Annotated in this window: 37 protein-coding genes; 18 read left to right on the forward strand and 19 right to left on the reverse strand. The window is 63.0% G+C overall.

What is annotated here, in order from left to right:
* Positions 1 to 1,283: NAD(P)/FAD-dependent oxidoreductase (locus ACK1VC_RS21775; protein ID WP_449118042.1), on the reverse strand; the 1,283-nt coding region annotated here is incomplete at its 3' end.
* Between the two features lie 24 nt (positions 1,284 to 1,307).
* Positions 1,308 to 2,672, reverse strand: a complete 1,365-nt coding sequence (locus tag ACK1VC_RS21780) for a glutamine synthetase family protein (RefSeq protein ID WP_060519171.1) — start codon at positions 2,670 to 2,672, stop codon at positions 1,308 to 1,310.
* A 570-nt stretch (positions 2,673 to 3,242) separates the two neighbouring features.
* On the opposite strand from ACK1VC_RS21780, the gene hrpA reads away from it, so the two are divergent.
* Both hrpA and ACK1VC_RS21790 read left to right on the forward strand, forming a co-directional pair.
* The gene (gene hrpA, locus ACK1VC_RS21785; RefSeq protein ID WP_449118043.1) at positions 3,243 to 7,148 is read left to right on the forward strand and encodes an ATP-dependent RNA helicase HrpA; all 3,906 of its coding nucleotides are present in this window, start codon (positions 3,243 to 3,245) and stop codon (positions 7,146 to 7,148) included.
* A gap of 174 nt (positions 7,149 to 7,322) precedes the next feature.
* Positions 7,323 to 8,444 (forward strand): beta-ketoacyl-ACP synthase III, encoded by a 1,122-nt coding sequence (locus ACK1VC_RS21790; RefSeq protein ID WP_016488556.1) that lies wholly within the window; start codon positions 7,323 to 7,325, stop codon positions 8,442 to 8,444.
* A gap of 213 nt (positions 8,445 to 8,657) precedes the next feature.
* Here ACK1VC_RS21790 and ACK1VC_RS21795 read toward each other — a convergent pair whose 3' ends face one another.
* Positions 8,658 to 9,902, reverse strand: a complete 1,245-nt coding sequence (locus ACK1VC_RS21795; protein ID WP_016488555.1) for a putative porin — start codon at positions 9,900 to 9,902, stop codon at positions 8,658 to 8,660.
* Positions 9,903 to 10,164: 262 nt separating this feature from the next.
* Between ACK1VC_RS21795 and ACK1VC_RS21800 the strand changes: the two genes are divergently transcribed.
* On the forward strand, positions 10,165 to 11,292 hold the full coding sequence (locus ACK1VC_RS21800; RefSeq protein ID WP_191086865.1) for a GNAT family N-acetyltransferase: 1,128 nt from the start codon (positions 10,165 to 10,167) through the stop codon (positions 11,290 to 11,292).
* A 163-nt stretch (positions 11,293 to 11,455) separates the two neighbouring features.
* Here ACK1VC_RS21800 and ACK1VC_RS21805 read toward each other — a convergent pair whose 3' ends face one another.
* From ACK1VC_RS21805 to ACK1VC_RS21820, 4 genes are all read right to left on the reverse strand, one after another.
* Complete coding sequence (locus ACK1VC_RS21805; protein ID WP_191086864.1) at positions 11,456 to 13,288, reverse strand: ABC transporter ATP-binding protein; 1,833 nt, start codon at positions 13,286 to 13,288, stop codon at positions 11,456 to 11,458.
* 63 nt (positions 13,289 to 13,351) lie between these two features.
* The gene (locus ACK1VC_RS21810; protein WP_016488552.1) at positions 13,352 to 13,909 is read right to left on the reverse strand and encodes a peptidylprolyl isomerase A; all 558 of its coding nucleotides are present in this window, start codon (positions 13,907 to 13,909) and stop codon (positions 13,352 to 13,354) included.
* Entirely contained in the window at positions 13,903 to 14,715 is an 813-nt protein-coding gene (locus ACK1VC_RS21815; protein WP_060519163.1) for an alpha/beta fold hydrolase, read from the reverse strand. The genes ACK1VC_RS21810 and ACK1VC_RS21815 overlap by 7 nt, the downstream gene beginning before the upstream one ends.
* Positions 14,716 to 14,728: 13 nt before the next feature.
* Entirely contained in the window at positions 14,729 to 15,652 is a 924-nt protein-coding gene (locus tag ACK1VC_RS21820) for a LysR family transcriptional regulator (protein WP_016488550.1), read from the reverse strand.
* Between the two features lie 48 nt (positions 15,653 to 15,700).
* On the opposite strand from ACK1VC_RS21820, the gene ACK1VC_RS21825 reads away from it, so the two are divergent.
* The 4 genes from ACK1VC_RS21825 (at position 15,701) to ACK1VC_RS21840 (ending at position 18,764) form a co-directional block, all read left to right on the forward strand.
* Positions 15,701 to 16,015 (forward strand): hypothetical protein, encoded by a 315-nt coding sequence (locus ACK1VC_RS21825; RefSeq protein ID WP_024717905.1) that lies wholly within the window; start codon positions 15,701 to 15,703, stop codon positions 16,013 to 16,015.
* A 107-nt stretch (positions 16,016 to 16,122) separates the two neighbouring features.
* Positions 16,123 to 16,722 carry an FMN-dependent NADH-azoreductase gene (locus tag ACK1VC_RS21830; protein ID WP_016488549.1) on the forward strand — a complete coding sequence of 200 codons (600 nt, stop codon included), beginning with the start codon at positions 16,123 to 16,125 and terminating at the stop codon, positions 16,720 to 16,722.
* A gap of 229 nt (positions 16,723 to 16,951) precedes the next feature.
* Positions 16,952 to 17,827 carry a carboxylate/amino acid/amine transporter gene (locus tag ACK1VC_RS21835; RefSeq protein ID WP_016488548.1) on the forward strand — a complete coding sequence of 292 codons (876 nt, stop codon included), beginning with the start codon at positions 16,952 to 16,954 and terminating at the stop codon, positions 17,825 to 17,827.
* A 1-nt stretch (position 17,828) separates the two neighbouring features.
* The gene (locus ACK1VC_RS21840; RefSeq protein WP_023047769.1) at positions 17,829 to 18,764 is read left to right on the forward strand and encodes an AEC family transporter; all 936 of its coding nucleotides are present in this window, start codon (positions 17,829 to 17,831) and stop codon (positions 18,762 to 18,764) included.
* 108 nt (positions 18,765 to 18,872) lie between these two features.
* Here the strand turns inward: ACK1VC_RS21840 and ACK1VC_RS21845 are convergent, their stop codons facing one another.
* Complete coding sequence (locus ACK1VC_RS21845) at positions 18,873 to 20,174, reverse strand: mechanosensitive ion channel family protein (RefSeq protein WP_145913837.1); 1,302 nt, start codon at positions 20,172 to 20,174, stop codon at positions 18,873 to 18,875.
* Positions 20,175 to 20,277: 103 nt separating this feature from the next.
* On the opposite strand from ACK1VC_RS21845, the gene ACK1VC_RS21850 reads away from it, so the two are divergent.
* Positions 20,278 to 21,639 (forward strand): DEAD/DEAH box helicase, encoded by a 1,362-nt coding sequence (locus ACK1VC_RS21850; protein ID WP_023047768.1) that lies wholly within the window; start codon positions 20,278 to 20,280, stop codon positions 21,637 to 21,639.
* Positions 21,640 to 21,760: 121 nt separating this feature from the next.
* Here ACK1VC_RS21850 and ACK1VC_RS21855 read toward each other — a convergent pair whose 3' ends face one another.
* From ACK1VC_RS21855 to ACK1VC_RS21865, 3 genes are all read right to left on the reverse strand, one after another.
* The gene (locus ACK1VC_RS21855) at positions 21,761 to 22,033 is read right to left on the reverse strand and encodes a hypothetical protein (protein WP_060519159.1); all 273 of its coding nucleotides are present in this window, start codon (positions 22,031 to 22,033) and stop codon (positions 21,761 to 21,763) included.
* An 89-nt stretch (positions 22,034 to 22,122) separates the two neighbouring features.
* Entirely contained in the window at positions 22,123 to 22,416 is a 294-nt protein-coding gene (locus tag ACK1VC_RS21860; protein ID WP_191086862.1) for an addiction module antidote protein, read from the reverse strand.
* A complete protein-coding gene (locus ACK1VC_RS21865; protein ID WP_016488542.1) occupies positions 22,409 to 22,711 on the reverse strand; it encodes a type II toxin-antitoxin system RelE/ParE family toxin in 303 nt (100 codons plus the stop codon). Before ACK1VC_RS21865 ends, ACK1VC_RS21860 begins: the two co-directional genes overlap by 8 nt.
* A 175-nt stretch (positions 22,712 to 22,886) precedes the next feature.
* Between ACK1VC_RS21865 and ACK1VC_RS21870 the strand changes: the two genes are divergently transcribed.
* Together ACK1VC_RS21870 and ACK1VC_RS21875 are read left to right on the forward strand one after the other, a co-directional pair.
* Positions 22,887 to 23,282, forward strand: coding sequence for a hypothetical protein (locus ACK1VC_RS21870; protein WP_016498447.1), 396 nt, complete (start codon positions 22,887 to 22,889; stop codon positions 23,280 to 23,282).
* A gap of 106 nt (positions 23,283 to 23,388) precedes the next feature.
* Positions 23,389 to 24,315 carry a DMT family transporter gene (locus ACK1VC_RS21875; RefSeq protein WP_016488540.1) on the forward strand — a complete coding sequence of 309 codons (927 nt, stop codon included), beginning with the start codon at positions 23,389 to 23,391 and terminating at the stop codon, positions 24,313 to 24,315.
* A gap of 47 nt (positions 24,316 to 24,362) precedes the next feature.
* On the opposite strand, the gene ACK1VC_RS21880 is transcribed toward ACK1VC_RS21875, so the two are convergent.
* Positions 24,363 to 25,532, reverse strand: coding sequence for an MFS transporter (locus tag ACK1VC_RS21880; protein ID WP_096426616.1), 1,170 nt, complete (start codon positions 25,530 to 25,532; stop codon positions 24,363 to 24,365).
* A gap of 106 nt (positions 25,533 to 25,638) precedes the next feature.
* Between ACK1VC_RS21880 and ptrR the strand changes: the two genes are divergently transcribed.
* A complete protein-coding gene (gene ptrR / locus ACK1VC_RS21885; RefSeq protein ID WP_016488538.1) occupies positions 25,639 to 26,532 on the forward strand; it encodes a putrescine utilization regulator PtrR in 894 nt (297 codons plus the stop codon).
* Positions 26,533 to 26,656: 124 nt separating this feature from the next.
* The gene (locus ACK1VC_RS21890; RefSeq protein WP_009683677.1) at positions 26,657 to 26,785 is read left to right on the forward strand and encodes a PA1414 family protein; all 129 of its coding nucleotides are present in this window, start codon (positions 26,657 to 26,659) and stop codon (positions 26,783 to 26,785) included.
* 99 nt (positions 26,786 to 26,884) lie between these two features.
* Here the strand turns inward: ACK1VC_RS21890 and ACK1VC_RS21895 are convergent, their stop codons facing one another.
* A complete protein-coding gene (locus tag ACK1VC_RS21895; RefSeq protein WP_016488537.1) occupies positions 26,885 to 28,264 on the reverse strand; it encodes a sodium:solute symporter in 1,380 nt (459 codons plus the stop codon).
* Between the two features lie 131 nt (positions 28,265 to 28,395).
* Positions 28,396 to 29,346, reverse strand: coding sequence for an agmatinase (gene speB, locus ACK1VC_RS21900; protein WP_016498452.1), 951 nt, complete (start codon positions 29,344 to 29,346; stop codon positions 28,396 to 28,398).
* Positions 29,347 to 29,571: 225 nt separating this feature from the next.
* Between speB and ACK1VC_RS21905 the strand changes: the two genes are divergently transcribed.
* From ACK1VC_RS21905 to ACK1VC_RS21915, 3 genes are all read left to right on the forward strand, one after another.
* A complete protein-coding gene (locus tag ACK1VC_RS21905; RefSeq protein ID WP_016488535.1) occupies positions 29,572 to 30,465 on the forward strand; it encodes a LysR family transcriptional regulator in 894 nt (297 codons plus the stop codon).
* A 136-nt stretch (positions 30,466 to 30,601) separates the two neighbouring features.
* On the forward strand, positions 30,602 to 32,167 hold the full coding sequence (locus ACK1VC_RS21910; RefSeq protein WP_191086861.1) for a methyl-accepting chemotaxis protein: 1,566 nt from the start codon (positions 30,602 to 30,604) through the stop codon (positions 32,165 to 32,167).
* Positions 32,168 to 32,231: 64 nt separating this feature from the next.
* A complete protein-coding gene (locus ACK1VC_RS21915; protein WP_191086860.1) occupies positions 32,232 to 32,831 on the forward strand; it encodes a tRNA-uridine aminocarboxypropyltransferase in 600 nt (199 codons plus the stop codon).
* Positions 32,832 to 33,002: 171 nt separating this feature from the next.
* Here the strand turns inward: ACK1VC_RS21915 and ACK1VC_RS21920 are convergent, their stop codons facing one another.
* The 3 genes from ACK1VC_RS21920 to ACK1VC_RS21930 form a co-directional block, all read right to left on the reverse strand.
* Entirely contained in the window at positions 33,003 to 34,361 is a 1,359-nt protein-coding gene (locus ACK1VC_RS21920) for a TolC family outer membrane protein (protein WP_016488532.1), read from the reverse strand.
* A gap of 311 nt (positions 34,362 to 34,672) precedes the next feature.
* Positions 34,673 to 35,038 (reverse strand): YbaN family protein, encoded by a 366-nt coding sequence (locus tag ACK1VC_RS21925; protein ID WP_016488531.1) that lies wholly within the window; start codon positions 35,036 to 35,038, stop codon positions 34,673 to 34,675.
* Between the two features lie 7 nt (positions 35,039 to 35,045).
* Positions 35,046 to 35,633, reverse strand: coding sequence for a YecA/YgfB family protein (locus ACK1VC_RS21930; RefSeq protein ID WP_010955200.1), 588 nt, complete (start codon positions 35,631 to 35,633; stop codon positions 35,046 to 35,048).
* A gap of 245 nt (positions 35,634 to 35,878) precedes the next feature.
* Between ACK1VC_RS21930 and recQ the strand changes: the two genes are divergently transcribed.
* Together recQ and ACK1VC_RS21940 are read left to right on the forward strand one after the other, a co-directional pair.
* Positions 35,879 to 38,026 (forward strand): DNA helicase RecQ, encoded by a 2,148-nt coding sequence (gene recQ, locus ACK1VC_RS21935; RefSeq protein ID WP_016488530.1) that lies wholly within the window; start codon positions 35,879 to 35,881, stop codon positions 38,024 to 38,026.
* Between the two features lie 150 nt (positions 38,027 to 38,176).
* Positions 38,177 to 38,614: a MarR family transcriptional regulator gene (locus ACK1VC_RS21940; protein ID WP_016488529.1), complete on the forward strand. Its 438-nt coding sequence runs from the start codon at positions 38,177 to 38,179 to the stop codon at positions 38,612 to 38,614.
* Positions 38,615 to 38,648: 34 nt separating this feature from the next.
* Here ACK1VC_RS21940 and ACK1VC_RS21945 read toward each other — a convergent pair whose 3' ends face one another.
* Complete coding sequence (locus ACK1VC_RS21945) at positions 38,649 to 40,835, reverse strand: patatin-like phospholipase family protein (RefSeq protein WP_016488528.1); 2,187 nt, start codon at positions 40,833 to 40,835, stop codon at positions 38,649 to 38,651.
* Between the two features lie 67 nt (positions 40,836 to 40,902).
* Between ACK1VC_RS21945 and ACK1VC_RS21950 the strand changes: the two genes are divergently transcribed.
* Positions 40,903 to 41,184: a SelT/SelW/SelH family protein gene (locus ACK1VC_RS21950; protein WP_016488527.1), complete on the forward strand. Its 282-nt coding sequence runs from the start codon at positions 40,903 to 40,905 to the stop codon at positions 41,182 to 41,184.
* Here ACK1VC_RS21950 and ACK1VC_RS21955 read toward each other — a convergent pair whose 3' ends face one another.
* Entirely contained in the window at positions 41,185 to 42,075 is an 891-nt protein-coding gene (locus tag ACK1VC_RS21955) for a DMT family transporter (protein ID WP_023049202.1), read from the reverse strand.
* Between the last annotated feature and the right edge of the window lie 108 nt (positions 42,076 to 42,183).

Genomic DNA, 42,183 nt, shown 5'->3' on the forward strand with positions numbered 1-42,183 from the left:
TAGTACCACATCCCCGCCGCCAGCAGCGGGTTGCCCAGCAAATCCCCCATCGGCACCCGCACATGCTTGCACTGGGCAAAGGTGTCGAACTTCTCCAGCGTCCCGGTCAATGCCTCGGCCATGATTTCGCCCATGATGTGGCTGGTGGCAATGCCGTGCCCCGAATAACCCTGGCAGTACCACACGTTGTCCGACAGCTTGCCCAACTGCGGGATGCGGTTGACCACGATGCCCATGGCGCAGCTCCACTGGAACTCGATCGGCACGCCTTTCAATGCCGGGAAGGTGCGCTCGATGCACGGGCGCAGTTCACTTTCGATATCCCGTGAGTCACGGCCGGAATAGTTGGCGCCACCGCCGAACAGCAGGCGCTTGTCGGCGGTCAGGCGGTAATAGTCGAGCACGAAGCGGCAGTCGTACACCGCCAGGTCCTGCGGGTTGATCTGCTCGGCCAGTTCACCCAGCGGCGCGGTGGTGACGATACCGCCCATGGCCGGAAAGATCTTGCCCTTGAGCTGGCGCTTTTCCAGTTTGTGGTACACATCGCCGGCCAGCATCACCTGGCGTGCCTCGACCCGGCCGTGGGCGGTTACCACCGCCGGGCGCGGGCCGTGGACGATGTCCAGCACCTCGGAGTTTTCGAAGATCAATGCACCCAGGCTGTGGGCAGCGCGGGCCTCACCCAGGCACAGGTTGAGCGGGTGCAGGTGCAGGTTGCGCAGGTTCTTCAACGCGCCCAGGTACAGCGGGCTCTGCAGGTGCTCGGCCACTGCGGCGCGGTCGAGCAATTGCACCTGCTCGCCCATGCCCCGGCGCTGGGCCTCGGCCTCGAATGCGCGCAGCTCGTTCATGTGCGAGGGCTTCATCGCCGCGTGCAGGTGGCCGTGCTTGAGGTCGCAGTCGATGCCATAGCGCGCCACGCGCTGTTCGATCACCTGGTGCCCGCGCCAACGCAGGTGCCAGATGAAATCGTCGACTTCGGCGCCCAGGTGGCTACGCATCTGCGTGCGCATGGCCTCGTCGCCCGACAGGCTGCCGGTGACCTGGCCGCCATTGCGCCCGCTGGCGCCCCAGCCGATGCGGTTGGTTTCGACGATGGCGACCTTCAGGCCACGCTCGGCCAGCTCCACCGCCGTGGCGACGCCGGTGAAGCCGCCACCGATGATGGCCACGTCCACCTGCACCGTGCCCTTGAGCTGCGGGTACTCGGTGTGGTCGTTGAGCGTGGCGCTGTAGTAGGACGGCGCACGTTGCGCCGGGCCATTGTTCAATGCTGCGTTCATGGGTGTTCCTTGTTATGTAGGGGCTCAGGCCTGGTGCAGGTACCAGCGCCAGTCCTGCTCGCTGACTTCGGCCATGAACTGGCGGTACTCGGCGCGTTTGACCTTCAGGTACACGCCAAGGAAGTCTTCGCCCAATGCTTCGCGGGCCCAATGGGAATGTTGCAGGGCGTCGAGGGCAGTCAGCCAGTCGGTGGGCAGGTGTTCGGTGGCCTGGGCATAGCCGTTGCCTTCCACCGGTGCGCCCGGGTCCAGCTGTTCGCGGATGCCCCGGTGGCTGGCGGCGAGAATAGCCGCTGCGGCCAGGTAGGGGTTGGCGTCGGCGCCGCAAATGCGGTGCTCCACATGCCGGCTGTTGGCCGGGCCGCCGGGTACACGCAGGCTCACGGTGCGGTTGTCCACGCCCCAGGTCGGCGCCAGCGGCGCATAGCTGTTGGCCTGGAAGCGGCGGAACGAGTTGGCGTTGGGGCAGAACAGCAGCAGCGAATCGCGCAGGTGGCGCAGCATGCCGGCCACGGCCTGACGCAGCAGCGGGGTGCCGGCTTTGTCTTCACTGGCGAACAGGTTGTTGCCCGCGCTGTCCGCCAGGCTCAGGTGCATGTGCATGCCGGTACCGGCCAGGTTGGCAAACGGTTTGGCCATGAAGCAGGCCTGCATGCCGTGGGCGTGGGCCACGCCTTTCACCAGCCGCTTGTAGCGCACGGCCTGGTCCATCGCCTGCAGGGCGTCGCCGTGCTCCAGGGTGATTTCCACCTGGCCGGGTGCGTATTCCGAAATAGCGGTACGCGCCGGAATGCCCTGGGCCTTGCAGGCCGCGTACAGGTCGGCGAGGAACGGTTCGATCTGCTCCAGTTCACGCAGGCCATAGACCTGGGTGGTGCGCGGGCGGCCACCATCGTTGTCCAGCGCCGGTTGCGGGCGGCCCTGGGCGTCGCGTTGCTGGTCGAGCAGGTAGAACTCCAGCTCGCAGGCCATCACCGGGTGATAACCGTCGGCTTTCAGCGCTTCGATGGTGCGCAGCAGCACATGACGCGGGTCGGCGACGCTGGCCGGCAGGCCTTCGCTCGGGTGCATGCTGACCTGCACCGCAGCAGTGGGCACCCGGCGCCAGGGCAAGCGCACCAGGCTGCCTTCGAGCGGGTAGGCGCGGCAGTCGATGTCGCCCACGTCCCAGACCAGGCCCGAGTTTTCTACGTCGTCGCCGTTCAGGGTCAGGCCGAGGATGGTGCTGGGCAGCGGCCGGCCGGTCTGGTACACGGCCAGCAGTTCCTCGCGGTGCAACAGCTTGCCGCGCGGCACGCCGTTGGCGTCAAGGATGAACAGTTCGAACAGCTCGATATCGGGGTTGTCGGCCAGAAAACGGGCAGCCTGCTCTGCGGGTGCAAAGTGCATGATTGATTCGCTCACGTACGCACGGGGCCACCGCACAAGCAGGCGGCCCAGTTGAGTCAAATGGCCAGACGCTGGCCGGTTTTGTTCACAATGGCGTGAGTGAAGTGTCCGGTGGGCGCGCGTGGCGGCAGTGCCACAGGGCCCAGAAGGCGAGGATGATGTGGACCAGCGGATTTTCCCCGGCACGGCTCCGGGCCTTCGGGAGCGAAGGGCGGGAAGACGGTGGCGCGATGGGCTGGACGGGAGTCATGCCTTTGATACTCACATGCGGCGTAAGGTTGATTAAAGCAGTGAATGGCAACCTTTACATATGCCCTTGCTAAACTTTCAGCCGCCATACGATCCCTGCAGGAGCGGCCTTGTGCCGCGATGGGCTGCGGCAGCAGCCCCGGCACTGTGTGCTGAGGCGCAGATCCTGGGGCTGCTGCCGCAGCCCATCGCGGCACAAGGCCGCTCCTACAGGGACCGTGCCAGCCTGGACAGCAAAGTAGGCTCAAATCTGCGACAATCGCGCATCCTTCGAATGCCGATCATGAAAAAGCAGGCTCACCTGCATCACTAAAAAGCCCCATGACTGACCACGCCATCGACAAACTGCTGCAAAACCTCGACCACGCCATGATCGCCGACCGCCATCGCCTGCGGCGGCAACTGCACGAACTGCGCAAGCGCCCCGACGAGGCGAAACTGGCGCAGTGGGTGGAAAAGGTCCAGGCCTCCTGCGCTCAGGTCACCGCGCGCCAGCAGAGTGTGCCGACCGTGCGTTACGACGACAACCTGCCGATCGCCGCCAAACGTGACGAAATAAAGAAGGCCCTGGCCGAGCACCAGGTGCTGGTGATCGCCGGCGAAACCGGTTCGGGCAAGACCACCCAGCTGCCGAAAATCTGCCTGGAGCTGGGCCGTGGCAGCCATGGCCTTATTGCCCACACCCAGCCGCGCCGGATCGCCGCGCGCAGCGTGGCGGCGCGGGTTGCCGAAGAGCTGGGCACGCCCCTGGGCGGGCTGGTTGGCTACCAGGTGCGTTTCGAAGACCAGAGCGACTCCAATACCCTGGTCAAGCTGATGACCGACGGTATCCTGCTGGCCGAAACCCAGCACGACCGCCTCCTGGAGCGTTACGACACCATCATTGTCGACGAAGCCCATGAGCGCAGCCTGAACATCGACTTCCTGCTCGGCTACCTGAAGACCCTGCTGCATCGCCGGCCGGACCTGAAGCTGATCATTACCTCGGCGACTATCGATCTGGAGCGTTTTTCCAAGCACTTCGACGACGCGCCCATCATCGAGGTGTCCGGGCGCACTTTCCCGGTGGAAACCTGGTACCGCCCGCTGACCAGCGAGCAGGACGAGGAAGGCAACCAGATCGAGGATGACCTCACCGTCGACCAGGCCGTCCTCACGACCCTGGATGAGCTTTCGCACCATGAGCGCAGTGAGGGCAAGGGGCCGGGCGATGTGCTGATCTTCCTGCCGGGCGAGCGGGAAATCCGCGATGCCGCCGAGATCCTGCGCAAGGCGCAACTGCGCCACACCGAGATTTTGCCGCTGTACGCGCGCCTGTCGCCAGCGGAGCAACAGCGCATCTTCCAGCCGCACACCGGGCGGCGCGTGGTGCTGGCCACCAACGTTGCCGAAACCTCGCTGACGGTACCTGGTATCCGCTACGTGATCGACACCGGCACGGCGCGCATCAGCCGCTACAGCTACCGCGCCAAGGTACAGCGCCTGCCTATCGAGGCGGTGTCCCAGGCCAGTGCCAACCAGCGTAAAGGCCGCTGCGGCCGGGTAGAGCCAGGCATCTGCGTACGGCTTTACAGCGAAGAAGATTTCAACAGCCGGCCCGCGTTCACCGACCCGGAGATCTTGCGCACCAACCTGGCGGCGGTGATTCTGCAGATGCTGCATTTGCGCCTGGGTGCGATCGATGCCTTCCCGTTCATCGAGCCACCGGATGGCAAGGCCATCAGCGACGGCTTCAACCTGCTGCAGGAGCTGTCGGCGGTCAACCGCGAGAACCAGCTGACCCCCATCGGCCGCCAACTGGCGCGTCTGCCGGTCGACCCGCGGCTGGGCCGCATGCTGCTTGAAGGCGCACGCCAGGGCAGCCTGCAGGAAGTGCTGATCGTTGCCAGTGCGCTGTCGGTGCAAGACCCACGCGAGCGCCCGCCGGAGCGCCAGCAGGCTGCTGATCAGGCGCATGCGCAGTGGAAGGACGCTGATACCGACTTTGCCGCACTGGTCAATTTGTGGCGGGGTTTCGAAGAGCAACGCCAGGCCCTGACTGCCAGCCCGTTGCGCAACTGGTGCCGCAAGAATTTCCTCAACTACCTGCGCTTGCGCGAGTGGCGCGATGCCCATCGCCAGTTGTCGTTGATCTGCCGCGAGCTGCAGCTGGTGGTCAACAAGGAGCCGTCTGACTACCAGAAGGTGCATAAGGCCATCCTTAGCGGCCTGCTTAGCCAGATTGGCCAGAAAACCGAAGAGGGCGATTACCAGGGCGCCCGCCAGCGGCGCTTCTGGGTGCATCCGTCTTCCGGCATCGGCCGCAAGCGCCCGCAGTGGGTAATGGCCGCGGAACTGGTGGAAACCACCAAGCTGTATGCGCGTATGGTCGCCAAGATCGAGCCTGACTGGATCGAGCCGCTGGCGACCCACCTGATCAAGAAGAATCACTTCGAACCGCACTGGGAAAAGAAGCGTGGGCAGGTGGTGGCCTATGAGCAGATCACCCTCTATGGCCTGATCCTGGTCGGCCGCCGGCCGGTACACTTCGGCCCGATCGACCCGGTGACCTCGCGTGAGCTGTTCATTCGCGAGGGCCTGGTTGGCGGTGAAATCCAGTCGCGGGCCAAGTGCCTGGCGGCAAACAAACGCCTGCTCGAAGAACTCGACGAGCTGGAGGCCAAGGCTCGTCGGCGCGACATTCTCGCCGACGAAGAAACCCTCTACGCCTTTTACGAAGCGCGCTTGCCGGCGGAGATCCACCAGACCGCGACCTTCGATGCCTGGTACCGCATGACCAGCCAGAAGGACCCGAACCTGCTGATCATGCGCGAGGAAGACGTGTTGGCCCGTGAGGCCAGCGAAGTCACCGCTGCGCAGTACCCGGACAGCCTGCAAGTCGGTGAACTGCGCCTGCCGTTGACCTACCACTTCGAACCAGGCCACCCGCGTGACGGCGTGACCGTGCGGGTGCCGGCACCGCTGCTGCCAAGCCTGCCCGGCGAGCGCCTGGAATGGCTGGTGCCAGGCCTGCTGGAGGCCAAGTGCGTGGCGCTGGTGCGCAACCTGCCCAAGGCGCTGCGCAAGAACTTCGTGCCGGTGCCGGACTTCGTCAAGGCCTCGCTGGCGCGCATGACTTTCGGTCAAGGGGCGCTGCCGCAGGCCCTGGGCCAGGAGCTGTTGCGCATGACCGGTGCACGGGTGTCCGATGAGGCCTGGGACGAATCGGTCAAGCTGGTCGAAGGCCACCTGCGGATGAACATCGAAGTGGTCGATGGCCAAGGCAAGTTCCTTGGCGAAGGCCGCGACCTGGCCGAGCTGACTGCACGCTTTGCCGCTGCCAGTCAGGCAGCGCTGGCGGTGCCGCGTGATGCCAAAAGCGAACAGCCGGTGCAGGCCAAAGCCTTCAGCGAAGTGAAACAGACCGCCCAGCAGAAGATTGCCGGCCTGTCGATGACCGTGTACCCGGCACTGGTCGAAGACAACGGCACCGTGCGCGAAGGGCGTTTCTCGACCCAGGCCGAAGCCGAGTTCCAGCACCGCCGCGCGTTGCAACGGCTATTGCTGCAGCAACTGGCCGAGCCGGCCAAGTTCTTGCGCGGCAAGTTGCCGGGGCTGACCGAGTTGGGCCTGCTGTACCGTGAACTGGGTCGGGTCGAAGCGCTGGTCGAAGACATTCTGCTGGCCAGCCTGGACAGCTGCATCCTTGAAGGCGAACAACCGCTGCCGCGTGATGGTGCGGCCTTGGCCGGGCTGGCAGAGCGCAAGCGCGGCAGCTGGGCTGAGCATGCCGAGCGCCTGGCGCGGCAAACCCTGGAAGTGCTGAAGCTGTGGCATGGGTTGCAGAAGCGCTTCAAGGGCAAGATCGACCTGAGCCAGGCGGTGGCGCTGAACGACATCAAGCAGCAGCTGGGTAACCTGGTGTACCCGGGCTTTGTGCGCGAAACACCCGCGGCCTGGTTCAAGGAGCTGCCACGTTACCTCAAGGCGGTTGAACTGCGCCTGGAGAAGCTGGGTTCGCAAGTGCAGAAAGACCGGGTCTGGTCCGGCGAGCTGGCCAACCTGTGGGCGCAGTACAAGGCCCGTGCCGACAAGCATGCCCAAGAAGGCAAGCGTGATGAGCAACTGGCGTTGTACCGTTGGTGGCTGGAGGAGTACCGGGTGTCGTTGTTTGCCCAGCAACTGGGAACCAAAGTGCCGATTTCCGACAAAAGATTGAGCAAACAATGGAGCCAGGTGGAAGGCTAACCTCCCTTATTTGTGGCAAACTTTGGGGAGTTTGGGGCCGCTTGCGGCCCTTCGCGGGCGCGCCCGCTTCCACAGGGGTGAGCGTACGCCCCAAAATTGGTACTAAAGTGCCATTAATCTGTCATGTTTCCAGCCAGCGCCCCGTGGCGATGGCCTTTGACCAGAGGAACGACCGTGCATAACGTCGTGATCAGCGGCACCGGCCTGTATACCCCGGCCCAGAGCATTTCCAACGAAGAACTGGTGGCCTCCTTCAACGCCTGGTCGCAGCAGTTCAACCAGGACAACGCCGCTGCCATCGAGCGCGGTGAGGTCGAAGCGGCGCCGCTGTCCGACGCGGCGTTCATCGAAAAGGCTTCGGGCATCAAGAGCCGCTTTGTCATGGACAAGGCCGGCATCCTCGACCCGCAGCGCATGAAGCCACGCCTGCCAGAGCGTTCCAACGACGAGCCGTCGGTGCTCTGCGAAATGGCCGTCGCCGCTGCCCGCCAGGCCCTGGAGCGCGCCGGCCGCACCGCTGCCGATGTCGATGGGGTAATCGTCGCATGCTCCAACTTGCAGCGCCCATACCCGGCCATTGCTATCGAAGTACAACAGGCGCTGGGCATCCAGGGCTTTGCCTTCGACATGAACGTGGCCTGCTCGTCGGCCACCTTCGGCATCCAGACCGCCGCCAACAGCGTGGCCCTGGGCCAGGCGCGCGCGGTACTGATGGTCAACCCGGAGGTGTGCACCGGCCACCTGAACTTCCGTGACCGTGACAGCCACTTCATTTTCGGTGATGCCGCCACGGCGGTGCTGATCGAGCGTGCCGACCAGGCCACCTCGGCGCACCAGTTCGACATCGTCAGCAGCAAGTTGTGGACCGAGTTTTCCAACAACATCCGCAACAACTTCGGCTTCCTTAACCGTGCGGCGGAAGAGGGTGAAGGTGCGGCAGACAAACTGTTCATCCAGGAAGGCCGCAAGGTGTTCCGCGAGGTGTGCCCGAAAGTGGCCGAGCTGATCGGTGAGCACCTGCAGGAAAACGGCCTGCAACCGAGCGACGTCAAGCGCTTCTGGCTGCACCAGGCGAACCTCAGCATGAACCACCTGATCGTCAAGAAGCTGCTGGGGCGTGAAGTGGCCGAGGAAGATGCACCGGTGATTCTCGACCGTTATGCCAACACCAGTTCGGCGGGTTCGGTGATTGCCTTCCACTTGTACCAGGATGACCTGGCCAAGGGCTCGCTGGGCGTGTTGAGCTCGTTTGGTGCGGGGTATTCGATTGGTAGCGTGATCTTGCGCAAGCGCTGATTGCCTGGTCTGATCCGAGATAGCCGGGGGCCGCTTTGCGGCCCATCGCGGCACAAGGCCGCTCCTACAAGGGATCGCGTCCCACTGTGGGAGCGGCCTAGTGCCGCGAATGGGCTGCGAAGCAGCCCCCTACAATTTCACAGGCAAAAAAAGCGGGAAACGCCGGATGGGGTCGGCGTTTCCCGCTTCAGCTTGAAGCAGAGAGGGTGACGCTTAGAACTTGGCTTCCAGGTCTACCTGCAGGGTGTCTACGTCAGCATCGCTGTTCGGCAGGTTGGAGTAGTCGGTCTTGGCCATCATGTAGGCCGCGCCCAGCGCAAAGTTCTTGTCGATTTCGTAACCCACCTTGAACTTGTGGCCACGGGAACCGGTGAAGCCGTTACCGAAGTCGGAGTCGGTGAACAGGCTCACTACACCGTTACGCTGTACGTCGCGGTAGTTGTAGTCCAGGCTCCAGGCGCCGATCTTGCTCTTCAGGCCGGCCAGCCAGGCCTTGTCCTTGCCGTCGGTGCTTTCGGTGTTCTTGACGAACTGGCCGTAAGCCGACAGCGGGATGGCGAAGCCGGTGAAGTCGACCTGGCCAAAACCTTCCACCAGTTGGAACTCGTTGGTGGTGTTGCCCAGCGAAGCCAGGGCAGCCGAGGCCTTGTCGTTGTCGTAGCCGTAAATGCTGCCGCCCACGGTAACCTTGACGGTGTCAGCCGCGTTGAACTTGGTACCCAGCTGGGCCGCGTACAGCTGCGCGTCGTGCTTGTACTGCACGCCGTCGCCGTCTACGTTGTCTTTCAGGTTGTAGTGGCCGATGCTGCCGAACACTTCGGCGGGGCCGAGGTTGGTCTTGTAGGTAGCCGCCACGCCTTCAGGGTTGATGTCGCTGTCCCAGATGATGTCGCCCATGCTCACCCATGGCTGCATCATCTTGCCGCCGATCAGGTGCAGGTTTGGCACGGCAGTCGGATGCCAGTCGAGGTAGGCCAGGTCGACCCACAGCGATTTCTTCTCGAAATAGTTGTCCAGGCTTTGGTTGGTCGAGCGAGCATCGGCGCTGCTACCGGTGGCCACACGCACGCCAGCGTCGACCTGCGGGTTGATCTCGCTGTAGAAACCGACACGGGCACGCACGCGCTCACGGTCCTGGTTGCCGCTACGGGAGATCGGGTTGTCAACGTTGACGTCTTCGTAACGCAGGCGCACATCACCCTTGATCTGGGTCTTGGCGGCCCATGCCACTTTTTGTTCAAAGGAGCTCATACGTTCGGACTGAGCTTTCTGGTCGGCCTTTTCCTTGGTTTCTTTTGCCAGGTCACCCTGCAGTTCGTTGTACTGCGCCTGGTTGATCGAGCCATTGGCGCGGAGCATTTCGAGCAGCTTGGCGTCGACAGCAGCACTGGCCGGGGCGCTCAGAGCCAGCATCATGCCGGTGAGGCTCACTCCGGTAAGTGTAGAAACAAGACGCATAAGGTTCTCCCTACTGAAAAAAATGGGGGAGGCTCAAGCGCCTGCCCCTGCGTTGGCATGTCTTCGGAAAGGGCCTGAATAGACAGGTTCTGGGGTTCCGGAAAACAGGCGCAAGTATTGCGGGGGCCAATGACAGATTAATGTCTAATTAGTGGCACTGTTGTTAAGTAATTGAGAGTAAAAGGATCAGCCTGGCTTTCGTCATTTGAGTGCCGGGCCATCCTTGGGGATACTGAGGGCCTTCAGACAGCGAGCCGAAACCGTGACCAGCCTGTATAGCCTTGCCCATTTGCGTGATCTTCCGGCGGCCACCTGGGATGCCCTGGTGCCGGCGGGCCAACCGTTCCTGCGCCATGCCTTCCTCAGCGCGATGGAAGACAGCGGCAGCGTGCAGCGAAATACCGGCTGGGCCGCCGAGCACCTGGTGCTGGAGCGTGACGGGCAGGTACGGGCACTGTTGCCGGCATATCGCAAATGGCACTCGTTTGGCGAGTATGTGTTCGATCATGGTTGGGCGGAGGCCTGTGAGCGGGCTGGCATCGCCTACTACCCAAAACTGCTCGGCGCTGTGCCGTTCAGTCCGGTCAGCGGCCCACGGCTGCTGGCGGCCGATCCGGCTGACGGCTTGCTGATGCTGCAGGCCTTGCCGGAGTATCTGGGCAAGGGTGGGCTTTCAGGTGCGCACATCAACTTCACCGACCCGGCGCTGGACGCGCAGTTGGCCGGCCTGCCTGGGTGGATGGAACGCTTGGGTTGCCAGTTCCACTGGCAAAACCGGGGGTATCGCGACTTCCAGGACTTTCTCGACAGCCTGAGCTCTCGCAAGCGCAAGCAGATGCGCAAGGAGCGAGAGCAGGTGGCAGGGCAGGGCATCGAATTCCGTTGGTACCGCGGTGATGAACTGGACGAGGCACAGTGGGATTTCGTCTTTCTGTGCTATGCCAACACCTATGCGGTGCGCCGTCGTGCCCCCTACCTGACGCGCGATTTTTTCAGCCTGCTGGCCGAGCGCATGCCCGAGGCGCTGCGTGTGGTGATGGCCCGTCAAGGTGGGCGCGATGTGGCGATGGCCTTGAGCCTGGTGGGGGGCGATAGCCTGTTTGGCCGCTACTGGGGTTGCCTGGATGAGTTCGACCGGCTGCATTTCGAAACGTGTTTCTACCAGGGCATGGACTTTGCCATTGCCGAGGGTTACCAGCGTTTCGATGCCGGGGCGCAGGGCGAGCACAAGCTGATACGTGGGTTTGAGCCGGTACTCACGCGGTCATGGCATTACCTGCTGCACCCGGGGTTGCGGCGGGCGGTGGAGGATTTTCTGCTGCAGGAGCGCGAAGGGGTCAAGGGGTATGCCGAGGAGGCGAGGGGGATGTTGCCCTACCGCCGGGACTGATGTGTCTTCGGCTGCAGCGCGATCCCTGTAGGAGCGGCCTTGTGCCGCGAAAGGGCCGCAAAGCGGCCCCGGCAATTATTGCTGCGAAGCTGAAACCTGGGGCTGCTGCGCAGCCCTTTCGCGGCACAAGGCCGCTCCTACAAGAAGCGCGCCGTAGCGCAGATCAGTCGGCCCCGACAAAGCCCCCGGTCTGGTGATGCCACAGCCGGGCATACAACCCTTGTTGCTCTAGCAACTGCGCATGGCTGCCACTTTCGACAATCCGGCCCTTGTCCAGCACCACCAGCCGGTCCATCCGGGCAATGGTCGACAGCCGGTGGGCAATGGCAATCACCGTCTTGCCCTGCATCAGCGTCTCCAGGCTCTCCTGAATGGCGGCCTCCACCTCCGAGTCCAGCGCCGAAGTGGCTTCGTCCATGATCAGGATCGGCGCATTCTTCAACAGCACCCGGGCAATGGCAATGCGCTGGCGTTGGCCGCCCGACAACTTGACCCCGCGCTCACCCACATGGGCATCGAAGCCGGTGCGCCCCTGGGCGTCCGACAGTTGCGGGATGAACTCGTCGGCGCGGGCGCGGCGTACCGCTTCGTGCAACTGCGCCTCGCTGGCATCGGGGCGGCCGTACAGCAGGTTGTCGCGGATCGAGCGGTGCAGCAACGAGGTGTCCTGGGTGATCATGCCGATTTGTGCGCGCAGGCTGGCCTGGCTCACTTCGGCAATGTTCTGGCCATCGATGAGGATGCGCCCGCCCTGCACGTCATACAGGCGCAACAGCAGGTTGACCAACGTCGACTTGCCCGCGCCGGACGGGCCGATCAGGCCGATTTTTTCGCCCGGGCGAATGTTCAGGTCGAGCCCTTCGATCACATTGGCAGCCTTGCCATAGTGGAAGTCGACATCATCGAAATGCACCGCGCCGCGGCTGACCTTGAGCGCCGGCGCGTTGGGCGGGTCGGTGACGGTAACCGGCTGAGCAATGGTCTGCAGGCCGTCCTGGACCATGCCGATGTTCTCGAAGATGCCGTTGACCACCCACATGATCCAGCCTGACATGTTGACGATGCGGATCACCAGGCCGGTGGCCAGGGCGATGGCGCCAACGGTGATCAGTGACTGGCTCCACAGCCACAGCGCCAGGCCTGCGGTGGCAACCACCAGCAGGCCGTTGAGTGTGGTGATGACCACGTCCATGCTGGTAATTACCCGCGAGGCCAGCTGGGTTTTTTCGGTTTGCTCGCGGATCGCCTCACGTGCGTACTGCTGCTCGTAGTCGGTGTGGGCGAACAGCTTCAGCGTCGCGATGTTGGTGTAGCCGTCGACGATCCGCCCCATCAGCTTGGAGCGGGCGTCGGAGGAGATCACCGAACGTTCCTTGACCCGTGGCACGAAGTAGAACAGCGCGGCGATGTAGCCAGCGATCCAGACCAGCAGCGGCAGCATCAGGCGCCAATCGGCTTCAGCAAACAGCACCAGCGAGGTGATCGCATAGATCAGCACATGCCACAACGCGTCCACCGCCTGCACGGCAGAATCACGCAGCGAGTTGCCGGTCTGCATGATGCGCTGGGCAATGCGCCCGGCGAAGTCGCTCTGGAAGAAATTCAGGCTCTGCTTGAGCACATAAGTGTGGTTTTGCCAGCGGATCAGGCTGGTCATGCCGGGGTTGATGGTCTGATGTACCAGCAGGTCGTGCAGGCCAAAAAACAACGGCCGCAGCAGCAGGATCACCACCAGCATCCAGATCAGTTCACCGCTGTGCTCGCTGAAGAAGCTGGCATTTGGCGTACCTTGGGCCAGGTCGATGATGCGGCTGAGGTAGCTGAACATCGCCACCTCGATCAGCGAGGCGAACAGGCCGACCACCAGCAGGGCAAGGAAGCTGGGCCACACCTGGCGCAGGTAATACAGGTAGAACGGCCACACGGTGGTGGGTGGCGATTCACTGGGGGCTTCGCGAAAGATATCGATCAGTTGTTCAAAACGACGGTACAGCATGGGTAACGACACTCCTGTTCCATCCGGCCCTCAGGCGGTTGCACGTCCCTGTGCAGCCTGCGGTCAGTCGATGCGTTTGGCCGACTTGATGTAGACCGGGTCGGCCGGTACATCACGCATGCCTTTTTTGGTGGTGGTTTGCGAGTTGACGATCTGGTCGACCACGTCCATACCCTTGGTCACCTTGCCGAACACGGCGTACCCGGCGTCGCGCCCCGGGTTAAGGAAATCGTTGTCGGCTACGTTGATGAAGAACTGGCTGGTGGCGGAGTTCGGGTTGGAGGTGCGCGCCATCGACAGGGTGCCGCGGGTGTTCAGCAGGCCATTGCTGGCCTCGTTCTTGATCGGGTCCTTGGTGTTCTTCTGTACCATCTGGTCAGTAAAGCCGCCGCCCTGGACCATGAAGCCGGGGATCACTCGGTGGAAAATGGTGTTGTTGTAGAAGCCGCTGTCGACGTACTCGAGGAAGTTCTTGGTACTGATCGGCGCCTTCTCGGCGTTCAGCTCGATTTCGACCTGGCCGAAGCTGGTGTCCAGCATGACGTGCGGGGTCTTGTCGGAGGCCATGACGCTGGTGGCGAAGGCGACCGAGCAGGCGGTGAGCAGGAGTTTTTTCAGCATGGGCTCAAAGATCCTTGAGAGGTGGAAGCGGCTGCGAGGAACTGCAGCAGGGTCTGGTTGAAGACCTCGGGTTGATCGAGGGGCGTAGCGTGCCGCGAATCGTCGATGACCACCAGCCTGGCGTTGGGCATCAAGGCAACGTAACGCTGTTTCAGTTGTATCGGGGTGTAATCGTGGTCGGCAGCGATGACCAGACTGGGACAGTGAATACGGCCGATGCGTTCCTGCACGCCCCAGTCGACGATGGCGTCGAAGCTCTTGAGGTAGGCGCGCTTGTCGTTGCGCGCCCAGCGTTGGGCCATCTTCTGCCGCAGGGCAGCCTGGTGAGGCTTGGGGAACAGTCGTTCGGCCAGGCCCTTGCCGACAGTTTCGACACTGAGGATGCGTGCCAGGCCCCAGCGCTTGAGCCACCACAGCCAGTCGCTGCGGGTACGGCGCTTGACTTCGGGGGCGCTGTTGACGATGCACAGGCTGCGCAGCCATTGCGGGTGGTCGACGGCAAACTGGAAGCCGACCATACCCCCCATCGACAGGCCGACGAAGTGCACGGGCCCCGTGTGCAGGTGTTCGAGCAGGGCCAGCAGGTCGGCACTGAAGGTGGCTATGTGGTAGCCGTCGCGCGGTTTGTCGGAGCGACCGTGGCCGCGGATGTCCATGAGGATCACCCGGTAATGCCGGCTGAGCACCGGCACCTGCAACTCCCAGTCCTGGCAGCTGGAGCCCAGGCCGTGCAGCAACACCAACGGGTCGCCCTGGCCATATTCCTCGTAATGCAGTGCGCATCCTTCGTGTTCGAAATAGGCCATGGGCGCGGTCCTCTCAGGCTTGCGGGGGGGCTGCGAAGGGCACGTCCAGTGGCGCGGTGTCGAAGTTGCGCAGCAGCTCGATGAGAATCTGCGTGGCCGGGCCCAGGGTCTTCTCTTTGCTCGAATAAAGGTAGAACAGTGGGTGGCGGCTGCCACCCTGATCCAGCGGCAATGGTTTGAGCACACCTTCGCGCAGTTCGCGCTCGATCATGTGTCGGGGCAGCCAGGCAAAGCCCAGGCCGCTGCTGACAAAGGTGGAGGCGGTGCCCAGGCTGCCGACCGTCCAGCGCTGCTCTGCACCCAGCCAGCCAACGTCGCGTGGCTGCGCGCGGCCGGAGTCGCGGATGACCACCTGTAGCTGGCTTTCCAGGTCCTGGAAGGTGAGTTCCCTGCCCAGCCGGTGAAGGCTGTGTTCAGGGTGGGCGACGGCGACGAACTCCACCGCGCTCAGCTCGGCGCCCAGGTAGCCGCCAATGCTGTAGCTGCTGATGGCCAGGTCGGCGATGCCTTCGTGCATCACTTCCTCTACGCCAGACAACACCTCTTCACGCAGGCGCACCCGGCAGCCGCGGCTTTGCGGCATGAACGCGGCCAGGGCACGTACCAGGCGGGCACTGGGGTAGGCGGCATCGACCACCAGGCGCACCTCGGCTTCCCAGCCTTGTTCCATATGGTGGGCGAGGTCTTCGAGCTGGCTGGCCTGCTTGACCAGGTGGCGAGAGCGACGCAACAACACGTTGCCCGCCTCGGTCAGCACCGCCTTGCGGCCGTCGATGCGCAGCAGTGGCACACCCAGTTGTTCCTGCATGCGGGCCACGGTGTAGCTGACCGAGGACTGCGAGCGGTGCAGTGCCTCGGCGGCCTGGGCAAACCCGCCGTGATCGACCACTGCTTGCAGGGTTCGCCACTGGTCAAGGGTTACGCGCGGCGCTTTCATCTTTCGCTCCTGTTGTCCTAAGCTGCGCTCTTTCAAGGAGAGCGGCCCATGAAGAAATGTTGTGCGGCAATACTGATGTGCCTGCCCCTCGGGGCCATGGCCTATCCCATCGATGTGGAAAAGGAACTGACCGGGGTCAAGCTGGACTACACCGCCTATGACACGGCCTACGACATCGGCGCCATTACCCTCAACAACTATGGGCAAGTGCCGGCGGCGTGCAAGGTGACCTTCCGCAATGGCCCGGAGGCACCGCGGGTACGCCGGGTGAACGTGCCGGCCGGTAAAAGCGTGGATGTCACTGCCAAATTCAACAGGCAGATCATCAAACTACGGATCGCCGTGAACTGCAGCCCGGAATAAACTGATTAATCGATTGATTGAACCCACTTTTTACGCTTTTTTATCGATAGGTCAAGCCTTAATCTCACCTCCATCGAATCGCACCCTTTTCGCCGATGGAGGCACCCATGTCCCGCGTACTGATCATCGAAAGCAGCGCCCGCCAGCAGGATTCCGTTTCCCGTCAGCTGACCCGTGATTTCATCCAGCAATGGCAGGCCGCTCACCCGGCTGATCAGATTACTGTGCGTGACCTGGCCGTGAACCCAGTGCCGCACCTGGACGCCAACCTGCTGGGTGGGTGGATGAAGCCGGAAGAACAGCGCAGCGCCGCCGAACTTGAGGCCCTGGCCCGTTCCAATGAATTGACTGATGAATTGCTGGCCGCCGACGTGCTGGTGATGGCTGCGCCCATGTACAACTTCACCATCCCCAGCACCCTCAAGGCTTGGCTGGACCACGTATTGCGTGCCGGCATCACCTTCAAGTACACCCCCACCGGCCCGCAGGGCCTGCTGACCGGCAAGCGCGCCGTGGTCCTGACTGCCCGTGGCGGTATCCATGCGGGCGCCACCAGCGACCATCAGGAACCGTACCTGCGCCAGGTGATGGCGTTCATCGGCATTCATGATGTCGACTTCATCCATGCCGAAGGCCTGAACATGAGCGGCGAATTCCACGAGAAAGGCGTCAACCAGGCCAAGGCCAGGCTGGCGGCAGTGGCCTGAGGTTTACTGAATTCCCAACCCTGACACCTGTTTTTGCTCCTTTGGGTGTACTGCCCGGCCAATGGCCGGGCTTTTTTTGTGACTCTACTGAGCCTTGTAGTGCTCGCGATGCGCCGCGCGGGCGGCGCTCGATTTATGCCCTAACAAAAAAACCATGACAGGCACCTGAATGGTTGAACTCATTCGCCGCAACCCGCTAAGGTCGCGGCCTTGATTACGAGAGGCAACCATGGGCTACCTGATAATCGTCGCGCTGATCCAGGCGTTTTCCTTCAGCCTGATCGGCGAGTACCTGGCCGGGCACGTCGACAGCTACTTCGCCGTGCTCGCACGGGTGCTGCTGGCCGGCCTGGTGTTCCTGCCGCTGACCCGCTGGCGCCAGGTGGAACCGCGTTTCATGCGCTCGATGCTGCTGATCGGCGCACTGCAGTACGGCATCACCTACGTCTGCCTGTACCTGAGCTTCCGCGTACTCACGGTGCCGGAGGTGCTGCTTTTCACCATCCTCACGCCGTTGCACGTGACGCTGATCGAAGACGCCATGAACCGGCGTTTCAACCCATGGGCACTGCTGGCGGCGCTGGTGGCGGTAGCCGGTGCCGCGGTGATCCGCTTCGACAGCATCAGCGGCGAGTTTTTCATCGGGTTCCTGCTGCTGCAACTGGCCAACTTCACCTATGCCGCCGGCCAGGTGCTGTACCGCCACCTGGTCGCGCGCAACCCCAGTGACCTGCCGCACTACGCGCGTTTTGGCTACTTCTACCTGGGCGCCTTGCTGGTGGTGCTGCCGGCCTTCCTGCTGTTCGGCAATGCCCAGCACCTGCCGAGTACCGATGTGCAATGGCTGGTGCTGTTGTTCCTGGGCCTGTGCCCGACGGCGCTGGGCCTGTACTGGTGGAACAAGGGCGCTTGCATGGTTTCTGGCGGCACGCTGGCGGTCATGAACAACCTGCATGTGCCGGTGGGGTTGCTGCTGAACTTGCTGATCTGGAACCAGCACGAGCCGCTGGGGCGGCTGTTCATCGGCGGTGCGATCATCCTGGCGTCCGTGTGGCTGAGCCGGTTGGGCGCACGCGCGCAGGCACCGCTGGCCGGCAAGGCCTGACATGCACACCATCTTCGTGATTGTTGCGCCGATCTTCGCCCTGATCCTCGTCGGCTATCTGTGCCGCAAGACCAACAAGCTGGGTGACAAGGCCGCCGCCGAAATCAACAAGATGGTGGTGTGGCTGTGCCTGCCGGCGTTGCTGTTCAAGGTGACGGCCACTGCCACCTGGAGCGAGATCTGGCATCCGGGGTTCATCGCGGCCTTTGGCACGGGCGCCCTGGCCATGTTCGTGGCCACGCTGTTGTGGCGCCTGAACAGCGGCCATGGCCTGGTGGCGTCGAGCATCGACGGGCTGAGTGCGGGGTATGCCAACACCGGTTACATAGGCATCCCGTTGTGCCTGCTGCTGTTCGGCCAGGCGGGCTTGCAGCCGGCGCTGATTTCATCGTTGATCGTGGTGTGCCTGGTGTTCGCCATTTCGCTGACGCTGATCGAGGTCGGGCTGCAAGCGGAGCGGCATATCGGTCGCGCCGTGGTGGTCGTTGGCAAGGCATTGGCGAAGAACCCGCTGGTGATTTCGCCGCTGGCGGGGGCTGGCTGGGCCATGAGCGGGTTGGGGCTGGCCGAGCCGGTGCTGCATTTTCTGGACATGTTGGCGTTGGCCACCACGCCGTGCGCGTTGGTATCGCTGGGTGCATTCCTGGCAGAAAAGCGCGCGGGTGCGCAAGCCAGCCCGTGGCCATTGGTGGGCTTGAAGCTGGTGGGGCAGCCGGCGCTGACCTGGGTGCTGGCATACAAGGTATTCAGCCTGCCGAGCATGTGGGCGGCTTCGGCGGTGCTGTTGGCAGCGCTGCCGACCGGCACGGGGCCGTTCATGCTGGCGGAGTATTACAACCGCGAGGCGGGGCTGATTTCGCGGACGATCCTGTTGTCGACAGTGGCGTCGCTGGTGACCTTGACCGGGCTGTTGTACCTGCTGGGTTATGCGGGGTAGCTACTGGCCCATTCGCGGGTTAACCCGCTCCCACAGAATCAGCATTTACGCGGTCATTGTAGGAGCGGCCTTGTGTCGCGAAAGGGCTGCAAAGCAGCCCCGGCAATCTCAAGCCTCGCTCATCTCTTCCAGCCGACGCGACACAGGCTCTTGCGCCGCACGCCCACTCAATCCCACGCGCATGTCATTGCCACTGGGCTGCTGATACAGGCTCAACCCGAACTCCGGCAACACCGCCAGCAGGTAGTCGAAGATATCCCCCTGGATCCGCTCGTAATCCGCCCACACCGTGGTAGTGGTGAAGCAGTAGATCTCCAGCGGCACGCCTTCGGCCGTGGTCTGCATCTGCCGCACCATGCAGGTCATGTTCGGGTGCACGTTGGGGTGGTTTTTCAGGTAGGCCAGGGCAAAGGCGCGGAAGGTGCCGATGTTGGTCAGCTTGCGGCGGTTGGCCGACAGCTCGGCGACAGGCCCCAGCGCCTCGTTCCAGTTCTGCAGCTCCTGGCGCTTGCCGGCCAGGTAGTCGCCCAGCAGCTGCACCTGGCTCAGGCGCTGCTCCTCTTCGCGGGTCAGAAAGCGTACCCCGGCCGCATCGATGAACAGGCTGCGCTTGATCCGCCGGCCACCGGACTGCTGCATGCCGCGGTAGTTGCGGAACGACTCGCTCATCAGGCGCCAGGTGGGGATGGAGACAATCGTCTTGTCGAAATTCTGCACCTTCACCGTGTGCAGGGTAATGTCCACCACGTCGCCATCGGCACCCACCTGCGGCATTTCGATCCAGTCACCCACGTGCAGCATGTCGTTGCTGGTGAGTTGCACGCTGGCGACGAACGACAGCAGGGTGTCCTTGTACACCAACAGCAGCACCGCCGACATGGCACCCAGGCCCGACAGCAGCAGCAACGGCGAGCGGTCGATCAAGGTGGCGACGATGACGATGGAGGCGAAGATCCACAGCATCATCTTGGCCAGTTGCACATAGCCCTTGATCGAGCGGGTGCGGGCGTGTTCGGTGCGGGCGTAGATGTCGAGCAGGGCATCCAGCAGGCACGACAGCGCCATGGTCATGAACAGCAGGGTAAAGGCCAGGGCCACGTTGCCGAGGAAGTGCTGGGCAGTGTCGGACAGCTCCGGCACCAGCTTCAGGCCGAACTGGATCACCAGCGACGGCGTGGTTTGCGCCAGGCGGTGGAACACTTTGTTGTGGCGCAGGTCATCCAGCCATTTCAGCGCGGGCTGGCGGGCCAGCAGGCGGGCGCCATGCAGCATCAAAAAGCGCGCCAGGCGGCCGAGGATGAGGGAAATCAGCAGCAGCACCGCCAGGCCAATGGCGGCGTGCAGCATCGGGTGTTGGTCGAGGGTGCCCCACAGGTCGAGGGAGTCACGCCAGATTCGTTGTATATCCATGGGCTTGCATACAGTCTTGTTGCGAAACGAAGGGCCATTAGAGCGCGGATGGCGACAAAGTTGCCAAAAGAAATTCGGCTAAGGCGGCAGAAAACGTTACCCTATGCAACTGAATTTCCCGCACTTGCCTGAGGTTACCTCCGTGTTCTCCCAATTCGCCCTGCATGAACGCCTGCTTAAAGCCGTGGCCGAGCTTAAATTTGTCGAGCCAACCCCGGTGCAGGCCGCGGCCATCCCCCTGGCCCTGCAAGGGCGCGACCTGCGCGTGACCGCGCAGACCGGCAGTGGCAAAACGGCGGCCTTCGTGCTGCCGCTGCTCAACCGCCTGGTTGACCTGAAAGGCGGGCGCGTCGAGATCCGTGCGCTGATCCTGCTGCCGACCCGCGAGCTGGCCCAGCAAACCTTGAAGCAGGTTGAGCTGTTCTCGCAGTTCACCTATATCAAGGCGGGCCTGGTTACCGGCGGCGAGGACTTCAAGGAACAGGCCGCCATGCTGCGCAAGGTGCCGGACGTGCTGATCGGCACCCCGGGTCGCCTGCTTGAGCAGCTCAACGCCGGCAACCTTGACCTGTCCCACGTGCAGGTGCTTATCCTCGACGAAGCCGACCGCATGCTGGACATGGGCTTTGCCGAAGACATGGAGCGACTGTGCAAGGAGTGCGAAAACCGCGAACAGACCCTGCTGTTCTCCGCCACCACCGGTGGCGCGGCCCTGCGCGACATCATCGGCAAGGTGCTGAAAGACCCTGAGCACCTGATGCTCAACAGCGTCTCGCAGCTGGCCGAGGGCACCCGCCAGCAGATCATCACCGCCGACCACGACCAGCACAAAGAGCACATCGTGCAGTGGCTGCTGGCCAACGAAACCTTCGACAAGGCGATCATCTTCACCAACACCCGCGCCATGGCCGACCGTATCTACGGTCACCTGGTGGCCAAGGACGTGAAGGCTTTCGTGCTGCACGGCGAAAAGGACCAGAAAGACCGCAAGCTGGCCATCGAGCGCTTCAAGCAGGGCAGCTCCAAGGTGCTGGTGGCTACCGACGTGGCGGCTCGCGGCCTGGACATCGACGGCTTGGACCTGGTGATCAACTTCGACATGCCTCGTAGCGGTGACGAGTACGTGCACCGCGTGGGCCGTACCGGCCGTGCCGGTGGCGAAGGCCTGGCGATCTCGTTGATTACCCACAACGACTGGAACCTGATGTCGAGCATCGAACGCTACCTCAAGCAGCAGTTCGAGCGCCGTGTCATCAAGGAAGTGAAAGGCACCTACAGCGGGCCGAAGAAGGTCAAGGCCTCGGGCAAGGCTGTTGGCGCCAAGAAGAAGAAAGTTGATAAGAAAACCGGCGACAAGAAAGCTGCCGCCAAGCGCAAGCCAACCGCCAAACCGCGGGCCAACGCACCGCTGGCCAGCGCTGACGGCCTGGCGCCGCTGAAAAAGCGCAAGCCTGCTGCTGAATAAGTAGCGATCAAGGCCCTATTGCCGGCAAGCCAGCTCCCACAGGGAAACCACAGACGCTGAATTCAGCGGACCTGTGGGAGCTGGCTAGCCGGCGATGGAGCTATCGAAGGCAACCCGTCAATCAATCGGCCTTCTTCTCCGCCGTTTTCAGTTCCTTGATCCGCTGGTCTATCAGCTGACACTTGTCGGGCAAGTCCTTGCTCGCCGTTCCTAGATCCATCCCTTGAAGCTCGTCGTTGATCTCCTTCGCCTTCTGCGGGTTCTGCTGGGTCAACTGGGTAACCAACCCGGCCAGCTCTTCACGTTTCTGCGTGGCTTCTTCCGGTGTGCAGGCCCAGGCGGGCAGGGCGCAGGACAGGGCAATGACGCAGGTAATCGGCAGCAGCGGTTTCATCCTTTTTACCTCTAGCGGTGGCTATGCGCGGTGGAACGATGCGGCGGCAAGCAAGTTCAACCTTGGCGACCGATGGCGCAGATGCGTTGTCAGCCAGCGAGGTGAGGCCGCGCCGTCATGTCTATTCCCAATGCCTTCATCACGGTCAGAAACGACTTCAGCGTGGGGTTGCCATGATCGCTGAATGACCTGTAAAGCTGCTCTCGGGACAGCCCCGTCTCTTTCGCCAGTTCGCTCATGCCCTTGGCACGTGCAACCACGCCGACAGCTTTAGCGACATAGCTGGCATCGCCGGTTTCAAGTGCATCGGTCATGAACTGCGCGATTGCTTCAGGTGTAGTGAGGTACGCGGCAGGATCGAATTCAGAGAAGGTTTCAGTCATTTTGCATCCTCCACGAACGCAGAATCTGGTGGGCAACCTTGATGTCTCGCTTTTGACTGCTTTTGTCGCCGCCACAGAGCAGAATGACGAAGGTGCTGCCCGTCTGATGGAAGTACACCCGATAGCCGGGACCATAGTGAATTTTGAGCTCACTCACGCCATGGCCTACCGGAGATACGTCGCCCGGCAGACCCTCCATCAACCGGTTGATCCGAGAAATGATTCGGGCTCTGGCGCTTAAGTCCCGTAGTCCGGTCACCCAATGCCTGAAACTGCTGGATTCGATTTTCTTCATCGAGTGAATGTAGTTTATAAACTACACCAGGCGAGGCAGCAAATGGTTTCTGTCTATTGCTACCTACGCGGCTTCAGACCGTGGCATCCATCCAGCCTTCATCTTTCGGAACACCGCTTGCGTCGGCAGGTCCCAACCTGTGTACCCCTTCCGTCCACAGCAGGAGCCCGTAGCCATGAGCATCGCTTACGATTGGGACCTGATCGAACGTTTGCTGCACGAAGTGCAGAACGGCGCCGGTCATAGCTTTACGCCACGCCCCTATGCCGAACAGCACGCCGCGGCCCAGGCCGCCAAGGGTGAGCCGGTGGGGGATCTGGATCACCTTAAAACCCACGCTTGTGAGTATGAAAAGCTGCTGTTCGAGCGTGGCTTCATCGAAAGCCGGCCTGAAGAAGAGGGCGGCAATGGCGAAAACTTTGTGCTGACCGAGCGTGGTTTACGCTTGCTGAGCCTGATCGACAGCAGCATCCCGGGCTTCGAACACCCGCGCCAGGTGCTGGACGAACAGGCGGATGCGCTGGATGAAGCCACCTTCGAACAGGTGTCTTCGAAGGCGCAGATCGCTTGAGGTCGTTTTGAGGCTGGCAACAGCGGGTAGGGAAGCCCGATAATCGGTAGCTTCTGAAGACTGCCGAGCCTATGCCCATGCCTGCGAACACCCCTGAGGCCCGCCTATGAGCGCGGTCCGCAAGAACCCAGACGCCTTTGCCTTTCAGGTGATGCTGGGGCTGTGCCTGATCTGGGGTTGCCAGCAGGTGCTGATCAAGACCGCCGCGGTCGACATTGCGCCGGTGATGCAGGCTGCGCTGCGCAATGGCATTGCCGCTGTGCTGGTGGCGCTGATGCTGTGCTGGCGCGGTGGCTGGGAGCAGGTTGGCATCACCTGGCGGGCCGGGTTGCTCGCGGGCGGGTTATTTGGCGTGGAATTCCTGTTCATTGCCGAGGGCCTGAAGCTGACGTCGGCGGCGCACATGTCCGTGTTCCTCTACACCGCGCCGGTTTTTACCGCGTTGGGCCTGCACTTTCGGCTGCCCAGCGAGCGCCTGCGGTTGTTGCAGTGGCTGGGCATTCTGTTGGCCTTCGGTGGCATTGCCATGGCGTTTGCTGGCGGCATGTCGTTCGAGGAAATGGATGGACGCATGCTGCTGGGTGATGCCTTTGGCGTGATCGCCGGGCTGGCCTGGGGCGCTACTACAGTCGTGGTGCGCTGCTCGCGGCTGTCGGAAGCACCGGCTACCTTGACCTTGTTCTATCAGCTGGCGGTGGGGTTTGCAGGCCTGTTGCTGATTGCCTTGCTTAGCGGGCAGATCGGCGCTGTATCGCTGACACCCTTGGCGATGGGCAGTGTGCTGTTCCAGGGCATTGTGGTGTCGTTCATCAGCTACCTGACCTGGTTCTGGTTGCTGCGCAAGTACCTGGCGTCCAACCTGGCGGTGTTTTCGTTCATTACACCGCTGTTCGGGGTGACCTTTGGGGTGCTGCTGCTGGACGAGCCGCTAAGCGTCAATTTCGTGATCGGCGCGCTGTTGGTGTTGCTGGGCGTGGTTCTGGTGAGTGCCGAGCCTTGGGTGAAGCAACAATTGCGCAAGCTGGTGGGTTGAAGGTTGCCTGTGCCGGCGATAGGGCCGGTACAGGCAAAACCAGTTAATCAGGCTGAGCGGGTTGCCGCCTGGCAACCTTGAATACGCTGCCCGCTGGAGATCACCAGCACGCCCGCCAGCCCCAGCCCCATCGCCGCCAGCATCAACGCCGGCTGCAGGCCGCCGCTGTAATGGCTGCTGACCGCCGCCAGCAACGGCCCGCTCAACTGCCCCAGGGCAAAGCACGCAGTCAGCAGCCCGGCATTGCGCTGTGTGGCATGCGGGGCCAGCTCCCGCGAGCGTTGCATCACCAATTGCATGCAGGCCAGGAACGGCCCGCCACACAGCACCACACCCAGCGCCAACCCGATCCCGCCGCCCACCAGGCAGGCCAGTACGCCCAGCCCTTGCAACCACAGGGTGGCGGTCAGCCAGGCCGAGGTGCGCCCGTTACGGCGCAAGCTCACCAGCACCACCCCCAGCGCTGCCGCCAGGCCAAACGCCGGCCAGAACAGGTCGGCCATCCACTGCCCGCGGAACTGCTGGTTGGCCATTTGCGACAGGAAAGTGGCCGGCAGGATGTAACCCACGCCGTACAGCGTATATACCAGCGCCAGGCGGCCAATGCCGGCGCTGCGGGCCGGGCCCGGGTGCGCTGGCGAGGGAGTGGGGGCAGCTTGCAGCGCGCGTGGCAGCCAAGGCCGTACGGCCAGCAGCATCACCAGCGCAGCCACGGCGTAGATCAACCACAGTGCTGCCGAACCCAGCCCCAGCAGATGCGCCAGCAGTGCCAACAGCCCGGTCAGGGCAATGCCCAGGCCGGGGCCTGCAAACACCAAGGCACCCAGCCGTTGGCGGTTGTGGGCGTTGGCTACCTGCTGGCTGAGGCTGGTGATCATCACCAGCACCCAGGCACTGGCCACGCCGGTGCCAAAGCGCAGCAGCAGGTGGCTCCAGAAACCGTCGGCGGCCCATGAGGCCAGGGTCAGCAGTACGCACAGCCACAGCCCGCCGTGCAGGCGCAGGCGCACCTGGCCGGGTGTGCGAGCGAACATGGCGTCCACCGCGCCAATGAAATAGCCCAGGTAGTTGGCGGCCGCGACCAGCCCGGCGACCGTCAGATCGAACTGGCCTTCGGCGATCAGGTGCGGCAGTTGCGGTGTGAGGGCGAAACGGCCGATGCCCATGGCCATCATCAACGCCACGGCGCTGGCCAACAGTTGAGTGAGTGGCGACATGACAGGTCTCCTGCGTGGAATTAAGCGATGACTGGCAGGTTAGGGTGGTTTCATTTTCAATAAAATTGAATAATGATGATCAAGTTGTTCTGTTTTGGAGAATGCTGTGGAATTCAGCCAGCTGCGTATCTTTCAGGCTGTGGCCGAGGAAGGCTCAGTCACCCGTGCTGCAGAGCGCCTGCATCGGGTGCCGTCCAACCTGTCCACGCGCCTTCGCCAGCTTGAGGAGCAACTGGGTGTCGAGTTGTTCCTGCGCGAGCGCCAACGGCTGCAGCTGTCGCCGGCGGGCAAGGTGCTGCTGGAGTACGCCAACCGCCTGTCGGCCTTGCGCGACGAGGCGCTGGCCGCTGTACGCGGCGGCGAGCCGGCCGGCGACTTCGTGCTGGGGACCATGTACAGCACGGCTGCCACCCACCTGCCAGCGTTGCTGGCGCGTTATCACCAGGCCTACCCCGCAGTAAACCTGCAGGTGCGCGCAGCGCCCAGCGGCGAGCTGCTGGAGGGCCTGCTTGGCCACACCCTGGACGCTGCCCTGGTGGATGGCCCGCCGAACCTGGCCGGGCTGGATGGCGTGCCGTTGTGCGAGGAACAACTGGTGCTGATCACCAGCCCCGAGCACCCGGCGGTGCAAACCGCCAGGGATGTGGCGGGCAAGGCGGTGTTCACTTTCCGCCAGGGCTGTTCTTACCGCATGCGTCTGGAGGCGTGGTATGCCCATGCCCACACGCCCATGGGCCGGGTGATGGAGATCGAGTCGTACCAGAGCATGCTGGCCTGCGTGATCGCGGGCGCAGGCGTGGCGATGATGGCCCAATCGATGCTCGACAGCCTGCCTGGGCGTGACCGGGTGAGGGTGCACCGGCTGCAGCAGCCGTTCGATCAGGCGGTCACCTGGCTGATGTGGCGTCAGGGCATGCGTGGGGCGAATCTGCAGGCATGGATCGACTTGCAACAAAGCGAAACGATTAACCAGTCGTCGGAATGCGGCGCCAGGGCTTGATCCGCGTCAAAATGGCCCTTATCTGTAAGAGCATTGGCATGCGTAATACAGGACATCAGGCTATGATCTGTATGAACCATCCCAGGATTGATTCGCCGTGAGGCTGACCCGTCAAGGGGGCATTATGAATAAACCACTGTCCAACTGGCTCCACGACCTGGCGGTCGCCCTGGGGCTGATTCCACCACCCTTGCAGCCGGTGCCGATCCCGACTGATGAAGAGCAGCGCAAACGCCAGCCGCGTCGCCGCTGATATAAGACAAAGGCCGCAGCACCTGGGTGGGTGCTGCGGCCTTTTTTGTGTCTTGGAGTTTAGTGTTATCCCTGCCGGCGATAGGGCTTGAGGCTAATGTCAGGCCAGATTCACCGCACCGACTGTTTTGCGAGACATCAGGCTAACCGCCACAAAGCTCACCAAGCCGATCGCCAGGCTGTAGTAGATCGGCGTATTGGCCTCCAGCCCGTCTTTGAACATGAACAGCAGCGCGGTGGCAAAGCCCAGCGACATGCTGGCAATCGCGCCAGCGGTGGTTGCACGCTTCCAGAAGATCGCCCCGATCAGCGGGATCAGCATGCCGCCGACCAGCAGGTTATAGGCCAGGGTCAGCGCGTTGATCACATCGTTGACCATCAGCGCGATGCCCAGCACCACCAGGCCGGTGAGCAGGGTGAACAGGCGGCTCATGCCCAGGCTCGACTGCTTGCCGCCACGCAGCTTGGGCAGCAGGTCCTCGGTCACAGTGGTCGAGGCCGCCAGCAGGCCGGCGCTGGCGGTGGACATCATGGCCGCCAGGGCCGCGGCCATCAGCAAGCCACGGATGCCATCGGGCAGGGTGCTCTTGATCATCTCTGCAAAGGCATTGTTCGGGTTGGCCAGGTCGGGCATCAGCACATGCGCGGCCATGCCGATGGCGGCGCAGGCCAGGCCGTACACCACACAGTACACACCGGCGACGGTACCGGCACGCTGGCAAACCTTTTCGTCACGCGCAGTGAACACCCGCTGCCAGATGTCCTGGCCAATGAGGATGCCGAAGAAGTAGATCAGGAAGTAGGTGATGATGGTGTCCCAGCCAATGGTGGTCAGCTGGAAGCTGGCCGCTGGCAACTTGGCCACCAAGGTGTCCCAGCCACCTGCCTTGTACAGGCACACGGGCAACAGGATGAACATCAGGCCGACTGTCTTGATCACGAACTGGACGATGTCGGTAAGGGTCAGCGACCACATGCCGCCAATGGTGGAGTACAGCACCACCACACCGCCGCCGAGCAGCAGCGAAGCCCAGAAGGGCAGGTCCAGCAGCACCTGCAATACGGTGGCCATGGCCAGTGTCGAGGTGACGCCGATCATCAGCGCATAGGCCAGCATGATCACGGCGCTGGCCTGGCGTGCGGTCGGGTTGTAGCGTTGCTCAAGCACCTGGGTCACGGTGAAGATGCGCAGGCGCAGCAGCGGTTTGGCCAGGAACAGGTTGATGGCGATGATGCCCAGGCCAAGGGCCGCGCATAGCCAGAAGCCGGAGATGCCATGGACGTAGCCCAGGCGCACGGTGCCCACGGTAGAAGCACCACCAAGCACGGTGGTGGCCATGGTGCCCATGTACAGCACAGGGCCCAGGTTGCGCCCGGCTACCAGGTAGTCTTCATGGGTTTTTGCACGTCGCATGCCGTACCAGCCAAGCCCGAGCATGCCGGCGGTGTAGATCATTACAACAATGATGTCCAAGGCCATTGGGGTTCTCCCGATTATCTTTATTATGGCGAGATCGACCACGCGGGCGGCCACGGCCGCCGGCGGTCTTGTCGTGTTGTTGGCGGGCCTCTGTGGCCCTCCCTCATGGCTCCTGCCGGGGTGTAGCGGTGTTAACGACGCACGACGCCCGGAAGCACGCAGAGCATCTCGAACAGCAGGTTGGCACCGAGCAGCGAGGTATTGCCGGTGGTGTCGTAAGGCGGGGAGACTTCGACGAGGTCACAACCGATCAGGTCCAGGCCGTGGCAGCCGCGAATGATCTCCATCGCCTGGATGGTGGTCAAGCCGCCGATTTCCGGGGTGCCGGTACCGGGCGCCCAGGCCGGGTCGATGCCGTCGATGTCGAACGACAGGTACACCGGGCCGCCGCCGACCTTTTCCCGCACTTCGGCCATCAGCGGTTCCAGCGACTTGTGCCAGCACTCTTCGGCCTGGACCACGCGGAAGCCCTGGCGGCGGCTCCAGTTGAAGTCATCGGCGGTGTAGCCCTGGGCGCGCAGGCCGATCTGTACCACACGGTCGCAATCGAGCAGGCCTTCTTCCACGGCGCGGCGGAAGGTGGTGCCGTGGGCGATCTTCTCGCCGAACATGTGGTCGTTGACGTCGGCGTGGGCGTCGATGTGCACCAGCCCGATCTTGCCGTGCTTCTTGTGCAGCGCCCGCAGGATCGGCAGGGTGATGGTGTGGTCGCCGCCCAGGGTCATCGGGATGACATTGTGCTCGACGATTTCGTCGTAGGCTTCTTCGATGATGCGTACGGCGTCCAGCAGGTTGAAGGTGTTGATCGCCACGTCACCGATGTCGGCCACCGACAGCGAGTCGAACGGTGCGGCCCCGGTGGCCATGTTGTAGGGGCGGATCATCACCGACTCGGCGCGGATCTGCCGCGGGCCGAAACGGGTGCCGGAACGCAGCGAGGTACCGATGTCCAGGGGCACGCCGATGAAGGCAGCATCCAGGCCTTGGGCACTTTGCAGGTGGGGGAGACGGAGCATGGTGGCGATGCCGCCGAAACGCGGCATTTCGTTGCCGCCCAGTGGTTGGTGGAGAGTCTTGTCCACGGTGGGCCTCATCAGTCGGTCGATTGTTGTGTTTGTTCGAACCTGTGCCGCCGCGCGCCTCTCACGTGTGGTTTTGCCGGCGGGCAGGGACATTTCGGCCAAGTCTGCTGAAGGTAGTGCCGGGGAAGAATCGCTACCGACAAATACTTAGTTCAGGAATTTCTGAACTAAAGACGGGCAGAGCGGTTAGACTGCGCGCAAATACACCTGCGGAACCGTTGCACCATGGCCTCGACCTTGCCCGACCTGAAACTGCTGCGCATCTTTGTCAGCGTGGTGCGCCACCAGGGCTTCGCCAACGCCCAGCGCGAGTTGAACCTGTCGACCTCGGCCATCAGCACCTACATGAGCCAGTTGGAGGGCGCGCTGGGCATCGTGCTGTGCCACCGCGGCCGTGGCGGTTTCAGCCTGACCAGCAAGGGCGAGCTGTTCCACCAGGAGACCCTGCGGCTTCTGGCCGAACTGGATGGCTTCGAGCAGTATGCCGCTGCCCTCAAGGGCGAGTTGCGTGGCACCCTCAACCTCGGGGTTATCGACTCCACGGTCGGCGACCGGGCCTTGCCGTTGGCCGAAGCCATCGGCGCCTACAGCCAGGAGCACCCGGCGGTGCACCTGCACCTGTCGGTGTCCAGCCCTTACGAGCTGCAACTGGGCGTGCAGGACAACCGACTGGACCTGGCCATCGGTGCGTTCTCCTCGCGCATGAGCGGCCTGCTCTACCAGCCGTTGTACCGTGAACAGCACTGGCTGTATTGCAGCAGCCGCCACCCGTTGTATACCGAGCGGCGCATCCCCGAGCCGGTAGTGACGCAGCAGCGCATGGTCGGGCGCGGCTACTGGAGCCAGGCCGAGCTGGCCCGGCATGGCTTCAAGCACAGCGCGGCGACGGTGGAGAGTATGGAAGCGCAGTTGATCCTGATCCTGTCCGGCGCCTATATCGGGTACTTGCCCGAGCACTATGCCCAGGCTTGGGTCGACAAGGGGGATTTGCGCGTGTTGTCGCCGTCCACCTTTGGCTACCAGGCGCCGTTCTCGCTGATCATTCGCCGTGGGCGTAGCCGTGAACCGCTGATCCAGACCTTCCGTGATCTGTTGAAAAGCCAGTTGAACGTGGGCTGAGCAGCGACGCATTCATGCATTCCGTCGGGCGACGTTAAATTCCGGCAAAAGCTGACCGCTAACCTGATAGCGCTCTGCTACATATCAACTTGCGCTGATGATTTTCCCCTTATTTCATCCTGCAAGGATCGCCCCGATGCGCATGAATTTGCCCGTCACTGAGCACGAAAGAACCTTCTCAAGCGATCAACGCCTGATTTCCACGACTGACCTCAACAGCCGCATCACCTACTGCAACGAAGCCTTCGTGGCGATCAGCGGATTTACCTATGACGAGCTGGTCGGCCAACCGCACAACCTGGTGCGTCACCCTGACATGCCTGCATCGGTGTTCGGGCATATGTGGGACACGATCAAGCAGGGCAAGCCGTGGATGGGGGTGGTCAAGAACCGGGCGAAGAATGGTGATTACTATTGGGTCAGCGCTTACGTCACGGCCATCTACGAGCAGGGCCGCATCAGTGGTTACGAGTCGGTGCGCTCGGTGCCCACGCGTGAGCAGATCCGCCGCGCCGAGGCGCTGTATGCGCGCCTGCGGGCCGACCGCGCAGCTGTGTCCTGGGCGGCGCGGCTGGGGCACGGGTTAGCCCATGGCTGGCCGTTGATAGCCGCAGGTCTGGTATCGGCAGGCGGTTACTTGTGGCTGCCGGCCTATGCAGCGCTTGGGGTGCTGATGGCCAGCCTGCTGTTGGCCTGGTACCTCGTCGAGCACCGGCAGAACCAGGCCATCCGCCGCACGTTGGCCGAGCATCCCAAAGCCTTCACCAGCCCGCTGGTGGCGCTGACCTACAGCGACAACCCGGGCCTGCAGGGCCAGCTTGACCTGGCCATCATCAGCGAGGAAGCGCGCTTGCAAACAGCCCTGACCCGCCTGGTGGACGCTGGTGTCGGGGTAAAGTCGCGGGCTGCGCAGTCCTCAGATTTGTCCGATGCCCAGGCGCAGATGCTTGACCGCCAGCGCAGCGAGACCGACCAGTCGGCCACGGCCATTGCGCAAATGGCCGCAACCATCCAGCAGGTCACTCACAACGTGCAGAGCACGGCGCATGCGGCTGGCGATGCCGACCAACTGGCGCAGCATGGCAGCGAGCTCGCGCTGCAGAGCCTCAAGGCCATGGGCAGCATGAGCGATGCCGTCAACGACATCGGTCAGGCGGTCAATGCCCTGGCCGAGCAGACCCAGTCCATCGGCAGCGTGGTCGATGTGATTACCTCGATTGCCGAGCAGACCAACCTGTTGGCGCTCAACGCTGCCATCGAGGCGGCGCGCGCGGGTGAGCAGGGGCGGGGTTTTGCCGTGGTGGCCGATGAAGTGCGTTCGCTGGCACAACGTACCCGTGCATCGACCGACGAGATTCACCACATCATTGCTTCGTTGCGCGCGGGCGCGGAACGGGCGGTTAGCACCGCCAGCCGGGGTGAGCAGATCTCGCGGGACAGCGTGCACAGCGTCGAGGCGGTGCAGACGGCGTTGAGCGGGATTGCCCAGGCGGTCAGCCGCATCACCGGCATGAGCCAGCAGATGGCGACGGCGTCGGAGCAGCAAAGCCATGTGGCCGAGGACATCAACCAGCAGATCGTGAGAATTGCCCAGCTGTGTGACCAGAGTGCCGGGCAGGCCAGGCAGGGTGCAGAAATCAGCCAGGACCTGGAGCGCATGGCGGAATACCTGCATAGCCTGGCGGAGCGCTTCAACCGCTGAGATCGCTGGGGCCGCAAAGCGGGCCCCGGTTCTGTGGCACACTGTTCCCGCCAAGGAGAACCCCATGCCCAGACCCCGCTGCGAGCGCTGCCAGCGCCCGCTCGACCATTGCCTCTGCCCACTGATCCCCGCGCTCGACAGCCGCACCCGCGTCATCCTGCTGCAGCACCCCAGTGAAACCGCCCATGCCCTGAACACTGCGCGCCTTGCTGCCCTTGGCCTGAACAACGCCGAGCTGCGGGTGGGCGAGGTATTCGATGATCTGGGTGAATTGCTGGCAACGCCTGATTACCGGCCGGCCTTGCTGTTCCCGGGCGATGACGCTCAGGTGCTGACAGCCTATGGCAAGGTCGATAACACGCCGTTGCTGCTGATCGTGCCCGACGGCACCTGGCGCAAGGCGCGCAAGCTGCTGTACATGAACCCGCTGCTGGAAGGGTTGCCGCGGGTGACGCTGGGGGCAGTCGCGCCTTCGCGTTATCGGCTGCGCAAGGCGCCGGAGGCGGGGGCGCTATCGACCATAGAGGCAGTGGTGGGGGCTTTGAATGCGTTGGAGCAACCTGCCAGCTTCGATGCGCTGCTGGCGCCGTTCGAGGCGTTGATCGAGGGGCAGATCAGGGCCATGGGGGTGGAGACGTTCCAGCGTAACCATGGTGAGGGTTGAGGTGCCCGTGAGGGCCCTATCGCCGGCAAGCCAGCTCCCACAGTTACAGTGTCAAGGCTCATGCTTTTATTCCCACAGGCAACTGCACAAAGTTTGAAGCCTATGCAGTACCTGTGGGAGCTGGCTTGCCGGCGAAAGGGCCGCAAAGCGGCCCCCAGAACTTGAAGCCGATCAACGCATCTCAGGTAGACGCGCCTCGGTACGCACTTCCGTGGTAGCCAGCGCCTCTGGCGGCAGCGAAATACGCTGTTTGCTCAACAGCTCACCCATGGTCGCCAGCACGCGGTAGCGCGAGAATTCCTCGGTGTAGCGGACTTCGGTGTAACGGCGGTCGGCGTTGTACAGCTCGTTTTCACTGTCAAGCACGTCCAGCAGGGTACGCTGGCCCAGGCCGAACTGGTCCTGGTAAGCGGCGCGCACGCGCTTGGTGGTCTCGGCGTATTCACGCGCGGTAGGCAGCTGCTTGCTGGCATTGTTCATGGCGTTCCACGCCAGGCTCAGGTTTTCGGTCAGCTCACGCAGGGCGTTGTTGCGGATGTCCAGGGCCTGGTTGATCTTGTGCGCGTCAGACTGCAGGCGGGCCTTGTCGCTGCCGCCGCGGAACAGGTTGTAGTTCATCTCTACGCCGGCCTGCCAATCGTTGTTGTTGTGGCCTTTTTCGCCACCGGTGTTGTTGTTGGCACCGGTTGCAAGAATGGCGTCGAAGCGCGGGTAGAAGGTCGACTTGCCCACTTCGTATTGCTGCTCGGCGGCGTTGACGTCAGCCTGTGCCGATTTGATGTAGGGGTTGTTCTGGCGCATGCTGTCGCGCGCGCCGTCGAGGGTCTCAGGCACCTCGCCCTTGATGGTCGGCGGGCTTTCCAGTTCGTCCGGGGCACGGCCGATCACGCTGAAGAAGTTGGCCTCGGCATCGGCCAGGTCCACTTCGGCGGTATCCAGGTTGTTTTCCGCCAGGGCCCGACGGGCGCGGGACTGGTCGAGGTCGGCGGTGCTGCCAACGCCGCGCTCGTTACGCAGGCCGATCTGGTCGTTGACGCGCAGGTGGGCTTGCAGGTTGTTCTTGGCCAGGGTTACCAGCTCACGGCGCTTGAGCACTTCCAGGTATACCTCGATCGCACGCAGGGCGACATCCTGGGCAACTGCCTGGGTGTAGTAGGCGCGGGAGGTGGAAACCGCTTCGGTGCGGCCCACTTCGTTCGCGGTGTTGAAACCGTCGAAAATCATCTGCCGCAGGCGTAGCTCGGACTGGGTGTAGTTGAGGGTTTCCTTGTTGTGGTTACCCTCGGCACGGGTGGTGGCATTGTCCGAACGCTGGCGGCCATAGCCAGCAACCAAATCCACGGAAGGGTAGTAGCCACCACGCGCAAACTTGACGTCTTCATCGGCCGACAGCTTGCTGTTACGGTTGGAGCTTACCTGCGGGTGGTAGTCCACGGCGCTCTGGACGGCCTCGGTGATCGACATCGCCTGTACGTTGGCACTCGCCAGGGCCAACAGTAATGCACTGGTGATGGGGTTCAAAACGCGCATGGTACATCTCCCTGATCCTGGAATTGATCCTGCTGCTCGCCAAAAAAATGACGATAAAATTATCGCGTATAGTGTTGCAGGTTTTTAACAACACAGCTAAGTACATTCAACGCGATAGATAAGAAGATTTCTTCATATCAAATAGCCATATAAGACATATATTGTCTAACAAGGGCAGCGAAACTTTGTGCTGGCAAGCGCGCGAAAAGGCAAAAAAGCCAATGAATACAAGGCTTTTGTATGGTTCCAGAACCATTTCGGATAAAGAAAACGACCGTTAGGCGAAAGTGATATTTGGCGACAAAAAAATGTCACTTCGGTGTGTGGAGGGTTTTCTGCCTGACGATATAGAGGCTTACCAATACAGCGCTGGTCAACATGAAGGCGCGTGCCCAGAACAGGGGCACCAGATAGCACGACAGGCCAATGCTGGCCCACATCAGGCCGATGGCGTAGACCTTGCCCTTGAGGGGGATGCCTTCACCACTGAGGTAGTCGCGGATCCATGGCCCGAGCTTCGGGTGATGGACCAGCCAGTGGTGAAAGCGCGGCGAACTGCGGGCAAAGCAGGCTGCCGCCAAAAGCAGGAAAGGGGTGGTGGGCAATACCGGAAGGAATATCCCCAACACCCCCAGCGCAACGCTGAGCCAGCCGATGGCCAGCAGCAGGTAGCGCACAGGCGACTCAGTGATGGCGTGGCTTGAGCAGCGCCGGTTTTTCGTCAGGGGCGTGCAGCAGCAGGAACAATGCGCTCAGCGCCTCGGGGATCTGGACGATCATGTCATCCTGCAGGTTGGCGTTGCTGGCGATGTCGGCGAACTCTGGCTGTTCGTCGAACAGGCCCGAGCCCACCATGATCGGCAGCAACATTTCGCTGACTTCTTCTTCGGCGTTCTCGAACCAGGCCTCTTCACGCAGGAACACGCCTTCCATGAAGCCAATGCACCAGCCGCGCAGGTCGGAATCATCCGGCTCGTCGGTCAGGTCGAGGTCGCATGGCAGGTCGAATTCTTCGTCGCTGGCCAGCTGGCGGGCGATGTGCGCTTTCAACGCCACCAGGGTGGCTTCGATCTCGGTGCGCTGGGCCTCGCTGGCGTAGTGCGGCTCTTCGGCGAACAAGGCGTCGATCCATTCGCGCTCGGGCACGTCCTCGGCGTTGATCGACAGGGCGGTCAGGTAGCCGTGGGCGGCGACGTAGTCCAGCGCCTCTTCGTGCAGCTCGTCGGCGTCGAGGAAGGCTTGCAGGCGGGTCAGTTGCTCGGCGAAGGACATTACAGGGCTACCTTGGGGAATAAACGATACCGAATTCTAGCACCAAGCAAGGGTAGCGGGGTAAAGGGAACGTCTATCACCATGGTGCCCTGTGCAGTGCGGTGCTGCGGTATACTCCGCGATTTTTCATGCAGGGGCAGATTTTATCGGCCCCTGGCAAAAACCGCTTACGCATTTGGCGTGTGCGGAGCGGGTTTTTCGTCCAGCCTGTATGCAGGGTGGTACGGCGATTTGTGGAGTTGCACATGCTCGAACAGGCTCAGCGCGTTCTCAAGGACATCTTCGGCTACGACAGTTTCCGTGGGCGCCAGGCAGCAATCATCGAATGCGTGGCCAATGGCGGCGATGCCCTGGTGCTGATGCCCACTGGTGGCGGCAAGTCGCTGTGTTTCCAGGTGCCGGGGCTGCTGCGCCCGGGCCTGACGGTGGTGGTCTCACCGCTGATTGCGTTGATGGACGACCAGGTCGCCACGCTGGACGAACTGGGCGTGTCGGCTGCCGCGCTGAACTCTACCCTGACGGCGGAGCAGCAGCGTGAACTGGCCGGGCGCCTGCGCCGTGGCGAAGTGAAGATGCTGTACCTGGCGCCGGAGCGCCTGGTGCAGCCGCGCATGCTCGATTTCCTGCGCGATCTGGACATCTCGCTGTTTGCCATCGACGAGGCGCACTGCGTGTCGCAGTGGGGCCACGATTTCCGCCCCGAATACCTGCAACTGGGGCAATTGGCCGAGCTGTTCCCGCATGTGCCGCGCATTGCGCTGACCGCCACCGCCGATATGCGCACCCGCGAAGAGATTGTCCAGCGCCTGCACCTGCAAGGCGCCGAGCGCTTCCTGTCGAGCTTTGACCGGCCGAACATCTTCTATCGCATCGTACCCAAGGAAGCGCCGCGCAAGCAGCTGATGGCCTTCCTTGGCGAGCGCCGCGGCAACGCGGGCATTGTGTACTGCCTGTCGCGCAAGAAGGTCGACGAAACGGCAGCCTTCCTCTGTGATCAGGGTTTCCCGGCATTGCCTTATCATGCCGGCCTGGCTGCCGAGACCCGTTCTGCCAACCAGCACCGCTTCCTCAATGAGGAAGGGTTGATCATGGTCGCCACCATTGCCTTCGGCATGGGTATCGACAAACCCAACGTGCGCTTCGTTGCCCACCTCGACCTGCCCAAGTCGCTTGAGGCCTATTACCAGGAAACCGGCCGTGCCGGCCGGGACGGCTTGCCATCCGATGCCTGGATGGCCTACGGCCTGCAGGACATGGTCATGCTCAAGCAGATGCTGCAGAACTCCGAAGGAGACGAGCGCCACAAGCGCATCGAGCAGCACAAGCTCGACGCCATGCTGGCGTTGTGTGAAGAGACCCGCTGCCGCCGCCAGTCGTTGCTGGCCTATTTCGATGAAATCCTCGAGCAGCCGTGCGGGCACTGCGACAACTGTGTCGACAACATTCAGACCTGGGACGCCACCGAGCCGGCCCGTCAGGCGCTGTCGGCGGTTTTCCGCACTGGCCAGCGCTATGGTGTCGGCCACCTGGTCGATGTGCTGTTGGGCAAGGACAACGAGAAGGTGCGCAATTTCGGCCACGAGAAGCTGTCGGTGTTCGGCGTCGGCAAGGGCCTGGCCGAGGTCGAGTGGCGTTCGTTGTTCCGCCAGCTGGTGGCGCGTGGGCTGGTCGACATCGACCTGGAGGGCTATGGCGGCCTGCGCCTGTCCGACAGCTGCCGGCCACTGCTGCGCGGCGAGGTGACCTTGCAACTGCGTCGCGACCTCAAGCCGCAGACCACGGCCAAGACCTCATCGTCCAGCGGTGGCAGCCCGGCCAGCCAGTTGGTGCGTGCCGAGGAGCGCGAGCTGTGGGAAGCGCTGCGTACCCTGCGGCGCAAGCTGGCGGAGGAGCACAGTGTGCCGCCCTATGTCATCTTCCCCGACTCGACGCTGCTGGAAATGCTGCGCAGCCAGCCGGTCAGCCTCAGCGATATGGCCCAGGTCAGCGGTGTGGGGGCGCGCAAGCTGGAGCGTTATGGCCAGGCGTTCCTCGAGGTACTGAACAACAGCGGTGGCACCGAAGAGGCGCCGAAAGTGGTACTCGACCTGCGCCACGAACTGGTCAGCCTGGCCCGGGCCGGCATGACCCCGGCACAGATCGCCGGGCAGCTCAACTGCAGCGAGAAGAACGTGTATAGCCTGCTGGCCGAGGCGTTGGGCCGCCAGGAGCTTAGCCTTGACCAGGCCCTCGACCTGCCGGAAGACCTGCTGATGGAAGTACAGGACGCCTTCCTGGACGGCGAGGGCGAACTGCCGCCGGTGTCGGCCATTGCGCCCCAGTTCGGGGCACGGGTGCCGGAGGGTGTGCTGTATTGCGTGCGTGCGGCGCTGGCGGCCGAGTTCGAGATGTGACGGGCAGTCAGATCGAGGGCAGAACCGCCATCTGCTGACCTTTGTCATGCTTTTTGACGATTATCGAACGGCGAAGGGCGCGCGAGCCTTGCCTCGTCGGAAAGGGCATGGTTAGCTGCCTAATAATTAGATCTGTTCAATGAGTTGCTTATGCCCCTGACCGACAACCAACACCGCTTCGGCATGCAGCTGGCCCAGATGTCCCGGGGCTGGCGTGCCGAACTGGACCGCCGCCTGGCCGGGCTCAACCTGTCCCAGGCGCGCTGGCTGGTGTTGCTGCACCTGGCGCGTTTCGAAGAAGCCCCTACTCAGCGTGAGCTGGCCCAGAGCGTGGGCGTTGAAGGCCCGACCCTGGCGCGCCTGCTCGACAGCCTGGAAGCACAAGGGCTGGTGCGCCGGCAGGCGGTGGTGGAAGACCGGCGGGCCAAGAAGATCTTGCTGTGCCCGCCGGCCAAGCCGCTGATCGACCAGATCGAAACCATCGCCAACCAGCTGCGGTTGGAGCTTTTCACCGGGGTGGACGAGGCAGAGTTGCAGGTGTGCATGCGGGTGCATGCCACGATCCTGTCCAATCTCGAGAAGTCCTGAGGGCCCCTGGGGTCGCTTTGCGGCCCCCGGCGAATCAGAAGGTATGCCCCAGGTTCAGGTACACCGCCTGCTCATGCGCACTGTTGGTGCCGTAGCTGAAGTTCAGCGGCCCCAGAGGCGTTTCCAGCCCCAGGAAGATGCTCGCCGCATTGATGTAGCCGCTGTCGAACTCGTTGTCGTTGTTCCACGCGCGCCCACGTTCCAGCGACCCGCCAATGTACAGCGGGAAGTCCAGCGGTACGTAGGCCCGTGGCGTCAGCCGGCGGTAATAGACCATGCGCAGCAGGCTCACGTTCTGCCCCGACACCGAGTCCTGGCGAAAGCCAGACAGCTCTCGTGCCCCACCCATCACGAAGCTGGACGTCACCACTTCGGTAGCGTCCAGGGTGCGCCCGTAGCGTCCGCCCAGCACGAAGGTGTTCGGCCCGCTACTGATGGCCTTGTCCAGGTTGAACAGCCACTGCCGGTAATCCTGGTCGGAGTCCAGCGATTTGTCGTACTTGCGCAAGGTCAGGCCAATGTCCTCACCGCTGTGCGGGAAATACACGTTGTCGAGGGTGTCGAACGAATACTTCAGTTCATAGAAGCCCTCGTTGAAGCTGACCTTGGGCAGGTCCTGGTCGCCAATGCGTACCTCGGCCTCGCCCCAGGCCTTGCCCACGCCCAGGCGTACTTCACCGTTGGTGCCAATCTGGCGGCCGAGGTTCAGGCCAAAGCCGTAGCGTTCCAGGCGGTACTCTGCGACGGGGTCGTTGTCCAGGGTGGCTTCGATGTTCTGTGAGCTGAAATCCAGGTACGGCGCAATGAAATAGCGCGAGCCAACGTCCAGCGGCTGGTAGAACTCGCTGTACAGTTCTTGCTGGTCGCCGATCTGGCCACGGGTCAGCCACTCGGCACCCAGGCTGTTGATGCCATTGACCCGGTAGCTGGCGCCCAGGTTGAAGGCGCTGTCACCGCGCAGGTCGTCCGAAAGGTTCAGGCCCAGGCGCAGGTAGTCGGTGCCGCCGCGTCGACCGCGGGCGTTGATCACCAAGGTGTTGTCGTTGCCCTTGTGCACCACGCGGTACTGCACCCGGTCGAAGTAGTCCAGGCCGTAGAGCGTGCCCATGTCGGTCTGCAGGCGGTCCAGCTCAAGGGGGGCGTCGATCGGCTGACGGATGTAAGAGCGGATCACGTCGTCGCTGACCTTGGAGTCGTTCTCGATCCGGATCGCGGTGATCACCGGCGTGCGCTGGCGTGGCGAGCGGGCCACGGCCAGGTTGCTGTCACCCTCAGGCTCGCGCAGGGCAGCCAGGCGTTGGTCGAGCAGGCGGGTGGCGCGGTAACCGGCGTCGATCATGTCCCGGGCACGGCCGAAGTCGGTCACGCCGAAGGCAGCTAGCGATGGCTGGATGAGGATGTCATCGCGCTGCAGGCTGGCCAGTTGTTCTTCCGAATTGCGCCGTGTCATCAGGGTAATCGACTGGTTAAGCACGTCGACCACGGTCAGCAGTTGCTTGCGATCGCGCAGCGGGGTACCGATGTCGACCACGATGGCCAGGTCCACGCCCATTTCGCGGGCCACGTCGACGGGGATGTTGTCGACCATGCCGCCGTCCACCAGCAGGCGGCCGTCCAGTTCGACCGGGGCAAACACGGCGGGGATCGACATGCTGGCACGGATGACCTGGGGCAGATGGCCGTGGCGGAACACCACCTTTTCGCCACTGGCGATGTCGGTGGCTACAGCGCGAAAGGGGATGGGCAGCTTGTCGAAATCGCGGGTATCGGCGGTGTGCGCCAGTTTGCTTTCCAGCAGCAGTGACAGGTTCTGCCCCTGGATCACCCCCAGCGGCAGGCCCAGGCTGCCGTCGTCGCGAAAGCTGAGCTTTTGCTTGACCAGGAAATCGCGATCATCCTGCTTGCGCCGGAACGGCACGTCCTTGCGCGGCGGGGCATCGGACAGCGCCTGTTGCCAGTCCAGGGTGGTGGCGAGCTTTTCCAGTTCTGCGACACTGTAGCCCGAAGCGTAAAGCCCGCCGACCACTGCGCCCATGCTGGTGCCGGCGATGGCGTCGATGCGCACGCCCTGTTCCTCCAGTGCCTTGAGCACGCCGATGTGGGCCAGGCCACGGGCCGCACCCCCCGACAACACCAAGCCGACCTTGGGCCTGGCAGGTTCCGCAGCGGCAGCCATGAAGGAGGTGAGGGCGAGCAGCAAACAGCACAGCAAACGGCGCATCGTGAGTCTCAAACCGTGGGCTAAAGACCGCTAGTATAAGCGGCCCCTTACCTGGAGATGCCTCAGCATGGCCGACAACAAGCCCGAAATCGTCATCACTTATTGCACCCAGTGCCAGTGGCTGCTGCGCGCTGCCTGGCTGGCCCAGGAACTGCTCAGCACGTTTGCCGACGACCTTGGCCAGGTCGCGCTGTCACCGGGCACCGGCGGGGTCTTCTGCATTACCTGCAATGGCGTGCAGATCTGGGAGCGCAAGGCCGACGGCGGCTTCCCCGAGGCCAAGGTGCTGAAACAGCGGGTACGCGACCAGATCGACCCGCAGCGTGACCTTGGCCACAACGACCGCTGATCAGGCGCCCTCGGCCAGTGGCCGCTGCTTGGGTGGTTGTTCGCGGGTCATGCGGCTGGACAGCACGATGGCGAAGATGATCAGCGCGCCGCCCAGCAGCATGCGCAAGGTCGGGGTTTCGGCGAACACCACCCAGGCCACGGCAATGCCATAGACCGGCTCCATGCCGAACACCACGGCGGCGGTGCGCGCCTTGATCACCGCCAGGCTGGCGACGAACAGGCTGTGCGCCACGCCGGTGCAGAAGATGCCGAGCAGGGCGATCCACAGCCAGTCCATGGCCGCCACGCCTGCCAGACCTGGTGCGGCGAACGGCAGCAGGCACAGGCTTACCACCAGGTTCTGCCACAGGGCAGCCTGTACTGCTGGCAAACGCCCGGAGCCGGCGCGGTTGGTGAGGGACAGCAGCGAGAACAGCAGCCCTGACAGCAGTGCCCAGAGCAGGCCGCCAGTGGCCTCGCTGGCCAGGTCGAAATCGGGCGTGACCAGTATCAGGCCGATGCTGACCAGCAGCACCAGCACGGCCTCGTTGCGGCGGATGCGCTCGCGGAACAGCAGGCCTTCGAGGATGACGGTGAAGGCCGGGAAACTGGCGAAACCGAGGGTGGCGATGGCCACGCCGCCAACTTTGACGGCAATGAAGAAACTGACCCAGTGACCGGCCAGCAGCACACCGCCGAGCAGCAGGCGACGGATATCCTGGCTGCTCAGGCGTTGCCAGCCCGGGCCGGTCAGGCTGGCGAACAGGGCCAGGGCGAGTACGGCGAAGGCGGCGCGGCCGAAGACGATGATCGCCGGGCTGGCAGTGGCGGCCAGTTTGCCGAAGACGCCGGTCAGGCCGAAGAACAGCGCGCCAATGTGCAGGGCGCCGAGGGCGGTGCGGTGGTTCATGGTGGTCCTTGCTCAAGATCTTTATCGACGTTGCCGGCCTCTTCGCAGCACAAGGCTGCTCCTACAGGGACTGTGCGTATTCTGTAGGAGCAGCCTTGTGCTGCGAAG

The organism is Pseudomonas sp. XP2, from assembly GCF_053557975.1.

Excerpts from the sequence above, each read along its gene's own strand:
- ACK1VC_RS21780 (WP_060519171.1), bottom strand. The coding sequence starts at position 2,672 with ATGCACTTTGCACCCGCAGAGCAGGCTGCCCGTTTTCTGGCCGACAAC.
- hrpA (WP_449118043.1), top strand. The coding sequence starts at position 3,243 with ATGACTGACCACGCCATCGACAAACTGCTGCAAAACCTCGACCACGCC.
- ACK1VC_RS21795 (WP_016488555.1), bottom strand. The coding sequence starts at position 9,902 with ATGCGTCTTGTTTCTACACTTACCGGAGTGAGCCTCACCGGCATGATG.
- ACK1VC_RS21805 (WP_191086864.1), bottom strand. The coding sequence starts at position 13,288 with ATGCTGTACCGTCGTTTTGAACAACTGATCGATATCTTTCGCGAAGCC.
- ACK1VC_RS21810 (WP_016488552.1), bottom strand. The coding sequence starts at position 13,909 with ATGCTGAAAAAACTCCTGCTCACCGCCTGCTCGGTCGCCTTCGCCACC.
- ACK1VC_RS21815 (WP_060519163.1), bottom strand. The coding sequence starts at position 14,715 with ATGGCCTATTTCGAACACGAAGGATGCGCACTGCATTACGAGGAATAT.
- ACK1VC_RS21820 (WP_016488550.1), bottom strand. The coding sequence starts at position 15,652 with ATGAAAGCGCCGCGCGTAACCCTTGACCAGTGGCGAACCCTGCAAGCA.
- ACK1VC_RS21825 (WP_024717905.1), top strand. The coding sequence starts at position 15,701 with ATGAAGAAATGTTGTGCGGCAATACTGATGTGCCTGCCCCTCGGGGCC.
- ACK1VC_RS21830 (WP_016488549.1), top strand. The coding sequence starts at position 16,123 with ATGTCCCGCGTACTGATCATCGAAAGCAGCGCCCGCCAGCAGGATTCC.
- ACK1VC_RS21835 (WP_016488548.1), top strand. The coding sequence starts at position 16,952 with ATGGGCTACCTGATAATCGTCGCGCTGATCCAGGCGTTTTCCTTCAGC.
- ACK1VC_RS21840 (WP_023047769.1), top strand. The coding sequence starts at position 17,829 with ATGCACACCATCTTCGTGATTGTTGCGCCGATCTTCGCCCTGATCCTC.
- ACK1VC_RS21845 (WP_145913837.1), bottom strand. The coding sequence starts at position 20,174 with ATGGATATACAACGAATCTGGCGTGACTCCCTCGACCTGTGGGGCACC.
- ACK1VC_RS21850 (WP_023047768.1), top strand. The coding sequence starts at position 20,278 with ATGCAACTGAATTTCCCGCACTTGCCTGAGGTTACCTCCGTGTTCTCC.
- ACK1VC_RS21855 (WP_060519159.1), bottom strand. The coding sequence starts at position 22,033 with ATGAAACCGCTGCTGCCGATTACCTGCGTCATTGCCCTGTCCTGCGCC.
- ACK1VC_RS21860 (WP_191086862.1), bottom strand. The coding sequence starts at position 22,416 with ATGACTGAAACCTTCTCTGAATTCGATCCTGCCGCGTACCTCACTACA.
- ACK1VC_RS21865 (WP_016488542.1), bottom strand. The coding sequence starts at position 22,711 with ATGAAGAAAATCGAATCCAGCAGTTTCAGGCATTGGGTGACCGGACTA.
- ACK1VC_RS21870 (WP_016498447.1), top strand. The coding sequence starts at position 22,887 with ATGAGCATCGCTTACGATTGGGACCTGATCGAACGTTTGCTGCACGAA.
- ACK1VC_RS21875 (WP_016488540.1), top strand. The coding sequence starts at position 23,389 with ATGAGCGCGGTCCGCAAGAACCCAGACGCCTTTGCCTTTCAGGTGATG.
- ACK1VC_RS21880 (WP_096426616.1), bottom strand. The coding sequence starts at position 25,532 with ATGTCGCCACTCACTCAACTGTTGGCCAGCGCCGTGGCGTTGATGATG.
- ACK1VC_RS21890 (WP_009683677.1), top strand. The coding sequence starts at position 26,657 with ATGAATAAACCACTGTCCAACTGGCTCCACGACCTGGCGGTCGCCCTG.
- ACK1VC_RS21895 (WP_016488537.1), bottom strand. The coding sequence starts at position 28,264 with ATGGCCTTGGACATCATTGTTGTAATGATCTACACCGCCGGCATGCTC.
- ACK1VC_RS21905 (WP_016488535.1), top strand. The coding sequence starts at position 29,572 with ATGGCCTCGACCTTGCCCGACCTGAAACTGCTGCGCATCTTTGTCAGC.
- ACK1VC_RS21910 (WP_191086861.1), top strand. The coding sequence starts at position 30,602 with ATGCGCATGAATTTGCCCGTCACTGAGCACGAAAGAACCTTCTCAAGC.
- ACK1VC_RS21915 (WP_191086860.1), top strand. The coding sequence starts at position 32,232 with ATGCCCAGACCCCGCTGCGAGCGCTGCCAGCGCCCGCTCGACCATTGC.
- ACK1VC_RS21920 (WP_016488532.1), bottom strand. The coding sequence starts at position 34,361 with ATGCGCGTTTTGAACCCCATCACCAGTGCATTACTGTTGGCCCTGGCG.
- ACK1VC_RS21930 (WP_010955200.1), bottom strand. The coding sequence starts at position 35,633 with ATGTCCTTCGCCGAGCAACTGACCCGCCTGCAAGCCTTCCTCGACGCC.
- recQ (WP_016488530.1), top strand. The coding sequence starts at position 35,879 with ATGCTCGAACAGGCTCAGCGCGTTCTCAAGGACATCTTCGGCTACGAC.
- ACK1VC_RS21940 (WP_016488529.1), top strand. The coding sequence starts at position 38,177 with ATGCCCCTGACCGACAACCAACACCGCTTCGGCATGCAGCTGGCCCAG.
- ACK1VC_RS21945 (WP_016488528.1), bottom strand. The coding sequence starts at position 40,835 with ATGCGCCGTTTGCTGTGCTGTTTGCTGCTCGCCCTCACCTCCTTCATG.
- ACK1VC_RS21950 (WP_016488527.1), top strand. The coding sequence starts at position 40,903 with ATGGCCGACAACAAGCCCGAAATCGTCATCACTTATTGCACCCAGTGC.
- ACK1VC_RS21955 (WP_023049202.1), bottom strand. The coding sequence starts at position 42,075 with ATGAACCACCGCACCGCCCTCGGCGCCCTGCACATTGGCGCGCTGTTC.